The sequence below is a fragment of the Stutzerimonas sp. S1 genome (genome assembly GCF_025966695.1).
In the GTDB taxonomy this organism is placed as follows: Bacteria; Pseudomonadota; Gammaproteobacteria; order Pseudomonadales; family Pseudomonadaceae; genus Stutzerimonas.
This window is the reverse complement of sequence record NZ_JAOEIY010000004.1, coordinates 406,077-461,847: the sequence shown is the minus strand read 5'-3', so window position 1 is coordinate 461,847 and position 55,771 is coordinate 406,077. Positions and strand designations below refer to the sequence as shown.

The 55,771-nt window shown below is 65.2% G+C and carries 51 protein-coding genes and 1 pseudogene (2 of these 52 only partly in view); 34 read left to right on the top strand and 18 right to left on the bottom strand.

All coding sequences use genetic code 11. The annotated features are described in order from the left end of the window. Nucleotides 1–330 (bottom strand): annotated as a pseudogene (locus N8H22_RS11405) (LamB/YcsF family protein); it reaches 64 nt to the left of the window's first position. Between the two features lie 165 nt (nt 331–495). Between N8H22_RS11405 and recJ the strand changes: the two are divergent. The 11 genes from recJ (at nt 496) to N8H22_RS11350 (ending at nt 13,100) form a co-directional block, all read left to right on the top strand. Continuing rightward, complete coding sequence (recJ, locus tag N8H22_RS11400) at nt 496–2,211, top strand: single-stranded-DNA-specific exonuclease RecJ (protein ID WP_264590614.1); 1,716 nt, start codon at nt 496–498, stop codon at nt 2,209–2,211. A 117-nt stretch (nt 2,212–2,328) separates the two neighbouring features. Then, complete coding sequence (locus tag N8H22_RS11395; RefSeq protein ID WP_264590613.1) at nt 2,329–4,422, top strand: molybdopterin oxidoreductase family protein; 2,094 nt, start codon at nt 2,329–2,331, stop codon at nt 4,420–4,422. 120 nt (nt 4,423–4,542) lie between these two features. Continuing rightward, nucleotides 4,543–5,643, top strand: coding sequence for an NADH:flavin oxidoreductase/NADH oxidase (locus tag N8H22_RS11390; protein ID WP_264590612.1), 1,101 nt, complete (start codon nt 4,543–4,545; stop codon nt 5,641–5,643). Nucleotides 5,644–5,693: 50 nt separating this feature from the next. Further along, nucleotides 5,694–6,416, top strand: a complete 723-nt coding sequence (locus N8H22_RS11385; protein WP_264590611.1) for a tellurite resistance TerB family protein — start codon at nt 5,694–5,696, stop codon at nt 6,414–6,416. A 145-nt stretch (nt 6,417–6,561) separates the two neighbouring features. After that, nucleotides 6,562–7,657 (top strand): peptide chain release factor 2 gene (gene prfB, locus N8H22_RS11380; protein ID WP_264590610.1). Its coding sequence is split into 2 segments (ribosomal slippage): nt 6,562–6,633 and nt 6,635–7,657, totalling 1,095 coding nucleotides; the frame shifts between segments, so codons are not numbered across the junction. 63 nt (nt 7,658–7,720) lie between these two features. Next, a complete protein-coding gene (gene lysS / locus N8H22_RS11375; RefSeq protein ID WP_264590609.1) occupies nt 7,721–9,223 on the top strand; it encodes a lysine--tRNA ligase in 1,503 nt (500 codons plus the stop codon). A gap of 149 nt (nt 9,224–9,372) precedes the next feature. After that, nucleotides 9,373–10,668 carry a flavohemoglobin expression-modulating QEGLA motif protein gene (locus N8H22_RS11370; RefSeq protein WP_264590608.1) on the top strand — a complete coding sequence of 432 codons (1,296 nt, stop codon included), beginning with the start codon at nt 9,373–9,375 and terminating at the stop codon, nt 10,666–10,668. Nucleotides 10,669–10,720: 52 nt separating this feature from the next. Beyond that, nucleotides 10,721–11,380, top strand: coding sequence for a Bax inhibitor-1 family protein (locus N8H22_RS11365; protein ID WP_264590607.1), 660 nt, complete (start codon nt 10,721–10,723; stop codon nt 11,378–11,380). 83 nt (nt 11,381–11,463) lie between these two features. After that, nucleotides 11,464–12,210: a TIGR00266 family protein gene (locus tag N8H22_RS11360; RefSeq protein WP_264590606.1), complete on the top strand. Its 747-nt coding sequence runs from the start codon at nt 11,464–11,466 to the stop codon at nt 12,208–12,210. 63 nt (nt 12,211–12,273) lie between these two features. After that, the gene (locus N8H22_RS11355) at nt 12,274–12,600 is read left to right on the top strand and encodes a hypothetical protein (RefSeq protein WP_264590605.1); all 327 of its coding nucleotides are present in this window, start codon (nt 12,274–12,276) and stop codon (nt 12,598–12,600) included. Beyond that, nucleotides 12,597–13,100: an O-acetyl-ADP-ribose deacetylase gene (locus N8H22_RS11350; RefSeq protein WP_264590604.1), complete on the top strand. Its 504-nt coding sequence runs from the start codon at nt 12,597–12,599 to the stop codon at nt 13,098–13,100. The genes N8H22_RS11355 and N8H22_RS11350 overlap by 4 nt, the downstream gene beginning before the upstream one ends. Before the next feature lie 72 nt (nt 13,101–13,172). Here N8H22_RS11350 and N8H22_RS11345 read toward each other — a convergent pair whose 3' ends face one another. The 3 genes from N8H22_RS11345 to N8H22_RS11335 form a co-directional block, all read right to left on the bottom strand. Then, nucleotides 13,173–13,955, bottom strand: coding sequence for an OmpA family protein (locus N8H22_RS11345; protein ID WP_264590603.1), 783 nt, complete (start codon nt 13,953–13,955; stop codon nt 13,173–13,175). Nucleotides 13,956–14,003: 48 nt separating this feature from the next. After that, a complete protein-coding gene (locus tag N8H22_RS11340) occupies nt 14,004–14,396 on the bottom strand; it encodes a DUF4398 domain-containing protein (protein ID WP_264590602.1) in 393 nt (130 codons plus the stop codon). Between the two features lie 225 nt (nt 14,397–14,621). Beyond that, entirely contained in the window at nt 14,622–14,966 is a 345-nt protein-coding gene (locus N8H22_RS11335; protein ID WP_264590601.1) for a pilin assembly protein, read from the bottom strand. Between the two features lie 239 nt (nt 14,967–15,205). Here N8H22_RS11335 and ppc point away from each other — a divergent pair, with 239 nt between their 5' ends. The 7 genes from ppc (at nt 15,206) to N8H22_RS11300 (ending at nt 22,561) form a co-directional block, all read left to right on the top strand. Further along, nucleotides 15,206–17,842: a phosphoenolpyruvate carboxylase gene (gene ppc / locus N8H22_RS11330; protein ID WP_264590600.1), complete on the top strand. Its 2,637-nt coding sequence runs from the start codon at nt 15,206–15,208 to the stop codon at nt 17,840–17,842. Between the two features lie 244 nt (nt 17,843–18,086). Beyond that, entirely contained in the window at nt 18,087–18,734 is a 648-nt protein-coding gene (gene adk / locus N8H22_RS11325) for an adenylate kinase (RefSeq protein WP_264590599.1), read from the top strand. 233 nt (nt 18,735–18,967) lie between these two features. Continuing rightward, nucleotides 18,968–19,648, top strand: a complete 681-nt coding sequence (gene tsaB / locus N8H22_RS11320; RefSeq protein ID WP_264590598.1) for a tRNA (adenosine(37)-N6)-threonylcarbamoyltransferase complex dimerization subunit type 1 TsaB — start codon at nt 18,968–18,970, stop codon at nt 19,646–19,648. A 60-nt stretch (nt 19,649–19,708) separates the two neighbouring features. Beyond that, a complete protein-coding gene (locus N8H22_RS11315; RefSeq protein WP_264590597.1) occupies nt 19,709–20,056 on the top strand; it encodes a hypothetical protein in 348 nt (115 codons plus the stop codon). Between the two features lie 17 nt (nt 20,057–20,073). Continuing rightward, complete coding sequence (locus N8H22_RS11310; protein ID WP_264590596.1) at nt 20,074–20,925, top strand: DUF72 domain-containing protein; 852 nt, start codon at nt 20,074–20,076, stop codon at nt 20,923–20,925. Nucleotides 20,926–21,012: 87 nt separating this feature from the next. Further along, nucleotides 21,013–21,705 (top strand): extensin family protein, encoded by a 693-nt coding sequence (locus N8H22_RS11305; protein WP_264590595.1) that lies wholly within the window; start codon nt 21,013–21,015, stop codon nt 21,703–21,705. Nucleotides 21,706–21,781: 76 nt separating this feature from the next. After that, nucleotides 21,782–22,561, top strand: a complete 780-nt coding sequence (locus tag N8H22_RS11300; RefSeq protein WP_264590594.1) for a class I SAM-dependent methyltransferase — start codon at nt 21,782–21,784, stop codon at nt 22,559–22,561. A 24-nt stretch (nt 22,562–22,585) separates the two neighbouring features. Here N8H22_RS11300 and N8H22_RS11295 read toward each other — a convergent pair whose 3' ends face one another. After that, entirely contained in the window at nt 22,586–23,221 is a 636-nt protein-coding gene (locus N8H22_RS11295; protein WP_264590647.1) for a TetR/AcrR family transcriptional regulator, read from the bottom strand. 96 nt (nt 23,222–23,317) lie between these two features. Between N8H22_RS11295 and N8H22_RS11290 the strand changes: the two genes are divergently transcribed. Further along, the gene (locus N8H22_RS11290) at nt 23,318–24,418 is read left to right on the top strand and encodes an efflux RND transporter periplasmic adaptor subunit (RefSeq protein ID WP_264590593.1); all 1,101 of its coding nucleotides are present in this window, start codon (nt 23,318–23,320) and stop codon (nt 24,416–24,418) included. Between the two features lie 5 nt (nt 24,419–24,423). After that, complete coding sequence (locus tag N8H22_RS11285) at nt 24,424–27,504, top strand: efflux RND transporter permease subunit (RefSeq protein ID WP_264590592.1); 3,081 nt, start codon at nt 24,424–24,426, stop codon at nt 27,502–27,504. A 33-nt stretch (nt 27,505–27,537) separates the two neighbouring features. Here N8H22_RS11285 and N8H22_RS11280 read toward each other — a convergent pair whose 3' ends face one another. After that, nucleotides 27,538–28,098, bottom strand: a complete 561-nt coding sequence (locus N8H22_RS11280) for a TetR/AcrR family transcriptional regulator (protein WP_264590591.1) — start codon at nt 28,096–28,098, stop codon at nt 27,538–27,540. Between the two features lie 142 nt (nt 28,099–28,240). Between N8H22_RS11280 and N8H22_RS11275 the strand changes: the two genes are divergently transcribed. The 3 genes from N8H22_RS11275 to N8H22_RS11265 all read left to right on the top strand — a co-directional run bounded on the left by N8H22_RS11275 (nt 28,241) and on the right by N8H22_RS11265 (nt 31,140). Beyond that, nucleotides 28,241–28,837: a glutathione S-transferase family protein gene (locus N8H22_RS11275; RefSeq protein WP_264590590.1), complete on the top strand. Its 597-nt coding sequence runs from the start codon at nt 28,241–28,243 to the stop codon at nt 28,835–28,837. Nucleotides 28,838–28,842: 5 nt separating this feature from the next. Beyond that, complete coding sequence (locus tag N8H22_RS11270; RefSeq protein ID WP_264590589.1) at nt 28,843–29,640, top strand: Zn-dependent hydrolase; 798 nt, start codon at nt 28,843–28,845, stop codon at nt 29,638–29,640. 159 nt (nt 29,641–29,799) lie between these two features. Then, the gene (locus N8H22_RS11265) at nt 29,800–31,140 is read left to right on the top strand and encodes a GGDEF domain-containing protein (RefSeq protein WP_264590588.1); all 1,341 of its coding nucleotides are present in this window, start codon (nt 29,800–29,802) and stop codon (nt 31,138–31,140) included. A gap of 9 nt (nt 31,141–31,149) precedes the next feature. Here N8H22_RS11265 and N8H22_RS11260 read toward each other — a convergent pair whose 3' ends face one another. From N8H22_RS11260 to ccoG, 3 genes are all read right to left on the bottom strand, one after another. Next, complete coding sequence (locus N8H22_RS11260) at nt 31,150–31,491, bottom strand: FKBP-type peptidyl-prolyl cis-trans isomerase (protein WP_264590587.1); 342 nt, start codon at nt 31,489–31,491, stop codon at nt 31,150–31,152. An 86-nt stretch (nt 31,492–31,577) separates the two neighbouring features. Continuing rightward, nucleotides 31,578–32,987 carry a GntR family transcriptional regulator MpaR gene (gene mapR / locus N8H22_RS11255; RefSeq protein WP_264590646.1) on the bottom strand — a complete coding sequence of 470 codons (1,410 nt, stop codon included), beginning with the start codon at nt 32,985–32,987 and terminating at the stop codon, nt 31,578–31,580. Between the two features lie 34 nt (nt 32,988–33,021). Beyond that, complete coding sequence (ccoG, locus tag N8H22_RS11250; protein ID WP_264590586.1) at nt 33,022–34,437, bottom strand: cytochrome c oxidase accessory protein CcoG; 1,416 nt, start codon at nt 34,435–34,437, stop codon at nt 33,022–33,024. A gap of 298 nt (nt 34,438–34,735) precedes the next feature. Between ccoG and N8H22_RS11245 the strand changes: the two genes are divergently transcribed. The 8 genes from N8H22_RS11245 to mdoH all read left to right on the top strand — a co-directional run bounded on the left by N8H22_RS11245 (nt 34,736) and on the right by mdoH (nt 45,055). Further along, nucleotides 34,736–35,101, top strand: a complete 366-nt coding sequence (locus N8H22_RS11245; RefSeq protein WP_264590585.1) for a CidA/LrgA family protein — start codon at nt 34,736–34,738, stop codon at nt 35,099–35,101. Then, complete coding sequence (locus N8H22_RS11240; RefSeq protein WP_264590584.1) at nt 35,098–35,808, top strand: LrgB family protein; 711 nt, start codon at nt 35,098–35,100, stop codon at nt 35,806–35,808. Before N8H22_RS11245 ends, N8H22_RS11240 begins: the two co-directional genes overlap by 4 nt. Before the next feature lie 97 nt (nt 35,809–35,905). Then, on the top strand, nt 35,906–36,445 hold the full coding sequence (locus tag N8H22_RS11235) for a DUF3087 domain-containing protein (protein ID WP_264590583.1): 540 nt from the start codon (nt 35,906–35,908) through the stop codon (nt 36,443–36,445). A gap of 164 nt (nt 36,446–36,609) precedes the next feature. Next, nucleotides 36,610–37,308, top strand: coding sequence for a pirin family protein (locus N8H22_RS11230; RefSeq protein ID WP_264590582.1), 699 nt, complete (start codon nt 36,610–36,612; stop codon nt 37,306–37,308). 101 nt (nt 37,309–37,409) lie between these two features. Then, nucleotides 37,410–38,009, top strand: coding sequence for an NAD(P)H:quinone oxidoreductase (gene wrbA / locus N8H22_RS11225; protein WP_264590581.1), 600 nt, complete (start codon nt 37,410–37,412; stop codon nt 38,007–38,009). A 392-nt stretch (nt 38,010–38,401) separates the two neighbouring features. Continuing rightward, nucleotides 38,402–40,711 carry a beta-glucosidase BglX gene (bglX, locus tag N8H22_RS11220; protein ID WP_264590580.1) on the top strand — a complete coding sequence of 770 codons (2,310 nt, stop codon included), beginning with the start codon at nt 38,402–38,404 and terminating at the stop codon, nt 40,709–40,711. Between the two features lie 278 nt (nt 40,712–40,989). Continuing rightward, nucleotides 40,990–42,507, top strand: coding sequence for a glucan biosynthesis protein G (locus tag N8H22_RS11215; RefSeq protein WP_264590645.1), 1,518 nt, complete (start codon nt 40,990–40,992; stop codon nt 42,505–42,507). Continuing rightward, entirely contained in the window at nt 42,500–45,055 is a 2,556-nt protein-coding gene (gene mdoH / locus N8H22_RS11210) for a glucans biosynthesis glucosyltransferase MdoH (protein WP_264590579.1), read from the top strand. The genes N8H22_RS11215 and mdoH overlap by 8 nt, the downstream gene beginning before the upstream one ends. A gap of 270 nt (nt 45,056–45,325) precedes the next feature. Here mdoH and N8H22_RS11205 read toward each other — a convergent pair whose 3' ends face one another. The 7 genes from N8H22_RS11205 to N8H22_RS11175 form a co-directional block, all read right to left on the bottom strand. After that, on the bottom strand, nt 45,326–46,147 hold the full coding sequence (locus tag N8H22_RS11205) for a copper resistance protein B (RefSeq protein ID WP_264590644.1): 822 nt from the start codon (nt 46,145–46,147) through the stop codon (nt 45,326–45,328). A 97-nt stretch (nt 46,148–46,244) separates the two neighbouring features. Continuing rightward, a complete protein-coding gene (locus tag N8H22_RS11200) occupies nt 46,245–46,646 on the bottom strand; it encodes a hypothetical protein (protein ID WP_264590578.1) in 402 nt (133 codons plus the stop codon). 11 nt (nt 46,647–46,657) lie between these two features. Further along, a complete protein-coding gene (locus N8H22_RS11195; RefSeq protein WP_264590577.1) occupies nt 46,658–48,442 on the bottom strand; it encodes a copper resistance system multicopper oxidase in 1,785 nt (594 codons plus the stop codon). A 192-nt stretch (nt 48,443–48,634) separates the two neighbouring features. Beyond that, nucleotides 48,635–49,081, bottom strand: coding sequence for a DUF411 domain-containing protein (locus N8H22_RS11190; RefSeq protein ID WP_264590576.1), 447 nt, complete (start codon nt 49,079–49,081; stop codon nt 48,635–48,637). A gap of 21 nt (nt 49,082–49,102) precedes the next feature. Further along, nucleotides 49,103–49,369 (bottom strand): heavy-metal-associated domain-containing protein, encoded by a 267-nt coding sequence (locus tag N8H22_RS11185; RefSeq protein ID WP_264590575.1) that lies wholly within the window; start codon nt 49,367–49,369, stop codon nt 49,103–49,105. A gap of 79 nt (nt 49,370–49,448) precedes the next feature. Beyond that, on the bottom strand, nt 49,449–50,771 hold the full coding sequence (locus N8H22_RS11180) for a sensor histidine kinase (protein WP_264590574.1): 1,323 nt from the start codon (nt 50,769–50,771) through the stop codon (nt 49,449–49,451). Further along, complete coding sequence (locus N8H22_RS11175; protein WP_264590573.1) at nt 50,768–51,445, bottom strand: response regulator; 678 nt, start codon at nt 51,443–51,445, stop codon at nt 50,768–50,770. Before N8H22_RS11175 ends, N8H22_RS11180 begins: the two co-directional genes overlap by 4 nt. 139 nt (nt 51,446–51,584) lie before the next feature. Here N8H22_RS11175 and dsbD point away from each other — a divergent pair, with 139 nt between their 5' ends. Genes dsbD through dsbG form a run of 3 tightly spaced genes read left to right on the top strand, consistent with a single transcriptional unit; the run spans nt 51,585 to nt 54,900 of the window. Continuing rightward, nucleotides 51,585–53,321 (top strand): protein-disulfide reductase DsbD, encoded by a 1,737-nt coding sequence (dsbD, locus tag N8H22_RS11170; protein ID WP_264590572.1) that lies wholly within the window; start codon nt 51,585–51,587, stop codon nt 53,319–53,321. Next, on the top strand, nt 53,321–54,136 hold the full coding sequence (locus N8H22_RS11165; RefSeq protein ID WP_264590571.1) for a TlpA disulfide reductase family protein: 816 nt from the start codon (nt 53,321–53,323) through the stop codon (nt 54,134–54,136). The genes dsbD and N8H22_RS11165 overlap by 1 nt, the downstream gene beginning before the upstream one ends. Further along, a complete protein-coding gene (gene dsbG, locus N8H22_RS11160) occupies nt 54,133–54,900 on the top strand; it encodes a thiol:disulfide interchange protein DsbG (RefSeq protein ID WP_264590570.1) in 768 nt (255 codons plus the stop codon). The genes N8H22_RS11165 and dsbG overlap by 4 nt, the downstream gene beginning before the upstream one ends. A gap of 118 nt (nt 54,901–55,018) precedes the next feature. On the opposite strand, the gene N8H22_RS11155 is transcribed toward dsbG, so the two are convergent. Continuing rightward, a complete protein-coding gene (locus N8H22_RS11155; protein WP_264590569.1) occupies nt 55,019–55,690 on the bottom strand; it encodes a DUF4197 domain-containing protein in 672 nt (223 codons plus the stop codon). Nucleotides 55,691–55,755: 65 nt separating this feature from the next. After that, nucleotides 55,756–55,771, bottom strand: partial view of a glycerol-3-phosphate 1-O-acyltransferase PlsB gene (plsB, locus tag N8H22_RS11150; protein ID WP_264590568.1) — the end only. It continues 2,495 nt past the right edge of the window; 16 of the gene's 2,511 nt are visible here — the last part of the coding sequence; its start codon lies off the right edge, out of view; it ends in the stop codon at nt 55,756–55,758.

Below are 55,771 nucleotides of genomic sequence, written 5' to 3'. Positions count from 1 at the left end.
TCGCCATGCACGCACAGACTGTCGGCTCGCAGGGTCAGCATGCTGCCGTCACTGGCAATCAGCGGTTCGCCCCTGGCCAGGCGCAGCGCCTGGGCAACGACGGCGGCGCTCTCGTGATGAACCGCTCCGGGCTGGCTGCGCGGCACCAGCTGGCCGCTGCCGTCATAGGCGCGATCGGCAAACACGTCGAACCATGACCTGTGGGTCGCCGGCGTGGAAGCCGCAGGCGATGTTGGCGCAATCGATATGCGGCATGATTTCGGCATCCCGGCCCATGGTCCAGGCGCCGAAGCTTTCGCCCATGTCGCAGTTGAGCAGCAGAGGGTTCATGCAATCCTCTTGGCGGCGGTGCGCATGCTGGCGATTAGCAACGAATTGGCGCCGCTGTATAACGCGCGATCTTCGGCCCGCCGGCGCCGAGTGCATTGCTGTATCCTGTGCGGCCGATTTCGTCCGGCGCCCCCTGCCGGAGAGCTGTTACCCGGAAGCCCGTCGATGCGCATCGAACCCCGTCCCTTGCCCGAAGCCCTGCCTGATCTGGGCGATCTGCCGCCCTTGCTGACGCGCTTGTATGCCGCGCGCGGCGTGCGTTCGGCGAGCGAACTGGACAAGGGATTGGCTCGGCTGATCCCCTACGGTCAGCTCAAGGGGATCGATGCGGCGGTCGCACTGCTGGTCGAGGCGCTGGAGAAGCGCCAGCGCATTCTCTTCGTCGGCGATTTCGACGCCGATGGCGCGACGGCGAGCACGGTGGGGGTGCTTGGCCTGCGCCAGCTCGGAGCGGCGCACGTCGACTATCTGGTGCCCAATCGCTTCGAGTACGGTTACGGGCTGACCCCTGAAATCGTCGCGGTGGCGCTGCAGCGCGAACCCGAGCTGCTGATCACCGTCGACAACGGTATCTCGAGTGTCGAAGGGGTTGCCGCGGCCAAGGCCGCCGGGCTGAAGGTGCTGGTCACCGATCACCACCTGCCCGGGGCCGAGCTGCCGGCCGCCGATGCCATCGTCAACCCGAATCAGCCCGAGTGCGGCTTCCCCAGCAAGTGCATCGCCGGAGTCGGGGTGATCTTCTACGTCCTGCTGGCGCTACGGGCACGCCTGCGTGAGCTGGACTGGTTTGCGCGCAACGGCTGGGCGGAGCCGAACCTTGCCGAACTGCTCGATCTGGTCGCGCTCGGCAGCGTTGCCGATGTGGTGCCGCTGGATGCCAACAACCGCATCCTGGTGCACCAGGGCCTGGCGCGAATTCGTGCCGGGCGGGCGCGGCCCGGGCTGCGCGCGATTCTGGAGGTCGCCGGACGGGATCACGCCCGCATCACCTCGACCGATCTCGGCTTCATTCTCGGCCCGCGACTAAATGCGGCCGGGCGCCTGGACGACATGGCATTGGGCATCGAATGCCTGCTCTGCGAAGACGAGGCGCTGGCGCGTGACATGGCGGTGCAGCTCGACCAGCTGAACCAGGACCGCAAGAGCATTGAGCAGGGGATGCAGCGCGAGGCGCTGGCGCAGCTCAAAGAGCTGGCGGTGGAGGATCTGCCGTTCGGCCTGTGCCTGTTCGAGCCCGACTGGCATCAGGGCGTGATCGGCATCCTGGCATCGCGCCTGAAGGAACGTTATCACCGACCGACGATTGCCTTCGCCGATGCGGGCGACGGCATCCTCAAGGGCTCGGCGCGGTCGGTGCCGGGCTTTCATATTCGCGACGCGCTGGATGCCGTGGCCGCGCGTCATCCGGGGCTGATCAGCAAGTTCGGCGGCCATGCGATGGCGGCTGGCTTGTCGTTGCCGCAGGAGAACTTCGGTGCTTTCGCCGCGGCGTTCGATGCTGAGGTGCGTCGCCAGCTTTGCGCCGATGACTTGACCGGACGCCTGCTCAGCGACGGTCAGCTCAGTCTCGAAGAGTTTCACCTGGAGCTGGCCAAGGCGCTGCGCAACGCCGGTCCTTGGGGGCAGCACTTTCCCGAACCGCTGTTTCACGGCGTGTTCCAGCTGGTCCAGCAACGGTTGGTCGGCGAGCGACATCTGAAGCTGGTGCTGCGGAGCGAGTGCGGATCGCTGACGCTGGACGGCATCGCCTTCAATATCGACCGTGAGCAATGGCCGAATGCCTCGGTCCGCTGGGCAGAGCTGGCCTACAAGCTCGACGTCAACGAGTACCGCGGGCGCGAAAGCGTACAGCTGCTGGTGGCGCACATCGCTGCGCGCTGAGTCGCCGTCGATTGGCGGCTTGAATCCGCCGTCATTCCCCGCAGGCGGTTCGATTGTCCGGGGTCTCCGGCGCGCCTAGAGTGAGTGGACAACAATAGCGCCATGCGGGAAGCCGAAATGAGCGATACGACCACTCACTACCGTGCCTGTCACCTGTGCGAGGCCATCTGCGGCCTGGCCATCCAGACCCGGGGCGACACCATCATCTCGATCAAGGGCGACCCGCAGGACAGTTTCAGTCGCGGCCATATCTGCCCCAAGGCGGTGGCACTGCAGGACATCCAGCACGACCCGGACCGCTTGCGTCATCCGATGCGCCGCTGCGGCGACGAATGGCAGGCGATCAGCTGGAAGGAAGCCTTCACCCTGGTCGCCGAGCGGCTCGGCGAGATTCGCGCGCACCATGGCAACAATGCGGTGGCCATCTACCAGGGCAACCCGAGCGTGCACAACTACGGGCTGATGACCCACAGCAACTACTTTCTCGGTCTGCTGAAGACGCGCAACCGCTTTTCCGCGACTTCGGTCGACCAGTTGCCGCATCACCTGACCAGTCACCTGATGTACGGTCATGGCCTGCTGCTGCCGGTGCCGGACATCGACCACACCGACTTCATGCTGATCCTCGGCGGCAATCCGCTGGCGTCCAACGGCAGCATCATGACCGTGCCGGACGTCGAGAAACGCCTGAAGGCAATCCAGGCGCGCGGCGGCAAGCTGGTAGTGGTCGACCCGCGGCGTAGCGAGACGGCGGCGATCGCCGACCAGCACCTGTTCATTCGTCCCGGCCAGGATGCGGCGTTGCTGCTTGGGTTGCTCAACACGCTGTTCGACCAAGGGCTGGTGCGCGGCAGCCATCTGCCGGTGGATGGATTGGACCAGGTACGCACGGCGGTCACGCCGTTCACCGCCGAGACAATGAGTGCGCGCTGCGGCGTACCAGCCGCGACGATCCGCCAGCTGGCGCGGGATTTCGCCGCCGCGCCGCGCGCGGTCTGCTACGGGCGCATGGGCGTCTCGACCCAGGTTTTCGGCACGTTGTGCCAGTGGTTGGTGCAGGTGATCAATCTGCTGACCGGCAACCTCGATCGGGTTGGCGGGGCGTTGTGCACCCTGCCGGCAGTGGACTTGGTGGAAAGCGCTTCGCCGGGGCACTTCAATGCCTGGCAGAGTCGCGTCTCCGGCTTGCCGGAATACGGCGGCGAGCTGCCGGTGGCGGTGCTGGCCGAGGAAATGCTCGAACCCGGGGAAGGCCAGGTAAGAGCGCTGATCACCGTGGCCGGCAATCCGGTGTTGTCGACGCCCAACGGGCGCCAGCTGGAGCAGGCGCTGGACGGTCTGGAGTTCATGCTCAGCGTGGATTTCTACATCAACGAGACCACCCGCTACGCCGACCTGATCCTGCCGCCCACCGCACCGCTGGAGCACGATCATTACGACAGCACCTTCAATCTGCTGGCCGTGCGTAATGTCACGCGCTTCAATGAAGCGATCCTGCCCAGGCCGGCAGGTGCGCTGCACGACTGGGAAATCTTCGTCGGCCTGGCGCGCGCGTTCGCCGAACATGTCGGCGTCGAGCTGAAGCCGACTATCGCGCCAGAGCAGATGATCGATCTCGGTCTGCGTCATGGCCCGTACGGCGAGCGCACCGAGCATAGGCTCAGCCTTCAGGCGCTGCGCGATTACCCACACGGGCTTGACCTCGGGCCGTTGCAGCCCAATCTCGCCGATCGTCTGAAAACCGCCAACGGCCGGCTGCAGGCCGCCCCGGAGCTGCTGTTGGCCGACCTGCAGCGCTTCGCTGGCGCGGCGCCACCGACCCACGAACTGCTGCTGATCGGTCGCCGGCATGTGCGCAGCAACAATTCGTGGATGCACAACTACCAGCGACTGGTGAAGGGCAAAGCGCGCCATCAGCTGCTGATGCATCCGCTCGACCTGGCCAGTCGCAGCCTGAGCGACGGTCAGCGCGTGCGGGTCCGTTCGCGGGTCGGCTCCATCGAAGTCGAAGTGGTCGCCAGTACCGATCTGATGCCAGGTGTGGTGAGTTTGCCGCATGGTTGGGGGCATGCGCGTCCCGGCGTGCAGCTGGGGATTGCCTGCGGCCTGTCCGGCGCCAGCGCCAATGACCTGACGGACCCGCAGCTGCTCGATGGTCTGTCCGGCAATGCAGCGCTCAACGGGGTGCCCGTGGAAGTGGTGGCCGCCTAGCGAGCGGGTATCGCGGAAACGTGCGGTTGCGGTTCCGTGGGCCGGCCGGCTGGGTTTTCTCACGGAAACCGTCTCTACTGTAGAGAGTCCAAAGACGCACTCTTCGCAGTCGAGGTTTCCATGACCCAGCTCTTCCAGCCGCTGACCCTCCGCCAGCTCACTTTGCCCAATCGCATCGCCGTGTCGCCGATGTGCCAGTACTCGGCTAAGGCCGGCGTGGCCAACGATTGGCATCTGGTACACCTGGGCAGCCGCGCGGTGGGTGGCGCCGGCCTGGTCATCATCGAAGCCACGGCTGTGCTGGCCGAAGGGCGGATCTCGCCGCAAGACCTCGGCATCTGGAACGACGAGCAGGTCGAGCCGCTGCGACGGATTACCCGGTTCATCGAGGCACAGGGTTCCGTGGCGGGCGTGCAGTTGGCACACGCCGGACGCAAAGGCAGCAGCTGGCAACCCTGGCTCGGCAAGCATGGCAGCGTGCCGATCGCCGAAGGCGGCTGGACGCCGGTGGGGCCGTCGAGCATTGCCTTCGACCCCCAGTATGCCGTGCCGACCGCGCTCGACGATGCGGGCATCGCAGCGGTGATCGAGGCTTTCGTGCGGGCGGCGGAGCGTTCGTTGGCCGCGGGCTTCAAGGTCGCCGAGGTGCATGCGGCACACGGCTACCTGCTGCATCAGTTCCTCTCACCGCTGTCCAACCAGCGCCAGGATCGCTACGGCGGCTCGTTCGACAATCGGATCCGCCTGCTGCTGGAAGTGACCGAAGCGGTACGTGCCGTCTGGCCGGAGGAGCTGCCGCTGTTTGTCCGACTGTCGGCGACCGATTGGGTGGAGGATGGCTGGAATCCCGATGAAACCGTCGAGCTGGCGCGCCGACTCAAGCCGCTGGGCGTAGATCTGATCGACGTGTCGTCCGGCGGAACTGCTGCCAACGCGGAAATTCCGGTCGGCCCGGGCTATCAGACCCAGTTCGCCGAACGCGTGCGCAAAGAAGCCGGCATCGCCACGGGTACCGTGGGCATGATCACCGAGGCGGTGCAGGCCGAGCACATCCTGCGCACCGGGCAGGCGGATCTGATCCTGCTGGCACGTGAGCTGCTGCGCGACCCCTACTGGCCGCTGCACGCTGCCGAGCACCTGGGCGATAACTCGGTGCCGTGGCCGGCGCAGTATGTGCGCGCCGCCCATCGCGACACGCCGATCCGCCAGTTGCCGGACTGACTGGACGGAACGGCTGTCACCTCTATTTCTTTTCCTTCGCAGGTGTATCGATGAAAACCAGTGGCCTTCTCGACCAACTTCTTAAAACCGGACAGGAGCTGTTGAGCAAGCAGCAAACGCCAACCGCCGGCGGAAAGCCTGCCGCAGCTGGGTTGAATGATCTGCTCGGCGGCGCCGGCAGTGGCTCGCTCGGCAATCTGCTCTCGGGCGCCGGCGGCGGGGCGCTGGCGGCAGGGGCCATGGGGCTGCTGCTGGGCAACAAGAAAGCGCGCAAATTCGGTGGCAAGGCGGTGACCTACGGCGGCCTCGCCGCGTTGGGGGTGCTGGCCTACAAGGCCTACAGCAACTGGCAGGCGCAGCAGGCCAGCGCGCCGCAGGGTGCACCGCAAACCGTCGATCGCCTGCCGCCGGCGCAGGTCGAGCAACATAGCCAGGCCATTCTCAAGGCACTGGTCGCGGCGGCCAAATCCGACGGACATATCGATGCCCGCGAGCGTCAGCTGATCGATGCCGAGGTGGCCAAGCTGACCAGTGATGGCGACCTGCAGCATTGGCTGGACGCCGAGTTGAACAAGCCGCTCGATCCCGCTGAAGTAGCGGCGGCCGCGCAGACACCGGAGATGGCTGCCGAGATGTACCTGGCCAGCGTACTGGCGGTGGACGAGGAGCACTTCATGGAGCGCGCCTATCTCGAGGAACTGGCACGCCAGCTCAAGCTCGATCCCCAGCTCAAGGCGGAGTTGGAGAACCAGGTGCGCGGTATTTCCGGCTGATCCTGTCCCGCGAAGGAGGTGGATTTTTCCTTGTGCAGCCCGGTGGTCGTGCGGTCACGGCGATCTGCCCGCACGGGCTGTCAGCGTAGGCGCGCTCGGTTATAATCGCCGGCTTTTCGCATCGTCCGATTGAGAGCTGCCTACCATGGAAATCAACCCGATCCTCAACAGCATCAAGGACCTGTCCGAGCGCACTTTGTCGATTCGGGGGTATCTTTGACTACGATCAGAAGCATGATCGTCTCGTCGAAGTAAACCGCGAACTCGAAGACCCGAACGTCTGGAACAACCCCGAGTACGCCCAGAACCTGGGCCGTGAGCGCGCCACCCTGGCGCAGATCGTCGAAACCATCGACGACCTCGACGGCGGCTTGGCCGATTCGCGCGACCTGCTGGAAATGGCCGCCGAAGAAAACGACGAAGGCGCGATGAACGATGTCGTGGCCGAAGTCGAGCGCCTGCGCGGAATTCTCGAGAAGCTCGAGTTCCGCCGCATGTTCAGCCACGAGATGGACCCCAACAACTGCTACCTCGATATCCAGGCTGGCTCCGGCGGTACCGAGGCCCAGGACTGGGCCAACATCCTGCTGCGTATGTACCTGCGCTGGGCCGACAAGCGTGGCTTCAATGCCGAGATCGTCGAGCTGTCCGAGGGTGAAGTCGCCGGCATCAAGGGCGCCACCGTGCATATCAAGGGCGAATACGCCTTCGGCTGGCTGCGCACCGAGATCGGCGTGCACCGCCTGGTGCGCAAGAGCCCGTTCGACTCCGGCGCCCGTCGCCACACCTCGTTCTCGGCGGTATTCGTATCGCCCGAGATCGACGACAGGGTGGAGATCGAGATCAACCCGGCCGACCTGCGCATCGACACCTACCGCTCCTCCGGCGCCGGTGGTCAGCACGTCAACACCACCGACTCGGCGGTGCGTATCACCCACGTGCCGACCAATACCGTGGTGGCCTGCCAGAATGAACGTTCCCAGCACGCCAACAAGGACACCGCCATGAAGATGCTGCGGGCCAAGTTGTACGAGCTGGAAATGCAGAAGCGCAACGCCGCCTCTCAGGCGCTGGAAGACAGCAAGTCGGACATCGGCTGGGGCCACCAGATCCGTTCCTACGTGCTCGACGACTCGCGCATCAAGGATCTGCGTACCGGCGTGGAGCGCAGCGATTGCCAGAAGGTGCTCGACGGCGACCTCGACGGGTACCTCGAAGCCAGCCTGAAACAGGGGCTCTGAGAGCAGCTGCAAGCCTCAAGCCGCAAGCACCCCATTGAAACGATTTGACCGGGACGACCCGCAATGAGCGAACAACCGCTGAACCAGCACGCCATCCAAGAGGAAGAAAACAAGCTGATCGCCCAGCGCAAGGAAAAGCTTGCTGCCGTGCGCGAGCAGGGCAATGCCTTCCCCAATGACTTCCGTCGCGACCGCTATGCAGGCGACCTGCAGAAACAGTACGCCGAGAAGACCAAGGAGGAGCTGGAAGCGGCCGCCATTCCGGTCAAGGTCGCCGGACGGATCATGCTCAACCGCGGACCGTTCATGGTGCTGCAGGACATGAGCGGGCGCATCCAGGTCTACGTCGATCGCAAGACCCTGCCGGCCGAGCAGGTTGAGGCGGTCAAGCATTTCGACCTGGGCGACATCATTGCCGCCGAGGGCACCCTGGCGCGTTCGGGCAAGGGCGACCTGTACGTCTATATGAACAACGTGCGGCTGCTGACCAAGTCGCTGCGTCCGCTGCCGGACAAGTTCCACGGCCTGACCGACACCGAGCAGCGCTATCGCCAGCGCTACGTCGACCTGATGGTGAACGAGGAAGTACGCGAGACCTTCCGCGTGCGCTCCCAGGTCATCGCGCACATCCGCAAGTTTCTCGCCGAGCGTGACTTCCTCGAAGTGGAAACGCCGATGCTGCAGACCATCCCTGGCGGCGCCGCGGCCAAGCCGTTCGAGACCCACCACAACGCGCTGGACATGCCGATGTTCCTGCGCATCGCACCGGAGCTCTACCTCAAGCGCCTGGTGGTCGGTGGCTTCGAGCGCGTGTTCGAGATCAACCGCAACTTCCGTAACGAAGGCGTCTCGACCCGGCACAACCCCGAGTTCACCATGCTCGAGTTCTACCAGGCCTACGCCGACTACGAAGACAACATGGACCTGACCGAGGAGCTGTTCCGCGAGCTGGCCCAGGCCGTGCTCGGCAGCACCGACGTGCCCTATGGCGACAAGGTGTTCCACTTCGGCGAGCCCTTCGCGCGGCTGTCGGTGTTCGACTCGATCCTCAAGTTCAACCCGGAGATCTCGGCCGCCGATCTCAACGATCTGGAGAAGGCCCGTGCCCTGGCCAAGAAGGCCGGCGCCAAGCTGCTCGGTCACGAAGGCCTGGGCAAGCTGCAGGTGATGATTTTCGAGGAGCTGGTCGAGCACAAGCTGGAGCAGCCGACCTTCATCACCGAGTACCCGTTCGAGGTCTCGCCGCTGGCCCGGCGCAACGATCGCAATCCCAACGTCACCGACCGCTTCGAGCTGTTCATCGGCGGCCGCGAGATCGCCAACGCCTATTCCGAGCTCAACGATGCCGAGGATCAGGCCGAGCGCTTCCACGCCCAGGTGGCCGACAAGGACGCCGGGGACGACGAGGCCATGCACTTCGACGCCGACTTCGTTCGTGCGCTGGAATACGGCATGCCGCCGACCGCGGGCGAGGGTATCGGCATCGACCGTCTGGTGATGCTGCTGACCAACTCGCCGTCGATCCGCGACGTGATCCTCTTCCCGCACATGCGTCCGGAACTCTGATCGCCGGGTAGCGCGCCGGTTTTCACCGGTGTGCTTTCGCTGGCCGCCCGCAACGGGTGGCCAGCGTCAGGCTCACGACCTGGCCACTGTTTCCGGCGGTCGGCTCGTGTATAACCTGAGCGCTGCGGCTCATCGCTGGCGAGGTTTGGATGAACACCCGTAACAATCTGGACGAATATCAGACGATCGTGCGCGGGCTGTCTGACCGCATCGTCGAGGCGCAGACGCCGGTACGCGTGCTCGATGCGGTGAAGTGGGACGACAGCATTCGCCAGGGTTTCTTCGCAACCAGCGGGCGCGAGTTACCGGTGGTCGATCGTGGTTATTACGAGCGCCGACCGTTGTCCTTCGATTCCAGCGCGAAGAAGCAGGAATTTCAGGACATCGAGCGTGATATCACCCGCCAGCTGGGGCAGTTCAATCCGGTCGGGCAGATCATGCGACGCATGTGCAAGGAATACCGCATGGTCATCCGCATGCTCGAGGCGCGCGGCACGCCCGACTTCGGCATGATCTCGCAGGAGCTCTACGGCGCCGCATCAGACGCTTTCCACGCCGGCGACCCGACCCTGGCCGACCTCGGCCTGATGCTTTCCGACTACCTGAACAACATCGCCGACCGCGGCGACCTCAAGGACGAACCCAAGCGCCTCGATGCCAAACAGGCGGTCGCGCTGCTGCAGAAACGGCTCGATGCCGTGTTCGGTGAGGGCGAAGGCGTGATCCGCGTGTTCGAGTCGGATGGCATCCTCGCCGATGCTGCGGCGGGTGCCGACTACATCAAGATTCGCAGCGACGCACTGTTCAACGAGCGTGACGTGCGCGCGCTGGAAGTGCATGAAGGGTTGGTGCACGTCGGCACCACGCTCAATGGCCTGAACCAGCCGATTTGCACTTTCCTCGCCAAGGGGCCGCCGTCCTCGACGGTGACTCAGGAGGGCCTGGCCATCCTGATGGAAGTCATCGCCTTCGCCTCGTATCCGACACGTCTGCGCAAGCTGACCAACCGCACTCGTGCGATCCACATGGCCGAGGAGGGTGCCGATTTCCTCGACGTCTTCGCCTTCTTCCAGGAGCAGGGTTACGGCGATGACGAGTGCTACAGCAATGCCAGCCGGGTCTTTCGCGGCTCGACGCCCGATGGCCTGCCCTTCACCAAGGACCTGTCCTATCTGAAGGGCTTCATCATGATTTACAACTACATCCAGCTCGCTGTGCGCAAAGGCCAGCTCGAGCAGATCCCGCTGCTGTTCTGTGGCAAGACCACGCTGGAAGACATGCGCACCCTGCGCCAGTTGGTCGACGAGGGCATGGTGGTGCCGCCGAAGTACTTGCCGCAGCAGTTCCAGGATCTCAACGCGTTGTCGGCCTGGATGTGCTTCTCCAACTTCCTCAATCACCTGAGCCTGGATCGCATCGAAGCCGACTACGCGAACATTCTTTGAGACATCCCGACTCGAATAGCGAGCCTCACACCACGCAAGGAAGCGTAACGAAATGGAAAACTCAGTCTTTGCCCGGCGTCCGAGCCTGACCGATCGGACGTTATCACCCGCTGCCTACAACCTCGTCATCGGTCTCACGCTGTGCTGGGGCTTCTGGATCAATTGGTGGATGGTTGGCAACATCCCGGTCGAGTCCATTCGCAGCATTCATCCCTGGCTGTTCTTCGGCGGCTACTTCGCCAGCTGTCTGACCGGTGCCTGGCTGTTCCACCGCTCCCAGCAGCCGTGGCTGAGCTTCATTGGCTACAACCTGGTGGTCGTACCCTTCGGTCTCATCGTCAACCTGGTGGTGAGTCGCTACGACAGTGCGCTGGTGCACGAGGCGATACGCGTCACGGCGCTGGTGACCCTGGGCATGATGCTGTTGGGTACCCTGTTTCCACGCTTCTTCGCCAGCATCGCCAGCGCCCTGACGGTTGCGCTGCTGCTGGTGATCGTCGTCGAGCTGGTCGAGGTGTTTGTCCTCGGCATTCACCATGGCGTGATCGACTGGGTCGTGGTGCTGATCTTCTGCGGCTATGTCGGCGTCGACTGGGGGCGGGCGAACCAGATTCCCAAGACCCTGGACAATGCCGTCGACAGCGCCGCCGCGCTCTATATGGACATCATCAACCTGTTCCTGCGTATCCTGCGCATTCTCGGACGCAAGTAGCGGGCGAGCGGAGTGCTGCGCAGGTCGCGGCGCTCCGCTGGGTTCGTTGGTGCGTCGCAACCTTCCGGACCCAGGAGCCCGCCGTGTCCAGTCACCAGCTTGAGTACGAAGTTCTCGGCCAGTCTGCCCAAAGTGTGGAAATCGTCCTCGACCCAGGCGAGACGGTCATCGCCGAAGCCGGCGCGATGAATTACATGACCGATGGCGTGCGCTTCGAGACACGCATGGGTGACGGCTCCAGCAGCGGCGTGCTCGGCAAGCTGTGGGGTATGGGTAAGCGGATGATCACTGGGGAGTCGCTGTTCCTCACCCATTTCAGCAATGAAGGCAAGGGCGAGGCACGCGTAGCCTTCGCCGCACCTTACCCGGGCACGGTGGTGCCAGTGGACCTTGCTGCCGTGGGCGGCCAACTGTTCTGTCAGAAGGATGCATTTCTCTGTGCGGCTTATGGCACGCGCATCGGCATCAGCTTCAGCAAGCGTATCGGTGCCGGCTTCTTCGGAGGTGAGGGTTTCGTTCTGCAGCGTCTGGATGGCAACGGGCTGGCCTTCGTGCACGCCGGTGGCACGGTGATTCGCAAGGAACTGAACAACGAGACGCTGCGCCTGGACACCGGTTGTCTGGTGGCCTTCACCCAGGGCATCGACTACGACATCCAGCTGGCCGGCGGACTGAAGAGCATGCTGTTCGGCGGCGAAGGCTTGCTGCTGACCACGCTCAAGGGCACCGGCAGCGTATGGATCCAGAGTCTGCCGTTCTCGCGCCTGGCCGAACGGGTCTACGCGGCAACCGTGCAGGCGCGCGGCGAGACGCGCGCGGGTGGTAGCTGATCCCCCGCCACGCGGCTGGCAAATTTGCCACAATGCGCCCCTTTGTTTCGACCGAGAGCTTCCATGTCCGAACGCAATCCCATCCCGCTGATTCTCACCGCCATCGGCAGCGTCATCGTCACCGTCGCGGTGCTTTCCTATTACGGCTACATGCACATCGCCAAACCGGAAGACGCATTGCTGCTGGCTGACTACACCATGCTCAAGACAGTGCCCGGCGAGGACTACAAGGTGTCGCTGAAGCCGGCGGCGCAGGTCGCGCAGTGCATCGACGGCGTGCTGGTGCTGTTCGATACCGAACAGAAGGGCCTGACCGGCGTGCTGGTCGACAACAAGAAGCGCGCCGTGCGCTGCGTCGAAGCGCCGGTGCCGGGCGCCTCGCTGCGGTGAAGCTGGCGGTGTGGCGGGGCGATATCACCCGCCTGGAGGTGGACGCCATCGTCAACGCCGCCAACACTTCGCTGCTGGGCGGCGGCGGAGTGGATGGCGCGATCCATCGCGCCGCCGGCCCCGAACTGCGCGACTATTGCCGCAATCTGGGCGGCTGTGTCGTCGGCGAAGCCAAGCTGACTCCCGGCTTTCGCCTGCCAGCGCGCTACATCATCCATACCGTCGGGCCGATCTGGCGGGGCGGCGCTCACGGCGAGCCCACCCAGCTGGCGGCGTGCTACCGCAACAGCCTGGCGCTCGCCGACAGTCACGAACTGGCGAGCATCGCCTTCCCGGCGATCAGCTGCGGCATCTACGGCTACCCGGCGGAGCAGGCAGCAGAGGTTGCCGTGACCGCACTGCAGCAAGCCCTGGACGGCGCCTCGCATGTGCGACGGGTCGTCCTGGTGGCGTTCTCCGCCGAACAGGAGGCGCTGTACCGGCGTTTGCTCGGCGCCTGATGTCATTGCGCAAATAAGAACCGCAGCCGTGCGAGGCTGCGGTTCGCTCTGCTAGGGTGCCGACGGCAGCGCTTAGCGCATCGAGGAGCGCGGGGCGACCGGGCGATGGTCGTCAGAGATGGTCACTTCGACACGCCGGTTCATGGCGCGCCCGGAGGAGGTGCTGTTGCTCGCCACCGGGTACTCCTTGCCATAGCCTTGCGTGACGATGCGCTGCGGATCGACACCCATCTTCACCAGCGCCATGCGCACCGCATCGGCGCGACGCTCTGACAACCTCTGGTTGTAAGCCGCCGAGCCGGTGCTGTCGGTGTAGCCCTCGACGATCACCTTGCGCTCGGGATTGTCGTTGAGGAAATCAGCCAGCTTCTGCACGCTGCGCATACCGCCAGGCTTGAGTTCGGCGCGGTCGTAATCGAACAGTACGTCACCGAAGGTCACCAGCGTGCCGCGTTCGGTCTGCTTGGCCTGCAGGTCCTGCTGCAGTTTGCGAATCTGCGCCTCGCGCGATTCAAGCCGGGCTTCCGCGCGGCGCGCCGAGGCCTTTTCCAGATCCTGCTCCGCTGTGCGCAGAGCGATGGTCTGCTCGGCCAGTTCGATGCGCCGCTGGGTCAGATAGGCGAGCTGATCGACCTTTTCTTCGTCGGCGTCATCGAGATAGGCCTTGTTGGCCTGGTCGAGCATCTTGCCGGCGTCCTCGGTTTCCAGGGCGGCGAGTCTGGACGCGCGAGCGTCGCTCTGCAGCGCCGAGTAACTGCTGCGGGCCTGTTCGAGATTGGCGTTGGGCTGGTTGGCGCAGGCGACGAGGCCGATGCTCAGCGCCAGCATGGTGGGAACAGTGACGAGCTTGTGCATAGTGAATTCATCCTTTGGCTGGGAATGGAACGACAGTCATGGCCGGGATCACTGGACGCCGCGCATACCTTCCTCGCGCAACTCATTGATTCCCTGCTGTGCGTCCTCGACGGCCTTTTGCGCCTTGGCCGCTTCCGCCTTGCGTTCGGCAACGCGGGCGTCCCATTCGGCCTGTTCGGCCAGCTTGCGGGCGCGTTCGAAGTCCTCCTTCTGCATCGCCAGTTCGGCTTCCTTCCACTTCTCCTGGGCGGCGCGCATCTCGACCGCGGCGTATTCCGGGCCGCCGGCACTGACGGCGCTTCGGACTGCCGACTCGGTGACCGCGAACTGTTCCTTGGGCGGGTTGCCGGCGCAGGCTGTAAGCAGCAGGCCACCCAGCGCCACGGCGGCGAGCTTGGGCAGTTGGAAGCGCGAAGCAGGATTGTCGGTTTCAATCTTCATGGGCAGTCTCCAGTGGGAATTGCCTGACAAGTGCGAATGGCTCATGGCCCGGCGGGTATGCCGCGGTACGCCGCGACGTCGATGCCGGGCATATTTTTGTGAGGCCTGCAGGCGCTAATCGTTCAGTCCCAAATGCTGTGCTAGAGCGGTTGGCGACCGCAGCGAGACTTTTCGCGGCCGTATCGGGCGGCCGCGGACAGGCGGGGGACGCGAGGCGGGCGGTTGTCAGGCCGGCGGAGGTGACTGGTCGTCCAGGAGCTGCTGCAGGTGTTTGCGCGACAGGGCGAGAAAACGCGGCGTTGGCCCGATGTCCTCGTAGATTGGGTCGCCCTGTTCATCGGTGGCGATCACCTGCGTACCGCGGACATAGGGCAGGCTGGTTTCCACGGCCTCCAGCGCGGCGCCTACCAGCTCGCCGAGCAATGCCGCGGTACTGCGCTTGGGATACATCTCGGCGAGCGCAGCGAGGCGGGCGGCGCTTTCGATGTCCAGCGGAATGCTGTATTGCTCACGGCTCAAGGTGCCCTTGGCGTCTTTTTCCCACTGGCTGACCAGCTCCGAAATCTTCATGTTCACTCCTCTGCTCGTGGTCGCGAGCGGCTCTGACGGCAATTCGCCGTCAGGCACGCGTGGCGTGCGTGCCGCCTTGTCAGCGGCTGGGGCGGTAGGCACTCTGGTTGCAGATACGTTGAGCGTAGTTGCTCGGCTGTCGTTGCACAGGCCGTCTAGCACTGGCTGCGGGGAACATTGCGCGCCGCCTGGCGGCCCAACGACCGCAGTCGGGCAATCAATCAGGAGAAAAAGCGGTCATGGCGAAAATCGATGCGCGCCTGCGCGAGAATGTTCACCTGCTCGGTGAGCTGTTGGGGAACACCATTCGCGAGCAGCTGGGTGATGCGTTCTTCGACAAGATCGAACGAATCCGCAAGGGCGCCAAGGCGGCGCGCCGCGGCTCAGCGGAGGGCGCGCAGTTACTTGCCGAAACACTCGACAGCCTGGGTGAGAACGAGTTGCTGCCGATGACCCGAGCGTTCAACCAGTTCCTCAACCTCGCCAATATCGCCGAGCAGTACCATCGCGTGCGTCGCCGGCATGGGGGCGAGCCGGCACCGTGCGAGGCCGGGGTGCTCCCGGATCTGCTGGAACGGCTGAAGAATGCAGGACACGGCGAGGAGTTTCTCGCGCGCCAGGTCAGCCGGCTGGACATCGAGCTGGTGCTCACCGCGCACCCGACCGAGGTGTCCCGGCGCACGCTGATCCAGAAATACGACGCTATTGCCGCGCAACTGGCCGCCCGCGACCACACCGACCTGACGGCAGCCGAGCATGCGGAGATCCAGCTGCGGCTGCAGCGACTGATTGCCGAGGTCTGGCATACTGAAGAGATCCGTCGCAACCGGCCGACGCCGGTGGAAGAGGCGAAATGGGGTTTCGCTGCCATCGAGAATTCGCTGTGGCAGGCGGTGCCCAATGTGCTGCGGCAGACCGATGCGGTGCTGCATCGCAGCACCGGATTCCACCTGCCGCTGGAGGCGGCGCCCATCCGCTTCGCTTCCTGGATGGGCGGTGACCGTGATGGCAACCCCAATGTCACCGCGCAGGTAACCCGCGAAGTACTTCTGCTGGCGCGAGCGGTGGCAGCCGAACTGTATCTGCGCGACATCGAGGCGCTGATCACTGCGCTGTCGATGCAGACTGCCAGTGACGAGCTGCTGAGCCACTCCGGCGGCGCATCGGAACCCTACCGGGTCCTGCTCAAGCAGTTGCGTGATCGTTTGAACGCCACACGCGAATGGGCTGTAACGGCGCTCGAACGTGGTCATCCACCGCCGGACCTGGTACTGCAGGATGTGGACGAGTTGCGCAAGCCCCTGGAGCTCTGCTACCGCTCGCTGCATGCCTGCGGCATGGGGGTGATCGCCGACGGCGCCTTGCTCGATTGCCTGCGCAGGGTGGCGGCTTTCGGGCTGTTCCTGGTACGGCTCGATATCCGCCAGGACGCCGCGCGACATGCCGCCGCGCTTGGCGAAATCACCGATTATCTCGGCCTCGGTCGTTATGACGAGTGGGACGAGACGCAGCGCCTGGATTTCCTGCAGCAAGAACTGAGCAATCGGCGACCGCTGCTGCCGGCGCATTTTCGCCCGTCGGCGGAGACGACGGAGGTGTTGGCGACCTGTGCCGTCATCGCCGCCGCGCCGGCTGCTTCACTCGGCTCCTACGTCATTTCCATGGCTCACGCAGCGTCCGATGTGCTGGCGGTGCAACTGCTGCTCAAGGAGTGCGGCCTGCAGCGCACGATGCGCGTGGTGCCGCTGTTCGAGACGCTCGATGATCTGAACAACGCTGCGCCGACCATCGACCGGCTGCTGCGGTTGCCCAGCTATCGTCGGCGCCTGCAAGGTCCGCAGGAGGTAATGATCGGTTACTCCGACTCGGCCAAGGATGCCGGCACCACAGCTGCCGCCTGGGCGCAGTACCGTGCCCAGGAGAGTCTGGTGGAGGTTTGCCGTGAACATGGCGTCGAGCTGCTGCTGTTCCACGGACGTGGCGGCACGGTGGGGCGGGGCGGTGGTCCGGCGCATGCGGCGATTCTCTCGCAGCCGCCCGGGTCGGTCGCCGGACGCTTCCGCACCACGGAGCAGGGCGAGATGATCCGCTTCAAGTTCGGCTTGCCGGATATCGCCGAGCAGAATCTCAACCTCTATCTGGCTGCGGTGCTCGAAGCTACGCTCTTGCCACCGCCGCTACCCGAGCCGGACTGGCGCGTGCTGATGGATCATCTCGCCGCCGATGGCGTCGCGGCCTATCGCAGCGTGGTGCGCGAGCATCCGCAGTTCGTCGCCTATTTCCGCCAGGCGACCCCGGAGCAGGAACTGGGGCGTCTGCCGTTGGGCAGTCGACCAGCCAAGCGCCGCGAAGGCGGGGTCGAGAGCCTGCGGGCGATACCGTGGATCTTCGCCTGGACCCAGACGCGTCTCATGCTGCCGGCCTGGCTGGGCTGGGAGGCGGCGCTCGATCGGGCGCTGGCGCGCGGCGAGGGTGAGCGTCTGGCGGAGATGCGTACGCATTGGCCGTTCTTCAGCACGCGCATCGACATGCTGGAAATGGTTCTGGCCAAGGCCGATGCGGCTATCGCCCGGGGCTACGACGAGCGCCTGGTCGAGCCGCCACTGTTGACGCTGGGTGCCGATCTGCGTGACAGATTGTCGCAGGTGGTGGAGGCGGTGAAGACCCTGACCGGCCAGCCCGAGCTGCTGGCGCACAGCCCTGAAACCCAGGAAGCGTTCAGTCTGCGCAATACCTATCTGGACCCGCTGCACCTGATGCAGATCGAGCTGCTGGCCCGTTCCCGGCAGCAGCAGAATCCGCCGGAAAGCCCTCTGGAACAGGCTTTGTTGGTCAGCGTCGCGGGCATCGCCGCGGGCTTGCGCAATACCGGTTGAGGAGGGTGGGGCGCCCGTTGCGTGATGCGGTGCACGGTCGCTCCACCCGGTTTGCCAGCCTCGGTTCAGTGCATTTATGCCGCTCGATAGGCGCCGCGGGGATATCTTGTGCCCTCCCGGTGCGCTGTGTATCGTGTTCAACCTTTTGTCGCATGGCGGCAAACCAGATTCTTTGATCGCCAGCGATGAGTCGCATCCGGCCCGCTGGCGAGACCTCTATTCAAGAAAACTCGAGGACTCATCCATGCGTGTGATTCTGCTGGGAGCACCCGGTGCCGGCAAAGGTACCCAGGCCGGCTTCATTACCAAAAAATTCGGTATTCCGCAGATCTCCACTGGCGACATGCTGCGCGCAGCGGTCAAGGCCGGCACCGAGCTGGGCCTGAAGGCCAAGAGCGTGATGGATGCGGGCGGTCTGGTGTCTGACGACCTGATCATCAACCTGGTCAAGGAACGCATCGCTCAGCCCGATTGTGCCAATGGTTTCCTCTTCGACGGTTTCCCGCGCACCATTCCGCAGGCCGAAGCGCTGAAGGAAGCGGGCGTACGTATCGACAACGTGGTCGAGATCGCCGTCGACGACGAGGAGATTGTCGGCCGCATCGCCGGACGTCGCGTGCATCCGGCATCCGGTCGGGTCTACCACACCGAACACAACCCGCCGAAGGTTGCCGGCAAGGACGACGAAACTGGCGAGGAGCTGATCCAGCGCGACGACGACAAGGAAGAGACCGTGCGTCATCGCCTGTCCGTCTATCACTCGCAGACCAAGCCGCTGGTGGATTTCTATCAGAGCCTGGCTGCCGCCGAAGGCACGCCGAAGTACAGCCGTATCGAAGGTGTCGGGTCGGTGGAAGAGATCACAGCCAAGGTGTTCGCGGCGCTGAGCTGATCGCTTCGCCGCTGTACAGCCAGACCGAAAATGCCCGTATCGCAGGATATGGGCATTTTTTTGCCTGGGGGTTGTTGAGGACCACCGTCCGCTGGCCTGTCCGTGCGGGTGTTGCTTCGCTCGTGCCTATCCGGGCCGACCGTCCCGCTCCTTTCGCCTTAGCGATCTCGGAAAGTACCCGCCAGCCGAATACGCTAGAATCTGCGCCTTTTTGATTGCCCCGGAATTGCCCGATGACCACTCTGCTGGCCCTGGATACCGCCACCGAAGCCTGCTCCGTCGCCCTGCTGCATGATGGCCAGGTACTGAGTCACTATGAGGTGATCCCGCGTCTGCATGCCCAGCGCCTGCTGCCAATGGTGCAGACCCTGCTCGCCGAGGCCGGTGTGGGGCTGTCTGCGGTGGATGCAATTGCCTTCGGCCGCGGGCCGGGTGCCTTCACCGGTGTGCGCATTGCCATCGGCGTGGTGCAGGGGCTGGCCTTTGCTCTCGAGCGTCCGGTGCTGCCGGTGTCCACCCTGGCGACCATTGCCCAGCGTGCCTACCGGGAGCATGGTGCCACTCGGGTGGCGGCTGCGATCGATGCGCGCATGGATGAGGTTTACTGGGGTTGCTACCGCGAATGCGCGGGCGAGATGCAGCTCGCCGGCGTCGAGGCAGTGCTGCCGCCCGAACAGGCGGCGTTGCCACGCGATACGACAGGCGAATGGTTCGGTGCCGGAACCGGCTGGGGCTACGCCGAACGCATTCCGTTGGCAGTGTCACGCATGGACGCCGGCATGTTGCCGCACGCCGAAGATCTGCTGCGCTTGGCCGGATTCGCCTGGCAGCGTGGCGAGGCGCTGGACGCCGACCAGGCGCAGCCGGTGTATCTGCGCGATAATGTCGCCACGCCCAAGGGCACCAATCGCTAGGGCTGTTGCCAAAGCGTCGAGCGGTCGCTAGAGTCGCTGGCCTGCTGATCGAGTTGAATAATGCGCGTCGAAGGTTTCTTCCCCGTTCCCTACTCCACGGATCGTACTGGCCGCACGGGCAGCACGGCGTCGGGCTATGGTGAAACCCAGCGCGCCGCACAGGCGCAGCGGGAAGTCGACAGCCGCAGCAGTGGGCAGGATTACCAGCCTCAGTCCGCCCGTCCGCAGCAGCGGGTCAACCAGGCGGCGCTGGTCGAGCGCTACTCCGCGTTCCGTTACAACGAAACCCAGACCGAGCGTCCGTTGCCCACCCGCGTGGCTCAGGCGCTGGCCAGCTACAGCTATACCGCCAGTTTGCCCAGCGATTTCGACACCGCCGAAGTGCTCGGTCTCGACCTGTACGCCTGAGGCTGACCAGCCCGGTGATGCTTCCCTACTTTCTTGGCTGTCCCTCCTGGAACGAAGGCGCCTGGCTCGGTTCGCTGTACCCGCCGGGCACGCCTGCGAGCGAGTTTCTCCCCCGTTACTGCTCGGTATTCAACAGTGTCGAAGGCAATACCACGCTCTACGCCTGGCCATCGAAGGAAAAGGTCCAGCGCTGGGCCAACCAGATGCCCGAAGACTTTCGTTTCTGCGCCAAGCTGCCGCGCGAGATTAGCCAGGCCGTCGACCTGTGCGCAGCCCTGGAGCAGGCGCAGGCCTTCAGGGCTTTGCTGGCACCGCTAGGCCGGCGGGTTACGCCATTCTGGCTGCAGCTGCCGGCCAGTTTCGGGCCGGGGCGGCTGGCCGAGCTGGCACAGCTGATCGACGGGTTCGGTGCGCCGCTGGCGGTCGAGGTGCGCCATCGTGCGTTCTTCGACAAGGGGGAGGGCGAGCGCGCGCTGAACCGCCTCTTGCATGAGCGCAGCGTCGAACGCATCTGTCTGGATTCCCGGGCGCTGTTCAGCTGCCGCTCCGATGATCCGGCGCTGCGGCATGCGCAGAGCAAGAAGCCGCGATTGCCGGTGCGACCGACAGCATTCAGCTCGTCTCCGCAGTTGCGTTTCATCGGTCATCCACAGCTGGAAGCCAACGATGCATTCATGGCGCCATGGCTGGACAAGGTGGCTGGCTGGATCGAGGCTGGCAAAACGCCGCACGTCTACCTGCATACCCCGGACAATCATCGCGCGCCGGAATTGGCCCTGCGTTTCCACATGCTGTTGCAGCAGCACCTGCCGGGCCTGCCATCGCTGCCACCGCTGATGCGCAGCGAGCAGCTGTCGCTGCTGGTTTGAGCGGTCGTTCTGGCTGTGACGTGTGAGTCCGACCAGTTTTGTAAGAATACGCGCTCAACTTCGGCTGTCAGATGTTGCCCATAAGACATGACCTTCAGCCGCATATTCCTTCTCGTACCGGTGTTGTTGGCGGGGCTGGCCTTCGCCGTCTGGCAGCAATATCTCGACCTTCCTCCGCGCTGGAATCCCTGGGCGCCGCTGGATTTCCACGAACCACCGAATTTGCTCACGTCCTTCAAGTTGCGCCGATTGGCACAGGATCGCCAGCTGTGCGAACAGGTACTGGCCAGCGCACCGCTGCGCTATGCAAACGTGCCGGACAGCACGCCGGAACCCGGTTGCCCGGTGGAGAACAGCGTGCGGGTGGAGGGTTCGGTAGTGCGCTTCAACGGGCCGTTCCTGGCGACCTGTCCGCTGGCAGCAGCCTACGCGCTGTTCGAACGGCACGGCCTGCAGCCGGCGGCGCAGGCCGTGTTCAGGCAGCCGGTGGTGCGCATCGATCACTTCGGCAGCTTCGCCTGCCGCAACATCGCACGCAGTAACCGCCGCAGCCAGCATGCCAGCGCGAACGCGCTGGACCTCGCCGGGTTCCGCCTGCAGGACGGGACCCGCATTACCGTGGCGCGCGACTGGCAGGGCAGCGATGACAAAGCACGGTTCCTGCGCGAGGTGCGTGACGCCGCCTGTGACGTGTTCAACGTGACGCTGGGGCCCGAGTACAACGTCGCGCATCGCGATCACTTCCACGTCGACATGGGCGGCTTCGGCATCTGCCGTTGAGGCAATCCGGCGTGGGCGTCCGGACGGGGCTCTGGCACAATGCGGCGCCTTTTTCGCCTTGCCAACGAGTACAGCCATGCCTGACCGCCACCCCCTGGTTCGCGTCGAACCGCTCGCCCCGCAATTCGCCGCGACGGCGCATGCCTGGGCGCAGCGGCTTGGCTTGCCGGAACAGGGCGATGATGCCGAGTTTGCACTGCAGGTGGGCGAGACAGGGCTGCAGCTGCAACTGCTGGAGGCGCAGGCGCCCGGTCCGGTGCGGGTGGATTTCGTCGAAGGCGCTGCCGCACACCGCCGGCAGTTTGGCGGTGGCAGCGGCCAGATGATCGCCAAGGCGGTCGGCATCCAGCCCGGCGTGCGGCCGCGGGTGCTGGATGCGACTGCCGGGCTCGGCCGCGACGCCTTCGTGCTGGCCACGCTGGGCTGCGAGGTGACGCTGATCGAGCGCCAGCCACTGATCGCCGCGCTGCTGGAAGACGGCCTGCAGCGCGCACGGCAGGATGCCGAAGTGGCGTTGATTGCCGCGCGCATGACGCTGCTGCAGGGCAACGCCATCGAACGGTTGCAGCTCTGGGAGGGTGAGCCGCCGCAGGTGATCTATCTCGATCCGATGTTCCCGCATCGCGACAAGAGTGCGCTGGTGAAGAAGGAAATGCGCCTGTTCCGGCCCTTGGTCGGTGACGATCTTGATGCGCCGGCGCTGCTGGCCGCTGCACTACAGCTGGCCAGCCATCGAGTGGTGGTCAAGCGTCCGCGCAAGGCGCCGGCGATTGACGGCATCAAGCCCGGTTACAGCCTGGAAGGCAAATCCAGCCGCTACGACATCTATCCCAAGAAGAGGCTGCAGGCGCAGTAGCGCGCTGTTCGGGCGGCTCCGGCGTCAGCGACCGTAGGCGCGCAGGAAAACCCCCACGGCGTCGCGGACGTGCTCGGTCGGCGTCGTGCTGTCCGTGATGTCGTCATAGGCGATCAGCTGGCGGAAATGACGAGCGCCCTTGATCAATGAGCAGAAGTGCTCGGCGGCGCGCCGTGGTTCCGTGATCTGCAGCAGGCCGCGGCTGGATGCTTGGGCGAACAGCTGCTCGAGATCGGCGAGCAGCTGCTGTGGGCCAGCTTCGAAGAACATCCGGACTAGCGCGGGATTATGCGTCGCCAGGGCGATCATGGCGCGGTGCAGACCGATGGATTCCGGGCTGTTGACCAACTCGTTGAACGCATTGCCGATCGCCAGGAGTAATGTCTCGATGGCGCAATCCTCTTCCAGCTGGAACAGCCGGCGCGGCAGACGGGTTTCACAGGTCGCCTTCACCGCGGCGCAGAACAGCGCCTCCTTGTCCTTGAAGTGGCTGTAGAGCGTGAGCTTGGAGACGCCGGCTTCGGCCGCGATCGCGTCCATGCTGCTGCCCTCATAGCCATTGCCGAGAAACAGCACCTGAGCGGCTGCGAGGATGGCCTCGCGCTTGGCCGGATCTTTCGGACGGCCGGGGCCGGGAGAAGGGGAATGGATATCTATCATGGCCGTTTTTAATAGTGGACTGGCTGGTACGCTATTTTTACTATACCCGGCAGTATAAGTATTCCAGCCCGCCTCGTGACAGAGGGAGTCTCCGCCGTGTTCCGTCATGCCTTGTCCATCGCTTCCACACTTGGTTGTGCCCTGTTGCTGGCCGCTTGCGGCAATGGCGAACCCGAGCAACCGCCGCCGCGGCCGGTGCTGGTGGTGCAACCGCAACCTGCCAGCGAGGCGCGCGAAAGCTATCCGGGCGAGGTACATGCGCGTTACGAGCCGGAGCTGGCGTTCCGCATCGGCGGCAAGGTCAGCGAGCGCCTGGTCGAGGCCGGGGATCGCGTGCGCAAGGATCAGCCGCTGGCGCGACTCGATCCGCAGGACGTACGGCTGCAACTCGACGGTATGCGTGCGCAAGTCGCGGCCGCCGAGGCGAACCTGCGAGTCGCCAAGGCTGAGTACGATCGCTACAAGGCTCTCCTCAGCCGCCAGCTGGTCAGCCAGTCGCAGTTCGACAATGCCGACAACGCCTACCGTTCTGCCGCGGCGCGCCTGCAGCAGGCGCAGGCGGAGTTCGATGTAGCAAGCAATCAGGTCGACTATGCGGTGCTACGCGCCTCGCGTGATGGCGTCATCGCACGCCGCAGTATCGAGGTCGGTCAGGTGGTGGCGGCCGGGCAGACGGCCTTCGTGCTTGCCGCCGATGGCGAGCGCGAGGTGGCGATCAACCTCCCCGAACAGGCGTTGGAACGTTATCGCGTGGGCCAGGAAGTCGAGGTGGAGCTGTGGTCACAGCCGGGACGGCAGCACCCTGGGAGGATTCGTGAACTGTCCCCGGCGGCCGATCCGAACACCCGGACCTATTCCGCCCGGGTCGCCTTCGCCGAAAGCGAAGTGCCCACTGATCTCGGACAAAGCGCCCTGGTCACCGTGCGCCGCGCGGCGGCGGTTCCGCTCGCTGTGCCGCTTTCCGCGATCAGTGCCGAGCGTGGCAAGGCGTTTGTCTGGCGGGTCAGGGCCGATTCCACGCTGGAGCGCGTGGAGGTGAGCACCGGTCCTTACGGTGAGCGTCTGGTGCCGGTGCTGGAAGGCCTGCAGGCCGACGACTGGATCGTCATGGCCGGGGTGCAGTTACTCAGCGAGAACCAGCCGGTGCGTCCGGTCGATCGCGAGAATCGCCCCGTCGAGCTGGCCCCGCAGGAGTAGTCGCGATGCGCTTCAATCTTTCCGCCTGGGCGCTGCACAACCGGCAGATCGTCGTCTATCTGATGCTGCTGGTTGCGGTCGTTGGCGCGCTGTCCTACAGCAAACTCGGCCAGAGCGAGGACCCGCCGTTCACCTTCAAGGCGATGGTGATCCAGACGCAGTGGCCCGGCGCCACCGCCGAGGAAGTGTCGCGCCAAGTGACCGAACGCATCGAAAAGAAGCTGATGGAGACCGGCGAGTACGAACGCATCGTGTCCTTCTCGCGCCCCGGCGAATCCAACGTCACCTTCATGGCGCGCGACTCACTGCGCTCCAAGGACATCCCTGAGCTCTGGTATCAGATTCGCAAGAAAATCGGCGACATCCGCCACACGCTGCCGGCAGGCATCCGGGGTCCCTTCTTCAATGACGAATTCGGTACCACCTTCGGCAACATCTATGCGCTGACCGGCGAAGGTTTCGACTACGCGGTGCTCAAGGACTACGCCGATCGCATCCAGCTGCAGCTGCAGCGAGTGAAGAGCGTCGGCAAGGTCGAGCTGCTCGGCCTGCAGGACGAGAAGATCTGGATCGAGCTGTCCAACGTCAAGCTGGCCACCCTCGGCGTGCCGTTGCAGGTGGTGCATCAGGCGCTGGAGGCCCAGAACGCGGTGAGCGCGGCGGGCTTCGTTGAAACCGTTAGCGAGCGCGTGCAGCTGCGGGTCAGCGGCAACTTCACCACCGTCGAGCAGATCCGCGATTTCCCGATTCGCTTCGAGGGCCGCACCTTCCGCCTTGGTGACGTGGCCGAGGTGCGGCGCGGCTTCAACGAACCGCCGGCGCCGCGCATGCGCTTCATGGGCGAGCCGGCGATCGGGCTGGCGGTGTCGATGAAGGCGGGCGGCGACATCCTCATGCTGGGTGAAGCACTGCAGAGCGAGTTCGCCCGGCTGCAACAGGAGTTGCCGGCCGGCATGCAGCTGCGCAAGGTGTCCGACCAGCCGGCGGCGGTGAAGACCAGCGTGGGCGAGTTCGTTCGCGTGCTGATCGAAGCCCTGGCAATCGTGTTGCTGGTGAGTTTCTTCTCGCTTGGTGTGCGCACCGGCCTGGTGGTGGCGCTGTCGATCCCGCTGGTGCTGGCGATGACCTTCGCCACCATGCATTACCTGGATATCGGTCTGCACAAGATATCTCTCGGCGCGCTGGTTCTGGCGCTGGGACTGCTGGTGGACGACGCGATCATCGCGGTGGAGATGATGGCGATCAAGATGGAGCAGGGCTATGACCGGCTCAAGGCGGCCAGTTACGCCTGGACCAGCACGGCCTTTCCGATGCTCACCGGGACGTTGATTACTGCCGCCGGTTTCCTTCCGATCGCCACCGCCAATTCCAGCACGGGCGAGTACACCCGTTCGATCTTTCAGGTGGTAACCATCGCGCTGATCGCGTCCTGGGTCGCCGCGGTGATGTTTGTCCCGCTGCTTGGCGACCGATTGCTGCCGGACCTGGCCAGGCGGGCGGCACAGAAGCACGGTACCGGCGAAGAGGGGCACGATCCGTATTCGACGCCGTTCTACCAGCGGGTGCGGCGGGTGGTGCAGGTCTGTGTACGTCGGCGCAAGACGGTGATCATCCTGACGCTGGCGGCCTTCGTGGTGGCGGTGGGGTTGTTCCGTCTGGTCCCGCAGCAGTTCTTCCCGGCTTCGGGACGCCTGGAGCTGATGGTTGACCTCAAGCTGGCTGAGGGCGCGTCGCTGAAGGCGACCGAGGCTGAGGTGTCGCGGCTGGAACAGCTGCTCAAGGAGCGCGCCGGCATCGACAACTACGTCGCCTACGTCGGCACCGGTTCACCGCGTTTTTACCTGCCGCTGGACCAGCAGCTGCCGGCGACCAGCTTCGCCCAGTTCGTCGTGCTGGCCGACAGCATCGAGGCGCGGGAAGAACTGCGTAGCTGGCTGATTGAACGCCTGCGCAATGATTTTCCGAGCCTGCGCGGCCGCGTGACGCGCCTGGAGAACGGCCCGCCGGTGGGCTATCCGGTGCAGTTCCGCGTGACGGGCGAGCACATCGATGTGGTGCGCACGCTGGCGCGGCAGGTCGCGGCCAAGGTGGAGGAGAATCCGCACGTGGCCAACGTGCATCTGGACTGGCAGGAGCCGAGCAAGCGGGTGCTGCTCAACGTTGACCAGGATCGCGCCCGCGCGCTGGGCGTGAGTACCGCCGAGCTGTCGGCATTCCTGCGGCGCACCTTCATCGGCAGCAGCATCAGCCAGTTCCGCGAGGACAATGAGCTGATCGAGATTCTCCTGCGCGGTACCGAGCGCGAGCGTCTGGAGCTGTCGATGCTGCCCAGTCTGGCGATTCCCACCGCAAGCGGTCGCAGCGTGCCGCTGTCGCAGGTCGCCACGCTGGAATATGGCTTCGAAGAGGGTGTGATCTGGCATCGCAATCGCCTGCCGACAGTCACCGTGCGGGCCGATGTCTACGGCGAACAGCAGCCGGCGACGCTGGTACGGCAGATCCAGCCGACGCTGGCGGATATCCGCGCGGCGCTGCCCAGCGGCTATCTGCTGGAAGTGGGGGGGACGGTGGAAGATTCCAGCCGCGGCCAGAGCTCGGTGATGGCTGGCATCCCGCTGTTCATCATCGTGGTGGTCAGCCTGCTGATGATCCAGCTGAAGAGCTTCTCGCGCTCGGCGATGGTGTTCCTCACCGCGCCGCTGGGCATCATCGGCGTCACTCTGTTCTTGCTGCTGTTCCGCCAGCCGTTTGGTTTCGTCGCGATGCTCGGGACGATCGCGCTGTCGGGGATGATCATGCGCAACTCGGTGATTCTGGTCGATCAGATCGAACAGGATATCGGCGCCGGCCATGACCGCTTCAACGCGATCATCGACGCCACCGTGCGGCGTTTCCGGCCGATCGTGCTGACCGCGCTGGCCTCGGTGCTGGCGATGATTCCGCTGTCGCGCAGTATCTTCTTCGGGCCGATGGCGGTGGCGATCATGGGCGGCCTGATCGTCGCCACGGCGCTGACCCTGCTGTTCCTGCCTGCGCTTTACGCAGCGTGGTTCCGTGTCAGGGAAGCGGAGGCGAACCCCAACTGAGGTGCTGGGCGGGCGCCTCGTGGCTGCCGATGCTCAGAGACCGGCGGCTTCGAGCAGGCGCTCGGCGGCGGCCTTGGCGTCCAGCGCCTGATCGGCCGGGCCTTCGATATGCGCCATGCTCAGCGCCCCCTCGAGCAGGTATTGCAGCTGCCGCGCGAGTTGCGCAGGCTGCGGCGCATCCAGGCGTTCCAACAGCTCGCGCAGGTAGGCCTGCAATTCCGCCTTGTACGCGGCCGAGCGACGATGAATCGGGTGGCCGCGGTCGTGATATTCCGCTGCGGCGTTGACGAACAGGCAGCCACAGAACCGCCCATCGCCGTGGATCATGCCGTGCAAACCATCGAACACCGCCAGTAGCGCCTCGCGCGGCGGCAGTTTCGCGGCGCGTTCGCGCAGGCGCGCGAGCATCAGGTCGTGGCGCGCTTGCAGCACCGCCAGGATCAGCTCGTCCTTGGACTTGAAGTGCTTGTACAGGGTCATCTTGGCGACCCCGGATTGGGCGAGGATCCGATCGATGCCCGTGGCGTGATAACCCTCGCGATAGAACAGATCTTCTGCGGTGCTGAGCAGCTGGTCGCGCTTGTTCGAAGCCATGGATACCTCCTTCCGGTCGGCCATTATGCGGGAGCGACTGCTGTCCCTCCAGCCGACCGGGTCGTTGGTCGTTTTGCTGCTTGAAGTGTACAGACAGGTCTGTCTATTATCCAGTACACAAACCACCCAGGAGGGAAAGACCATGAAGCTCTACGACATGACGTTGTCCGGCAATTGCCACAAGGTTCGCCTGTTCCTCAGCCTGATCGGCCAACCGGTCGAGCTGGAGCCGGTCAACCTGCTGACGGGCGCGCAGAAGCAGCCGGCGTTTCGCGCCATCAATCCGCGCGGACAGGTTCCTGCTCTGGAGGATGGTGGGTTCCGTCTGGGTGACTCCCAGGCGATTCTGGTTTACCTGGCGCGGCGTTATGCGGAGTCCAGCTGGTATCCGCTGGATGCCGAAACGCAGGGGCGCATCGCTGGCTGGCTGAGTTTCGCGGCCAACGAAACGCAGCATGGACCGGCGACCGTGCGTGTGGGCAAGCTGTTTGGCCTGCCGATCGACGAGCCGCTCGCGCAGGCACGCGCGCTGAGCACGCTGCGAACCCTCGAACGGCATCTCGCAGAACACGCCTGGCTGGCCGAGACGGAGCAGCCGACCATCGCCGACATCGCCGTGTATCCCAATGTGGCGCTGGGCGCTGACGGTGGTCTCGATCTCCTTGCATATCCGGCGCTGCAAGCCTGGTTCGCCCGCATCCGCGCGCTACCCGGCTACGTCGGCATGCCGGGGCTGTAAGCGCCATGTTCGCCTACAACGAGCGGTCGCCTGTCGGTCGTGCAACGGTACGCAGGAGGCTGCTGCGTCTCGTCGCGCTAGCTATGGTCGGCTTCGTCGGCAGCGTGGCGGCTGCCGACGGGTTGCGCTTCAGTCTGGTGAAAACGGCGCAGAGCGATACGCGGGGCGAGTTCGCCTGGCGCCGCGGTGGCTGGGAGCAGCCACCGCCGATCAATCACTTGGCGATTCTGATTGAGCACCGTGGCAGTCGATTGCTGTTCGGCACCGGCCTGGGTCGCCAGATCGATGCTCAGCTGGATGCCGAGATGCCCTGGCGTATCAAGCGCTACGGCACCGTGCAGGCCGTGCGTGACCAGCTCGAGCGCGATGGTCTGGGCATCGACCGCATCTTGTTGGGCTGCGTGCGCTGGGAGCACGCGTCCGGGCTGGTCGACTATCCGGAGGTGCCGGTGCTCGCCAGCGCGCAAAGTCTGCGCTACCTGCGCGCGGCGACACCGCCGGCGGTGTTGCCCAGTCAGTTCCGCCATGCGATCCGCTGGCAAACATTGCGATTCTCGCCCAAACCTTACCTCGGATATGCGCAAAGTCTCGACCTGTTCGGCGACGGCCAGCTGGTGCTGGTGCCGCTGCGCGGGCACGGCGCCCTCGGCCTGTTCCTCGCCCTCGCAGACGGTCGGCGCTTCTTCTTTCGCGGAGATACGCACGGTCATCCGGATGATCAGAAGGCCCCTTCGGACGTTGTTGCGCTGCAGGATGCCCGTACGCAGGCAGCGCTTGGCTTCTATCCGCGCTGGGTCGAGTAGTTGCGCGTCGGGCGGGGTACGGTAAAAAAATGCCGCAATCACGCCCGATATGGACAATGCTTTGGCAACAGGGTTGGGCGATGATGCGCCACAGAGTGGCGACTGCGTCACGCCTGGATTACCCAAGCCGTGCCGAATGGCCGAAGTAGGTCTGCCGCTGTGAAGACAGATAGCTACGCACCCCTGGCGAGTGTCATCGATCTGCTGCTGGACGCCATCTGTGTCGTCGATGCGCAGGGCAACTTCGTCTTCGTCAGCGCGGCCTGCGAGCGCATCTTCGGCTATACGCCGGAGGAAATGCTCGGCAAACGAATGATCGAAATGGTCTATCCCGAGGACCGCGCGCGCACCCTGGCGGCCGCCGGCGATGTCATGGCCGGCCAGCCGCTGCTGCATTTCGAGAACCGTTACGTACGCAAGGACGGCGGCGTGGTGCACATCATGTGGTCGGCGTGCTGGTCAACGGACAACAAGCTGCGCATCGGCGTGGCGCGCGATATCACCCAGCGCAAACAGTCCGAAGCGATGCAGGCCGCGCTCTATTCGATCTCCGAAGCAGCTCACGCCTCCAAGGATCTTGCCGCGCTCTATCAGCAGATTCACCTGACCGTCGCCCAGCTGCTGCCGGTCGATGATTTCGTCGTCGCCATCCGCGATTCGGTCAGTGGCGAGCTGGCCTACCCCTATCAGGCGCTCGCGCCCAGCTCGGCGGTTGCGCCGCCGGAGCCGGCCGCGTCGCTCTGCTTCTCCGTCCTGCACGGTGGACAGCCGTTGCGCCTGAATGCCGAATCGCTGCCGGTGCTCGCCTTGCCGCTGGATGTTGTCGACGAGGCCGCCTGCTGGCTCGGAGTGCCGCTCAGCTCGCGGGAGGGTGTTATCGGCGCGCTGGTATTGAAGAGCACATCGGCGCCCTATACCGAGAAGGATCAGGAGCTGCTGCAATTCGTCTCCACCCAGGTGGTCACCGCCATCGAGCGCAAGCAGCTGTATGCGCGCCTGCACCGTATGGCGCAGTACGACGAACTCACCGGCCTGCCCAACCGTGCCTGTTTCCGTGATCGTCTGAGCACGGCGCTGGCGCGGGTGCGCCGCCACGCCGGGCGCATCGCCTTGCTCTACGTCGATCTGGACCGATTCAAGCAGGTCAACGATACCCACGGGCACAGCGCGGGCGATCAGCTGCTGCGTACCGTAGCCGAGCGCCTCACGCATTGCGTGCGCGATACCGATACCGTGGCGCGGCTGGGTGGTGACGAGTTCGTGGTGCTGCTGGAAAGCATCACGCTGCCCGAGGACGCGGAGCGGGTGGTCGGCAAGATTCGCTGCGCCTTCCAGCAGCCGGTGCAGATCGCCGGCCACGCGCTGGACATCGGCCTGAGCCTCGGTATCGCCCATTATCCGGAGGATGGCGACGCCGAGGCGCAGCTGCTCAAGCACGCCGATGCGCGGATGTACCAGATGAAGGCTCGACGCGAGCGGTCGCCGGCAGATCGCGGCTGAGGCGTTCGTTCAGTCGTCGCGAGTCAGGACTTCCAGAAGCTCGATTTCGAAGTGCAGATTCGAGTTCGGCTTGATCTGTGCGCCGACCTGCCGTTCGCCGTAGGCCAGGTGCGCCGGCACGAACAGCTTGCGCTTGCCACCGACCCTCATGCCCATCAGGCCGATATCCCAGCCCTTTATCACGCGGCCTGTGCCGATCACGCACTGGAATGGCTTGCCACGTTCGTAGGAAGAATCGAAGACGCTGCCGTCTTCCAGCGTGCCGCGGTACTGGGTGGTAATCAGCGCGCCCTTGACCACGGCCTTGCCGTCGCCGAGCTGGAGGTCTTCGATCAGCAGTTCGTTGTCCATCATCGCCTCGAATACAGGGAAAAGCGGCGGCTTTTTCGCAGGAAACCTGTGCCTTGGCAAGGCCGGTGATGCAGCGCTGCCAGCGCTCAGAACGACTTGAGCATCCTGCCCAGCAATTCCATCGCCTGCTCGCTGCGCGCATCCCATGGGTGGCCGTGGTTCAGCCGCGCGCAGTTGCGAAAGCGCTGGGTCGCCGAGAAGATCGGCCCCGGGGCAAGGCTGATGCCCTGGGCCAGCGCCAGTTGCAGCAGCTGCAGCGAGTCCACCTGCTCGGGAAATTCGAACCAGAGAAAGTAGCCCCCAGAAGGGCGCGTAACCCGCGTGCTCGCCGGAAAATGGCGGGCGGCGGAGGCGAGCATCGCGCCCTGCTGCATCTCCAGCGCGTGACGCAGCTTGCGCAGGTGACGGTCGTAGCCGCCATGCTGCAGGTAATTGGCGATGGCGGCCTGTGCCGGCACGGAAGGGGAGATGGTGGTCATCAGCTTGAGCCGGGCGATCTGCTCGGCATAGCGACCGCCGGCAACCCAGCCGACCCGGTAACCGGGCGCGAGACTCTTGGAGAACGAGCCGCAGTGCATCACCAGACCTTCGCGATCATGGCTCTTCACCGGCTTGGGCGGCTCGCGGGTGAAGTACAGCTCGGCGTAGACGTCGTCCTCGATCAGCGGCACCTGATGGCGCTGCAACAGCCCATACAGCTGCTGCTTCTTCGCCTCGCCCATGCTCGCGCCCAGCGGGTTCTGCAGGCTGCTCATGAACCAGCAGGCCTTGATCGGCAAGTGCGCGAGGCGATCGGCGAGGATGTCGAGGTCGATGCCTTCGCGCGGGTGCACCGGAATCTCCACCGCCTTGAGCTTGAGCCGTTCCAGTACCTGCAGCGTGGCGTAGAACGCCGGCGCCTCGATGGCCACCAGATCACCCGGTTCGGTGACCACCTGGAGGCAGAGGTTCAGCGCTTCCATCGCACCTGTGGTGATCACCAGTTCGTCCATCGGCAGCATCACGCCGCTGACCATGTAGCGCAGGGCAATCTGCCGGCGCAGGTCCGGGTTGCCGGCGGTCATCTCGGCAATCACCTCGCGTGCCGGCATGTCGCGCACGCTTTGCGCCATCGAGCGTGCTAGGCGTTGTAGAGGAAACAGCTCGGGACTGGGGAAGGCCGAACCGAAGGGCACGGTAGCCGGGTCGCGCAGAGAGGCGAGCACCGAGAACACCAGCTCGCTGACACCGACATCGGTGGTTTCCGCCGGACGGCTGCTGATGTCCGGCTCGTGCAGCGGGCGCTTGGCATGTTCGCGGACGAAATAGCCCGAACGCGCCCGCGCCTGGATCAGCCCGCGGTCTTCCAGCAGGTAGTAGGCCTGGAACACGGTGGACGGGCTGACGCCGTAGGTGCGGCTGGCGTGGCGCACCGAGGGCACCTTTTCTCCCGGCGCGAGCACGCCGCTGCGGATCAGTTCGGCAATCTCGTCGGCGAATTTCTCGTAGCGCTTCATCGTGTCCGGGCCGTGGCGGTTGGGCATGGCCAGTCTACTGGCGTAGCGCCGCGATGGGGGCGACGAAGGTGCTCGGGGTGCTCACCCGGCTGCTCGGCTCGGCCAGGTCGCTGACAACGAAGCGCAGCTCACGGCTGAAGTCGCGGGTGTCGAGCAGCGCCACGCTGACTGGCAGATCGGCGATCTCGCTCGGCGCCAGGACGATCTCGCGCGGTCCCTGCAGCGCGAACGGCCCACCCTCAAGCCCGAGCGCATAGCGGCGCGGCTGCTGCGTCTTATTGATCAGCTTGAGGCGATACATGTTCTCGATCTGCCCCTGCATGTTCTCGCGGTACAGGGTGCGGTCGCGGGTAACGTCCAGCTGCAGCTGCGGCCGCGCGTCCAGTGCCCAGATGAAGGCGGCGATCATCGCCGTCATCGCCACGGCATAACCGATCAGGCGTGGACGGAAGAAGCGGGTGATGCCGCCCTTGAGTGCGCGCTCGGAGGTGTAGCGCAGCAGGCCGCGAGCGTAACCCATCCGGTCCATGACGCTGTCGCAGACGTCGATGCAGGCGCCGCAGCTGATGCAGTCCAGCTGCAGGCCGTCGCGGATGTCGATGCCGGTGGGGCAGACCTGCACGCACAGCGTGCAGTCGACGCAGTCACCGAGGCCCTGCGCGCGCGGGTCGCTGCCCTTGCGCCGCGCGCCGCGGTTCTCGCCACGGGCTGTGTCGTAGGAGACGAGCAGGGTGTCGGCGTCGAACATCACGCTCTGGAAGCGCGAGTAGGGGCACATGTGCAGGCACACCTGCTCGCGCAGCCAGCCGGCATTGATGTAGGTCGCGGCGGTGAAGAACAGCAGCCAGAAGGCGGTGGTGACACCGACCTCGAAGCGGGCGAGGTCGGCCACCAGGTCGCGTACCGGGGTGAAATAGCCGACGAAGGCCAGTGCCGTGGCCAGGCTGATCGCCAGCCATAGCACATGCTTGGCGCTGCGGCGCAGCAGCTTGGCGGCGGACCAGGGTGCAGTATCGAGCTTGATGCGCTGCAGGCGGTCGCCTTCGGTGATCTTTTCCACCCACATGAACATCCAGGTCCAGGTGCTCTGCGGGCAGGCGTAGCCACACCAGATGCGCCCGGCCAGCACGGTGATGAAGAACAGGCCGAACGCGGCGATGATCAGGATCGCCGAGAGCAGGATGAAATCCTGCGGCCAGAAGGTGGCGCCGAAGATGTGGAACTGCTGCCGGTCCAGGTCCCACAGCACCGTCTGGCGCCCGTTCCAGTTCAGCCAGACGGTGCCGAAGTAGAGCAGCATCAGCAGCGCGCCGCCCAACAGGCGCAGGTTGCGGAACCGGCCGCTGAAACTGCGCGTATGAATGGGCCCGCCGCTCTGCGCGGGGGTCAGGCGGATCGGTTGGCTGGGATCAACGGTTTCGATGATCTGCGCGGGTATGTGGTCGGTCATTAGGCTTCGCCCCATAGGCAGTTCAGGCGAGGCGGATGATCCGTAGTGGCGTGCTTGCATAACAGACTCAGATGAATCGGCAAAATACGGATCAGATCAGCCCTCTGAACCACCGCTGAAGCCCCACACGGCGGTGGGTTGACCTGTATCAGCGGAATGCTGCGAGATCGGCTGATCCGCTTTTTTTTCACCCATCTGCACCTGTTCTGTCATGACGCAGGCGGCCATAGTCGAGGCCTTTTGCCATTCAGCGAGGAGCTAACGCAATGAGTCACGACAGGCCGATGGAGCTCAGACCATGATCCTCAAGGGGCTGACCTGGCTGGCGCTGCTGCAGTTGCTCGGCAATGTGATCAACCTGGTACTGCTACCAGCGCTGCCGGGGCCGATCATCGGCATGTTGCTACTGTTCGGCCTGTTACTGCTGCGCCGTGGTGTTCCCGAGTCGCTGGAGAAAACCGCGGCGTTGCTACTGCAGTACCTGCCGTTGCTGCTGATCGTACCGGCGGCCGGAATCATGACCAGCGCCGGTGCGCTGCGGGATGACCTGCCGGCGATCGCTGCCGGGCTGGTGCTGTCGCTGCTGATCACCGTGCCGTTCTGCGGCTGGCTGATGCAGCGACTGATCCGCCGGCTGGATCGCCAGCGGGAGGATCAGGCATGAGCGTAGTCGACTGGCGCACGGCCTGGGCGGACGTGGTGGTGCATCCGCTGTTCGCCGTGGCATTGACGCTGATCGCCTTCCAGCTGGCGCTGATGCTCTATCGCCGCAGCGGCTGGCTGGTGCTGCAGCCGGTGATGGTGGGCATGCTGCTGGTGGTTGGCACCCTGACGCTGGTGGGCCTCGACTATGCGCGTTACCGCGAAGGTGCTTCGCTGGTCGCCATGCTGCTGGGGCCTGCGACCGTGGCGCTGGCCGTGCCGCTGCATCGTCATCTCAAGCGGATCCAGCAGCTGTTCTGGCCGATCGTCATCACCCTGGCGGTCGGCGGCGTGCTCAGCGTGGTGCTGACCCTGGCGATCGCCTGGGCGCTGGGCGCGCAACTGCCGGTGCTGATGAGCCTGGCGCCGAAGTCGGCAACCATGCCCATCGCCATGCTGGTGGCCGAGCAGCTCGGTGGGCTGGCCTCGTTGGCCGCGGTGTTCGTCATGCTCACCGGCGTCATCGGCACCGCGCTGGGGCCGCTGTTGCTGCGCTGGGCCGGTGTCGAGCATCCTGCGGCGCGGGGCCTCAGCTACGGCATTAACGCGCATGCCATCGGTACCGCGAGGGCGCTGGAGGAGGGCGATGAATGCGGGGCCTTCGCTGCGCTGGGCATGAGCCTGCTGGGCATTCTGATCGCGCTGCTGCTGCCGTTTGCCCTCGGTTGAAGGGCAGCGCAGGAGCGGGTTTCCCTCCGCGGCTGCCTTGGCCGATACGTTTGCGGTGATAATGCCCGCCGCTATCGACTCTGCAAGGAATTCGCCCATGGTGGTATTCGAGATCAAACCGATGAGCGCCGAGCAGTATCGGCAGCAGACGCGGCGCAGCACGCTGATCGTCATTGCCATTTTCGCCGTGCTGGCCATGGGACTTTCGGCACTGGCGGTCGCGCTGTTCGGCGCGCCGGGCGGCGATAACCTGCGCTGGAACATCACCGGGGTTGCCGCGGGCCTGCTGCTGACGGTGACGCTGGTGCGCAAGCTGTTCTGGCAGCAACCGTGGATGGCGGCCGCTGCGTATGGCTGGCGGCTCAAGCGCAGCCTGATGAGCGTCACCAACCTGATGCATCAGGTGAAGTCGGGCGTGGCGGCGCGCGATCCACAGGCCATTCAGCTGCTGCGCTTCTATCACCTGGGCCTCACCCAGATGCACCAGCTGGACGGCAACAGCACGGCGCTCAGTGATTCGGTGAAAGAGATCGATCAGCATCGAGAACTCATGGAATCGTTGGGCATGGATGTCGCCCAGCCGCGGCTGGATTCCGCCTGGCTCGAGGCAGTCAAGCGCTTCCAGGCAACCAAGTAGCGCAACCGCCGGCGGTTCATTAGCGGCGAATGGCGACCGCATTCATATCGAGTTAGTCGATATTAATCGGTGAGATATTGCGCTCATTAAAAGGCTGGTCAGATACATCATGGCTCCATCGTTAGCTGACCGGTTCGCCGGTCAGTCCACTGAGGAGACTTTCCATGATCGAACTGCGCCCGCATGCCGAACTGGGGCATGCTCACCATGGCTGGCTGAACGCCCGCCACCATTTCTCCTTCGCTGAATACCACGACCCGGCGCGCATGCACTGGGGCCGGCTGCGTGTGTGGAATGACGACAGCATCGCGCCGCAGTCGGGCTTCCCGCCGCACCCGCACCGCGACATGGAAATCATCACCTATGTGCGTCAGGGTGCGATCACCCACGAAGACAGCCTGGGCAACCGCGGTCGTACCGTCGCCGGTGATGTGCAGGTCATGAGCGCCGGCACGGGCATCGTCCACAGCGAATACAACCTGGAGGACGAGGAAACCCGCATCTTCCAGATCTGGATCTTCCCGGAGCGTTCCGGCCTGCCGCCGTCCTGGGGCACCCGGCCATTTCCGGCCGGCGAGCGTGCCGGTGCCTTCGTCACCCTGGCCAGCGGCATGCCGGACGATAGCGGGGCGCTGGTGATCCGCGCCAACGCCCGCTTGGTGGCGGCGACACTGGCGGCCGGGCAGAGCGCCGACTATTCCATAGACAGCGGTCGCAAGGTCTATCTGGTGCCGGCCAGTGGGCGGATCGAGGTCAACGGCGTGAACGCAGAGGCCGGCGACGGCGTCGCCGTGCGCGATGAGGCGCGGCTGACGGTCACGGCACTGGAAGACAGTGAGGTCGTGCTGGTGGACGTGACCTGAACAGCGCGGCCCGCGATTCGGTTCAGCGATTCCCGGGATCGTCGGAACGACTGACGACCCGCGTTTTCACAAAACGGAACATCCCCCAAGAGGACATCAAGATGGCAAAGATTCTCGTGCTGTATCACTCCATGTACGGCCACATCGAAACCATGGCCAACGCGGTTGCCGAAGGTGCGCGCCGCGTGCCGGGCGCCGAAGTGACCATCAAGCGCGTGCCGGAAACCATGCCGGCCGAAGCTTTCAAGAATGCCGGCGGCAAGGTCGAGCAGGCCGCGCCGGTAGCCAGTCCGGCGGAACTGCCCGACTACGATGCGATCATCTTCGGAACGCCGACGCGCTTCGGCAACATGTCCGGGCAGATGCGCAATTTCCTCGACCAGACGGGCGGTCTGTGGGCCAAGGGTGCGCTGCATGGCAAGGTCGCCAGCGTGTTCACCTCTACCGGTACCGGCGGTGGCCAGGAGATGACCATCACCTCGACCTGGACCACTCTGGCGCACCACGGGATGGTCATCGTGCCCACCGGCTACGGCATCAGTGAATTCTTCGACATCTCCGAAACCAACGGTGGTACACCCTATGGCGCCTCGACCATCGCTGGCGGCGACGGCTCGCGTCAGCCATCGGAAAAGGAACTGAACATCGCCCGCTTCCAGGGCGAGCACGTAGCCAAGATCACCAGCAAACTGAAAAGCTGACTATTTGCGCCGGCGTCGGATGACTAGCGCATCCGGCGCCATGTTCGCCGTCGCCGCTGATATACCCTCTCTGCTCAGGATCGCGTCGCTTCCACATCAGCGCGGCGTCTTCTTTGCCACACGCTGCATCCCGCCAGTTGGATGCCTTTCCACCAGATGCACCGTCAAGCTGATCACGTGGTTTGAACGCGGCTTTGCGATGATCCGTCCTGTCGTTTGCATGGCATGCGTGTCCCCCTCTGGTTTGTGCCTGGCCGGGCGATCATACTTCGCACGCCGTACGCCGAAGCGTGCGGCGTATCGGATGCGTGCAGGCCGGGAGGCGATCCTGAGCTGCGCCGTCCCATTCGCGACCATGCCGGTCCGCACTTCCCGCAGCAACGAGACTCCTGATGAAACCCCAGCAGCCCTTGGCGAAAAGACTCTGTGTGCTCGGTCTGCTCGCCGGATTTTGCGTGCATGCCGCCGCCGCGGCACAAACCCCTGCGCTGGACGACAAGCCGGCCTTCATCGACAGCCTGATCGAGCGGATGACCCTCGAGGAAAAGATCGGCCAGCTGCGGCTGATCAGCATCGGTGGGGACATGCCGCGGCCGCGGATTCTCGAAGAGCTGGCGGCAGGGCATATCGGCGGCACCTTCAATACGGTGACCCGCCATGACAATCGCCCCATGCAGGACGCTGCGCAGCGCAGCCGAATGAAGATCCCGATCTTCTTCGCCTACGACGTGGTGCACGGTCACCGGACGATCTTCCCGATCGGCTTGGGGCTGGCGTCCAGCTGGGACATGGACACGATCGCCCGCAGCGGCCGGGTGGCGGCCATCGAGGCCAGCGCCGACGGTCTGGACATGACCTTCGCGCCTACGGTGGACATTTCCCGCGACCCACGCTGGGGTCGCACCTCCGAAGGCTTCGGCGAAGATCCGTACCTGGTGTCGGAAATCGCCCGCACGATGGTCAAGGCCTATCAGGGCAAGTCACCGGCGGCGCGGGATAGCATCACCGCCAGCGTCAAGCATTTCGCCCTCTACGGCGCCGTCGAAGGCGGGCGCGATTACAACGTGGTGGATATGAGTCCGATGCGCATGCATCAGGACTTCCTGCCGCCCTATCGCGCCGCCGTGGAGGCCGGGGCGGGCGGGGTGATGGTCGCGCTGAATGCCATCAACGGCGTGCCGGCGAGCGCCAACAGCTGGCTGCTGCGCGATCTGCTGCGCCGTGACTGGGGCTTTCGCGGGATTACGGTCAGCGACCACGGCGCAATCAGCGAGCTGATGCGCCACGGCGTCGCCCGAGACGGACGCGAGGCGGCGCGGCTGGCGATCAAGGCCGGTATCGACATGAGCATGGCCGACTCGCTGTATCGAGACGAACTGCCCGCGTTGGTCAAGGCCGGCGAGGTCGACATGGGCGAGATCGACGCTGCCGTGCGCGAGGTGCTGGGTGCCAAGTACGACATGGGATTGTTCCACGATCCGTATCGGCGTATCGGCGTCGCCGCGGACGACCCGCAGGACGTCAATGCCGAAAGTCGCCTGCATCGCAGCGAGGCGCGGGATGTCGCGCGGCAGTCGATCGTCCTGCTGGAAAACCACCAGCAGACCCTGCCGCTGAAGAAGCGCGGCACCATCGCCCTGGTCGGTCCGCTGGCGGACTCACCGATCGACATGCTCGGCAGCTGGTCCGCCGCCGGCGTCGCCGGGCAAGCGGTGACGCTGCGCCAGGGCATGCGCGAGGCGCTGGGCGATGCGGCAACACTGGGCTACGCCCGGGGCGCCAACGTGACCGACGACCAGCACATGGTCGACTACCTGAACTTCCTCAACTGGGACAACCCCGAGGTGGTGCAGGATCCGCGTTCCGCTGCCGAGATGATTGCCGAGGCGGTGGCGCTGGCGAACAAGGCCGATGTGATCGTCGCTGCGGTTGGCGAGTCGCGTGGCATGTCGCACGAGGCGTCCAGCCGTACCAGCCTGCAGCTGCCGCCCAGCCAGCAGCGCCTGCTCGAGGCGCTCAAGCAAACCGGCAAACCGCTGGTATTGGTGTTGATGAACGGCCGGCCGCTGGAACTTGGCTGGGCCAAGGCCAATGCCGACGCGATTCTAGAAACCTGGTTCAGCGGCACCGAAGGCGGCCACGCTATCGCCGAAGTGCTGTTCGGCGACTACAACCCGTCCGGCAGGCTGCCCATCTCCTTCCCGCGCTCGGTTGGCCAGATCCCCACCTACTACAACCATCTGCGCGTTGGCCGGCCGTACGTCGAGGGCAAACCGGGCAACTACACATCGCAGTACTTCGAGGAACCCACCGGACCGTTGTATCCGTTCGGCTACGGCCTGAGCTATACCCAGTTCGAGCTGTCCGATGTCAGCCTGTCCAGCCGCGAGCTGTCGCGCGGGGGCACGCTGGAGGCGCGCGTCACGGTGCGCAACAGCGGCCAGCGCGAGGGCGCGACCGTGGTCCAGCTGTATATCCAGGATCTGGTCGCCTCGGTGATCCGCCCGGTCAAAGAACTCAAGGCGTTCCGCAAGGTCATGCTCAAGGCCGGAGAAGAACAGGAAGTCCGCTTCAGCCTCACGGAGGACGACCTGAAATTCTTCAACGCGCAGCTGCAACAGGTAGCCGAATCCGGCGAGTTCGAGGTGCAGATCGGGCTCGATTCGCAGCGCGTGCAGAGTCAGCGTTTCACCCTGCATTGAGCCAGGCAACCTGCGGGCTGAAGCCCACTGACGGCGCGGCGTGGCGAGCGATGGGGCAGACCCGTGCGGGACGCTTGCGGCCATCTATCCGGCCGCTGTCCGGCGTGGGATGATGCGCCGCCTCGTTTAGCAGCGTCACGGGAATCATTTACCCCTGGCGGTAGACCAACAAGCAATTCGGGGCCGCTCGACGGCCAGCATCATCGTGAGAATCAGGAGGGGATGTGTCACGAACCATTCGTTTCAGAACAGGCGTCCGCAATGGTCGGGTACTGGGCATGGCGTTGAGCCTGTCCATGAGTCTGTTTGCGGGTAGCAGCTGGGCATTCAGCCTCGACGATGTGGCAGTGAAGGCCGAGGAACTGGCAGCTGCCAACTACGCCCCGCCGCAGAGCAACCTGCCGGAAGTGTTTCGCGACATGGCTTTCGCCGACTACCAGCAGCTGCGCTTTCGCGGCGACAAGGCGCTCTGGCATGGTGCGAAAACGCCGTTCGAGCTGCAGTTCTACCACCAGGGCATGCATTTCGATGTGCCGGTGAAGATCAACGAGATCACCAGCAAGGGCGTCAAGGAGATCGCCTACGATCCACAGATGTTCGACTTCGGCCAGGTGCAGATCGACTCTGCTGCGCTGGAGAACCTCGGCTTCGCCGGTTTCAAGGTGCTCTATCCGCTGAACAAGCCGGACAAGGCGGACGAGCTCATCACGCTGCTGGGTGCCAGTTACTTCCGTGTGGTCGGCAAGGATCAGGTCTACGGCTTGTCGGCTCGCGGTCTGGCGATCGACACGGCGCTGCCGAGCGGTGAGGAATTTCCGCGCTTCCGTGAATTCTGGGTCGAGCGTCCCCAGGCCGATCGCCGCAATCTGGTGATCTACGCGCTGCTGGACTCACCGCGCGCCACCGGTGCGTATCGTATGGTGGTCACGCCCGGCAAAGACAGCACCGTTGACGTGCAGGCGCGCGTCTACCTGCGTGAACCGGTGGAGAAGCTCGGCCTGGGCGCGCTCACCAGCATGTACCTGTTCGGCGCCAACCAGCCGAGCCAGCAGCGCAACTACCGCCCGCAGCTGCATGATTCCGAGGGGCTGGCGATCCATGCCGGCAACGGCGAGTGGATCTGGCGGCCACTGAACAATCCCAAGCGCCTGAACATCAGCAGCTATAGCGTGGAGAATCCGCGTGGTTTTGGCCTGCTGCAGCGCACCCGCGACTTTTCGCGCTACGAGGATCTGGATGACCGCTACGAGCTGCGCCCGAGCGGCTGGGTCGAGCCGGAAGGCGACTGGGGCAAGGGCCATGTCGAGCTGATCGAGATTCCGACGCCGGACGAAACCAACGACAACATCGTCGCTTTCTGGGTGCCCGAGCAGCGCCCTGAGCCCGGCAAACCGCTGGATTTCGCCTACCGCCTGCACTTCACCATGGATGAACCGACCCTGCATGATCCGGCGCTGGCCTGGGTCAGCCAGACGCGGCTGTCGACCGGCGACGTCAAGCAGTCGAACCTGATACGCCAGCCTGACGGCAGCATTGCACTGATCGTCGATTTTGCCGGCCCCAATCTGGCCGAACTGCCGGCGGATGCGCCGGTGAGTACGCGGGTGAGCACGGACGACAATGCCGAGCTGGTGGAGAACAGCCTGCGCCACAATCCGGTGAGCAAGGGCTGGCGCTTGACCTTGCGGCTGAAAGTGCGCGATCCGGGCCGCCCGGTCGAGCTGCGTGCAGCCTTGGTGGACGGCGAGAAGACGCTTTCCGAAACCTGGAGCTACCAGATTCCGATCCATGAATAACCTGGCGTCAGCGTCCCTCGGCGGACACTATCTCGATCAACTGCCGCTGGCCGACGCCGAACGCCAGGCGCTGGCCGATGAGGTCGCGCGCGAGGGCGGCACGCTCGAGGATCTGCATCGCGTCCTGGAGCGTCACGTGCCGGACACCGCGCCCGGCGTGCCGCCGTCAGCCGGTGCACTGGGCTCGGTGGCCGCCCGGCTGAAGCTTGGCTGGGGCGAGACCCTCGAGCGTGCGCGGGCGCTCATGCATGACCATCAGGCGCGCGTCTGCATCCGTTCGACGCCGCCGATCGTGCGGACCCGCATGGTGCCCGAACCCTGGCACACCAACGTGCTGCGGCTGAGCTGGTGGCGCCTGCTGCGCAAGAAGAACCGCACGGTGGAGATGCCTCCACCAGTCGAGATGGACCGTTCGGGCTGGCGGCGGGTGGCCGGTTTGCGCCGTACCACGCTGCTGATCCTCATGCTGGTGCAGACCGTCATCGCTACGTGGCACATGAAATCCGTGCTGCCATATCAGGGCTGGGCACTGGTCGATCTGCAGGAAGTCTTCCAGCAGCCGTGGCAGGAATCGGCGCGGCAGATCCTCCCCTACGTGGTGCAGACGAGCATTCTGCTGCTGTTCGCGTTGCTGTTCTGCTGGGTTTCGGTGGGCTTCTGGACCGCACTGATGGGCTTTTTCCAGCTGCTCAAAGGGCGTGATCGCTACAACATCTCCGCCACCACGCTGGGCGACGAGCCGATCCCGCGCGAAGCGCGCACGGCGCTGGTGATGCCCATTGCCAACGAAGATGTGCCGCGGGTGTTCGCCGGCTTGCGCGCCACTTACGAGTCGCTCAAGGCAACCGGCGATCTGGAACATTTCGACATCTTCGTGCTCAGCGACAGTAACGACCCCGACACCTGTGTGGCCGAACAGAAGGCCTGGCTGGAACTGTGTCGCGAAGTCGATGGCTTCGGCCACATCTTCTATCGCCGCCGCCGCCGGCGGGTGAAGCGCAAGAGTGGCAACATCGACGACTTCTGCCGTCGCTGGGGCAGCAGCTACCGCTACATGGTGGTGCTGGACGCCGACAGCGTGATGAGCGGTGAATGTCTGACCAGTCTGGTGCGGCTGATGGAAGCCAATCCGGGCGCCGGCATCATCCAGACGGCGCCCAAGGCATCCGGCATGGAAACCCTCTATGCGCGGATGCAGCAGTTCGCCACCCGGGTCTACGGGCCGTTGTTCACCGCGGGCCTCAACTTCTGGCAGCTGGGCGAATCGCACTACTGGGGGCATAACGCGATCATCCGGGTCCAACCGTTCATCGAGCATTGCGCCCTGGCGCCGCTACCGGGCAAGGGTTCGTTCGCCGGTGACATCCTCTCCCACGATTTCGTCGAGGCGGCACTGATGCGCCGCGCCGGCTGGGGCGTGTGGATCGCCTACGACCTGCCGGGCAGCTACGAAGAGCTGCCACCCAACCTGCTCGACGAGCTCAAGCGCGATCGCCGCTGGTGTCATGGCAACCTGATGAACTTCCGGCTGTTCCTGGTCAAGGGCATGCACACGGTGCACCGTTTCGTGTTCCTCACCGGGGTGATGTCCTATCTGTCGGCGCCGCTGTGGTTCATCTTCCTGGTGCTGTCGACCGGCTTGCTGGCGATCCACACCCTGATGGTGCCGGAGTACTTCCTGCAGCCGAACCAGCTCTATCCGCTGTGGCCGCAGTGGCATCCCGAGGAAGCGATCATGCTGTTCTCGGCCACGCTGACCCTGCTGTTCCTGCCCAAACTGCTCAGCGTCCTGCTGATCTGGATCCAGGGCGCCCACGAGTACGGCGGGCGGCTACGGCTGCTGCTGTCGATGATCCTCGAATCGCTGTTCTCGATGCTGGCGGCTCCGGTGCGCATGCTGTTCCACACGGTCTTCGTCAGCGCCGCGTTTCTCGGCTGGTCGGTGCAGTGGCAGTCGCCGCAACGTGCCGACAACGCCACGCCCTGGAGCGAAGCGCTGCGCCGTCATGGTCCGCAGATGCTGCTGGGCGTGCTGTGGACGGCGCTGGTGGCCTGGCTCGATCCGGCGTTTCTCTGGTGGCTGGCGCCAATTGTGGGCTCGCTGATCCTCTCGGCGCCGGTTTCGGTGATTACCAGCCGTACCGGCCTGGGCCTGGCCGCCTTGCGCCGCAAGCTGTTCCTGATTCCGGAGGAGTTCAACCCACCGCAGGAGCTGGCGGCAACCGATCGCTACACCCGCGAAAATCAGGACAACGCGCTGCATGACGGCTTTATCGCCGCCACGGTGGACCCGCTTTACAACGCGCTGGTTTGCGGCATGGCCCGTGCGCGTCATGCCAAGGTGGTCGCCAGTGCCGAGGTGCTGCGCGAGCAACGCATGCAGCAGATCCTCGAGGCGGGTCCGACCGGCAAGGCCGAGGCGGCGCGCTGGCGTCTACTCAACGACCCGAACGGTATGGCGCGGCTGCATCAGCGCATCTGGGATGACGAGCGCTATCAGTCCTGGCGGGAGGCATACGAGCGCTCTCGCGAACAGGCTCGCTCGTAATGCGTTGCCCGTCCGCGTCGTTTCACGGCGCGGACGGGACCATCAATGCTTGCTGCCGTCAGCATGGCGATGCACCCCGCGTTCGGTCTTGCCGCTGGTGTGGCCTTCGCTCTGCCGAGCGACACCTTCTTGCGTATCCGATGATTCCCCGCTAAGTGCTGGCTGCTGTAATCGTAAGGATCGCCGCGGCCGAGCTGCTCTGCCAGCTTCGGCGGGGCAGGGTAGGGGCTCTGGCTCAGATCGGTGGGGTTTATTTCCGGCGCCGGATGATCAGAACCAGAAGCGAACACCGGCGACCAGCTTCGCCTCGCTGATGTTTTCGTCATCGGCACGCAGTAGATCAGCGGTATTGCCGTAGGCACGGCTCCAGCTGACGCCGACATAAGGTGCGAACTGGCGGCTGATCTCGTAGCGCAGGCGCAGTCCGACACTGGCGTCGCTGAGTCCGGCGCCGACGCCGCGGGCCTCATCGTTGCGCCCGTGCAGGTTCAGCTCCGCCATCGGCTTCAGGACCCAGCGCTGGGTCAGCAGGATGTCGTATTCGGCTTCCAGACGCAGTGCGGTCTGGCCACCCTCACCGAGAAACGCGGTGGCTTCGGTTTCCAGACCGAACAGCGGCATGCCCTGCACGCCGAAGGCCGCCCAGGTCTGTGGCGAACCGGGCTTGAAGTCCTGGCGCACGCCGGCGACGGTTTCCCACCAGGGGCCGATGGCGTGACTCCAGAGCAACTGCAGTTCGGCCTCCTCAGTGTGGCCGTTGCTGCGCTCACCCTCGGAGCGGAAGGCCAGGCGGTCGATGTCGCCGCCGTACCAGCCGGAGATATCCCAGGCCAGCGTGCTGCCTTCATCGGCGTCCTGCCATTCCAGCTGATCGGCCAGGAACAGGAAGTTGGTCCCGCCCTGATGCATGGTGTGCGGTGGCAGGTCGGGGAAGGCATCGGCGCGATCCGCATCGCTGAGCGTCGGCACCGGTGTTCGTGGTGAAGTGTCGGTGACCGGCGGATGGATCATCGAGCCGTGGCCCATGCCGCCATGCTCAATCGGGCTGTGTTGTGCCGCCCCGGTATGATCGCCATGAGCGGAATGATCCATGCGCTGCTGCGCCTGAGCTGTCGCCGCGACCACGCCGGTGGCTAGGGTGAGAAGCAGCCTCGCCCCGGCAGCACTGGCAATGTCGATCAGTTGCCGCTCAGCGGTCACGCGGCTTGTCCTTGGCGTTCCCCTTGGACGGCTTCTTGTCCCGCTGGCTGTTCTCCACGTTGCGGTGCTCCATGCCCTGGCCCTGATTCACGTTGCGGTGCTCCATGTCCTGACCCTGGTTCACGTCACGGTGCTGCATGCTCTGGCCCATGTTGTCGCGGTCCATCATCTGGCCCTTGCCCATGTGCTCGTCGTGCATCTGCATGTTGCCCTGGTCTATGCCTTGCTTGGCTGCGCCGCGTTGCTGCTTGGCCTGGTTGGCTTGCGAGCTGGTCGGCGTTTTCTCAGGATGGTGGCCGTCGTGCTGGTTCTGCTGTGCCTGCACGGCGGTCAGCTGCAGGGCGGCAGCCAGGCCGCAGGCGATCAGGATGTTTTGCTTGAGCGTGTTCATAGGTTTCTCCTTCACTCTTCTACGCGGACTTCGCGGAACATCCCGAGGTCCATGTGCATCAGCATATGGCAGTGGTAAGCCCAGCGCCCGAGGGCGTCGGCGGTGACACGGTAACTGCGTTTCGCGCCCGGCGGCATGTCGATGGTGTGCTTGCGCACCTGGAAATTGCCGTGCTCATCCTCCAGATCGCTCCACAGCCCATGCAGGTGAATGGGGTGGTGCATCATGGTGTCGTTGACCAGCACGAAGCGCACTCGCTCGCCGTACTTGAGGCGGATCGGTTCGGCATCGGCGAAGGGAATGCCGTCGAACGACCAGGCGAAGCGCTCCATATGGCCGGTCAGGTGCAGCTCGATGGTGCGCGTCGGCTCGCGGCCGTCCGGATCGGTGAAGCTGCTGCGCAGGTCGGCGTAGGTCAGCACGCGGCGGCCGTTGTCGCGCAGGCCGATGCCGGGGTCGTCCAGCTTGGCCACCGGCATCATGGTCTGCATGTCCACCAGCGGATTGTCGGTTTCGCTGGCCGGATGCGCCTGCATGGCGCCGGATGGGCCGTGGCCCATGGCGGCGTGGTCCCGCTGGTCCGAATTCATCGCGTCGTGATTCATGTCGCCATGCCCGGCGTGAGGATCGTCGCTTTGCGCAGGCGCAGCAGCCTGGCCATGGGCGGAATGATCGCCATGGCCCATGTCTTCCATGGTCAGCTCGGGGCGCGGATCGGGCGCGGGCACCGGCGCCTGCAAACCATCACGCACGGCCAAGGTGCCGCGGGCATAACCGCTGCGGTCCATGGACTGGGCGAACAGGGTGTAGGCGTCCTGGCTGCCGTCCGGCTCGACGATCACGTCGAGGGTTTCCGCCACGGCCAGGCGCACCTCGTCCGCCTGCACCGGTTCGACGTTCTGCCCGTCGGCGGCGACCACGGTGAGCTTGAGGCCGGGGATGCGGAAGTCGAAATAGCTCATCGCCGAGCCGTTGATCAGCCGCAGGCGGATGCGCTCACCTGGCTGGAACAGCCCGGTCCAGTTGCCGTCCGGCGCCTGGCCGTTGAGGAGATAGGTGTAGGTGGCACCGCTGATGTCGGCCAGATCGGTCGGCGACATGTTCATCTTCGCCCAGGCCCAGCGTTCGCTGACGGTCTCAGTCCAGCCGTTGTCGGCGACGTCGTCGATGAAATCGCCAAGCGTGCGCCGGCCCCGGTTGTAGTAGTCCGAGCGCTTCTTCAGCTTGGCCAGCACCCGTGCCGGGCTCTCGTCGGTCCAGTCGGAGAGGAACACCACGTAGTCGCGGTCGTAGGCGAATGACTCCGGCTCCTTGGGATCGATGATCAGCGCGCCGTAGACGCCGAGTTGTTCCTGAAACGCGGAATGGCTGTGGTACCAGTAGGTGCCGCTCTGCTTCACCTTGAAGCGGTACTCGTACATACCGTCCGGCGCGATGCCGGCGAAGCTGAAGCCGGGCACGCCGTCCATGTTGGCCGGCAGCAGGATGCCGTGCCAGTGGATCGAGGTGTCCTGCGGCAGGCGGTTGCGCACGCGCAGGGTCACGGTGTCGCCCTCGCGCCAGCGCAGCAGCGGGCCGGGGATGCTGCCGTTGATGGCCATGGCGGTGCGGCGGTTGCCGGTGAAATCCACCGTCATGGCGTCAATGGTCAGATTGAACTCGGTGCCGCTGAGCGCCGTCGGCTGACCCGGGCTGGTCAGCGCCCAGACCGGCTGCTGCCACAGCCCGAGGCCGGCGAACGCACCGCCGGCAGCCAGGCTTTTGACGAAGGTGCGCCGAGAACTGGTCAAGTTCATGCGAGTCCTGTTCGGTTGATCGGATTGCTGGGTCGCCGCCGCGCAGATACCGCTGCAACGCGATGGCAAGCACCCTGGCGCGGCGCATCGGTCAGTGGCCTGAAGCGAAAATTACGCGGTTGTTGGCCAGCCCCATCCGGGCTGGCCTGCCGGAGATGCCGGACGGCACCGGCGTGTCATGCGACGGCGTGGTCAGCGAACCGGCTGCTCGCCGAGATAGTCGCCCAGCACCTCTTCACGGCCTTCTGTGGTCAGCCCGATGACCTGATAACGCTGGTGTGGCTGGCCATAGTCCATCCCCGGAGAGCCCGCCGGCATGCCCGGTACGGCGACACCCGCCAGGTCGTCGCGCTTCTTCAGTTCGTGGATCGCGGCGACCGGCACGTGGCCTTCGACGAACTTGCCGTCGATCACGCCGGTGTGACACGAGCCCAGGCGCGGCACCACGCCCGCGCGCTGCTTGACCGCCGACATGTTGGCCTCGACGTGGTCGCGCACCTCGAAACCGTTGGCTTCCAGGTACTTGATCCAGTCCTTGCAGCAGCCGCAGTTGGCATCGCGGTGCACGTCGATTACATCGGCGGCGTTTGCCACACCGGAGATCAGCAGGGCGGCGAGAGCGGTGAGATAAGGCTTCATGTACGTCTCCAGATCAGGGTTTCAGCGACAGCCGCAGCCACCATTGCCGCCGCAGCCAGTCTGCGCGGCGGGGGTGGTTGCGGCGGTGTTGATGGCGGCAGGATAGCCGGCTTCGTCGAGTGCGGCGATCAGCGCCGGACTGTCGGCCTGGCCGGCGACACGGGCGAGCCCGGCGGCCAGGTCGACCTCGACGTCGGTGACGCCGGACACGGCCTGCAGCGCTTCGCTGACATGCTTGACGCAATGGCCGCAGGTCATGCCGGTCACTTTGAGTTCGATGCTGTTCATGTGCGTCTCCCAGGATGGTTGCGTGAACGTGGTTGGATGTTCATCCCTGACATCGTGGCAAGGTCAAGCCTCGCCTGGATCAGCGCTGCAACGGCACCGTCAGCGATACGCGCAGGCCGTCGGCCTGGCTGTCGAAGGCGAGGGTGCAGTCGCAGCGCTGGGCGATCGCCTGAACGATGGCCAGGCCCAGGCCGCTGCCACTGCTGGCGGCGAGGCGCCAGAAGCGGCGGGTCAGGTGCTCGCGATGTTCGGCGGCGATGCCCGGCCCCTGGTCGCGCACTTCGAAGCGCACGCGCCCGGTTTCAGCGTGCAGGGTCAGCGTGACGGCAGTGCCCGGCGCGGTGTGGCGCTGGGCGTTCTCCAGCAGATTGCGCAGCGCGGCGATGGCCAGCACCGGCGGCATCGCCAGCGGCGTGTCGGGCAGTTCGGCCGGAACCTGCAACAGGATTGGTGCGCGGTCACCGCCACTGGCGTCCTGAATCGCCAGCCGCGCGACCTCGGCAGCGGTGCATTGTAGGCCATCGTCGAAATCCAGACTGCCTTCCACCCGGGCCAGCAACAGCAGCTGTTCCAGCGTGCGTTGCAATCGGTCGGCGCCGGCCTCGGCGTTGGCCAGCGCCTGTTCGGCGGAGGCGCCTTCGGTCATGCGTGCTACCTGCAGGTGGGTCTTGATCGCCGTCAGCGGGCTGCGCAGTTCGTGGGCGGCGTCGCCGGTCAGTCGGCGTTCGCGCACGATGGCCTGGGCGATGCGCTGGAACAGCTGGTTCTGCGTCTGCACCAGTGGCAGCAGCTCCGGCGGCAGGCCTTCGACCGGCAAGGGTTCGAGGGAGTCGGCGCTGCGTCGGGTCAGCGCCTCGCGAATCCGCCGCACGGGCGCCAGCCCACGGCCGAGGCCAAGCCAGAGCAGACCCAGGCTGCCGAGCAGAGCGACCGCCACCGGCAGCGCCGCCGCCAGCAACACCGAACGTTTCAGCGCGGCACGCTCATCCAGGCGGTCGGCGGTGGTGATGCGCAGCTCGCCTTGCACCAGGGTGAAGCTGCGCCAGGGCACGCCGTCGATCAGCTGGTCGCGAAAGCCGTTCTGCTCGGCATCCAGCTGCTGGTCGGGCGCACTGTGGCTGCGCGCCAGCACCTCGCCACGCAACGAGCTGACCTGGCAGGCCAGCCCGTTGGGGATGCCCAGCTGCTCGGCGCTCAATCGTTGTGGCGGGCCGTCGCCGGGCACCGGCTGCGGCAGCTGCACCAGCAGACCGGCAACCATGCGCGCCGAGGCCGCCAGGCGCTGGTCGAGCGAGAGCATCATCTGGCTGCGCAGATCGACTAGCATCCAGGTCGCGGCCAGCGCCCAGAGCAGCACGAAGGCCGAGCCGAGCATCAGGGTCAGGCGCAGACGCAGGCTCATGGCGCGTCCTCCTCGCCTGCCGGGCCGAGGCGGTAGCCGAGGCCGCGCACGGTTTCGACGATGCCGCTGCCGAGCTTGCGGCGCAGGTGGTGGATATGCACGTTCAGCGCGTTGCTTTCGACATCATCGGCAAAACCGTAGACCGCGTCCTTGAGCTGCTCGCTGCTGAGCACGCGGCCCTGATTGTTGAGCAGCGCCTGCAGCAGTGCCTGTTCGCGGCGCGACAGGTCGACGAGGCGGCCGTCCAGGCGCGCTTCGCAGCGGCTCGGGTCGTAGCTCAACCGGCCATGTTCGATGAGGTTGACGCTGCGCCCGGACATGCGCCGCATCAGCGTGTGCAGGCGCGCGGCCAGTTCGCGCAAGTCGAAGGGCTTGAGCAGGTAATCGTCGGCACCCGCTTGCAGGCCGGTGACGCGGTCGCTGACCGCATCGCGCGCGGTGAGCACCAGCACCGGTAGCTCCAGGCCCTGCTGGCGCAGGCGTCGCAACAGGACGAGGCCGTCTTCGTCGGGCAGGCCGAGGTCGAGGATCAGCACGTCGAAGTGCGCCGCACGCAGCAGGGCTTCGGCATCTGCCGCAGTCGCGGCGTGGTCGACGATCAGGCCCTGGGCATTGAGCCCGGCGACGATGCCGCTGGCGATCAGCGCGTCGTCTTCGGCAAGCAGCACGTGCATGGGTAGGTTCCGGCGAAATAGCTCAAGGGTGGACCTTAGCGATTAAGGCAGCGTTATGCAGCCCCGTGCGGCGGCGTTAATGCCGCGTTAATCCCGCCTCGGCATGCTGCCCGGCAGTCATTTATTGGTCAGGACTCGCATGCGCATATTGGTTTTTCTGCTGTTTCTGTTGGCGCCCGGCCTGGCGCCGTCGGCCGGTGGCCTGTTCGGCGGTGGTTCGCAGGGTGATTTTCTGCCGGTGGACGAGGCCTTCGCGCTGACGGTCAGCTCGCAGGAGAACGGCGCGACGCTGCTGCACTGGCGGATCGCGCCGGGCTATTACCTCTATCAGCAGCGCTTGCGGTTCGACGGCCTGCCGCCGGAGCGCCAGCCGCCGCTGCCCGAGGGCGAGCCATACAGCGACGAGTTCTTTGGCGATTCGCAGATCTACCGCGACAGCCTCGAACTGCTGATCCCGCCGGGCGCGGAAAAGAGTGTGCGTCTCGGCTGGCAGGGCTGCGCCGATGCCGGGCTCTGCTATCCGCCGCAGACCCGCGAGGTTTCGCTGGGAGCCAACGGCACCGCCTCGGTAGCCTCCGCGCAGGCCGAAGATCAGGCGCTGGTCAGCGGCCTTGAAAACCAGACGCTGGTCTGGAGCCTGCTGGTGTTCTTCGGCCTCGGGCTGTTGCTGGCCTTCACCCCCTGTTCGCTGCCGATGCTGCCGATCCTGGCGGGCATCGTGGTGGGCAGCGGCGCTACTTCGCGTCGTGGTTTCGCCCTGGCGTCGACCTATGTGGTCAGCATGGCGCTGGTCTACGCCGGGCTCGGTGTGCTCGCGGCGCTGCTCGGCGCCAACCTGCAGGCGGCGCTGCAGCAGCCCTGGCTGCTGACCAGTTTCGCCGTGCTGTTCGTGTTGCTGGCGCTGCCGATGTTCGGTTTGTTCGAGCTGCAATTGCCGGTGGCGCTGCGTGATCGTCTGCAGCGTGTCGGTGATCGCCAGCGCGGGGGCAGCCTCGCCGGGGCTGGCGCGCTGGGCGTGCTCTCCGGCCTGCTGGTCGGCCCCTGCATGACCGCGCCGCTGGCCGCCGCGCTGCTGTTCATCGCACAGAGCGGCAGTGCGCTGCAGGGTGGCCTGGTGCTGTTCGCGCTGGGCCTGGGCATCGGCACGCCGTTGCTGCTGCTGGTGACGGTTGGCCAGCGCTTTGTGCCCAAGCCAGGCGCCTGGATGGATCGGGTCAAGGTGGTGTTCGGTTTCCTCTTCCTGGCAGCAGCGCTGTTCGTGGCGCGTCCGTTGCTGGCCGACTGGCTGTGGCTGGGCCTGTGGGGCGCACTGCTGGTGGTGCTCGCGACCGCCTTGCTGCATGTGGCGCAGGCGGTGCAACGCCAGCGCGTGCTCTGTCAGGCCAGCGGCGTTCTGCTGGGGCTATGGGGCGCGGCGATGCTGCTCGGTGCCGCTGGCGGCGCGGATGATCCGCGTCGGCCGCTGGCGATCTATGCCGGCGGCGTGGCGACGGCCGCGGCGGTGGAATCCCACGCGCTCGGTTTCAGCGATCCGGCCGTGCTGGATCGCGAGCTGGCGGCGGCCAAGGCGCAGGGCCAATGGGTGTTGATCGATTACTACGCCGACTGGTGCGTCTCCTGTAAGGTCATGGAGAAGGAGGTCTTCGGCAACGCCGAGGTGCAGGCGAGCCTGGACGGCGTGCGGGTGCTGCGCCCTGACGTGACCCGCAGCGACGCCGCCAGCCGCGAGCTGCTGGCGCGCTATCAGGTGCTCGGCCCGCCGACATTGCTGTGGATCGGCCCGGATGGCGAGGAGCGCCGTGAACGACGCATCACCGGCGAGGTCGGTGCCGAGGACTTCCTGCAGAACTGGAACCAGACCCGGGAGCGAGGTTGATGCTGACTGTGAATATCGGGCCGCTGGCCCTGGCGGTGCCCCATGTATTGCTGCTGGGCAGCCTGCTGCTGGCGACCCTGACCGGCTGGTGGGTCGGCCGCCGCAGCGAGCGTAACCCGGAGCGGCAGCTGTTTCGCCTGCTACTGGTGGCGCTGTTGGTGGCTCGCCTGGCATTCGTCGCGCTGTACTGGGCGTACTACAGGGATGACTGGCTGAGCGTCATCGATATCCGTGACGGTGGCTTCATTGCCTGGCCGGGGCTGTTCGCCGCGCTGGCGCTGGGCATCTGGTGGGGCTGGCGCGACCGCGAACTGCGCAAACCGCTAGGTATTGCGCTGACGGTGGGCGTCCTCAGCTGGGGCTTCAGTAATCTGGCCTGGCATTCCCTCGAGCAGGGCACGCGCTTGCCGGAAATGGCGCTGCGTGACAGCCAGGGCCGTTCGGTGGCGCTGGAGGATTACGCCGGGCAGCCGCTGGTGGTCAATCTCTGGGCGACCTGGTGCCCGCCGTGCCGACGCGAAATGCCGGTGCTCGCCGAGGCGCAGGCGCGCGAAAGCGACACGCTGTTCCTCTTCGTCAATCAGGGCGAAGGCGAGGGCGAGATCGGCCGCTTCCTGGAAACCGCAGGGCTGGCGCTGGACAACGTACTGCTCGACAGCGGCGGGCGTTTGGGTCAGCACGTCGGCTCCACGGCGCTGCCCACCACGCTGTTCTACAACGCCGATGGCCGCCAGATCGGCAGCCATCTCGGCGAACTCTCGCACGCCAGCCTGGCGCGCGCGCTGGAAAAACTGAAAGAGGATGCTGCGCAGTGATTCGATTCAAGCCGTTACCCTATCTGCTGGCGGGCGTCAGCCTGCTGGCGCTGTCCGTGGCTCAGGCCGAGGCACTGCCGGAGGCGATCAAGGCCGTCGAGGCGCGTGGTGCCGAGGTCGTCGGCAGTTTCGCGGCACCCGGCGGGCTCAAGGGCTATGCCGCGCGTTACAACGGGCAGGGCATGGCCCTGTATCTCACGCCAGATGGCGAGCACGTGCTGATCGGCAGCCTGCTCGATGCCAAGGGCGAGGACCTGACCCGCGCGCACCTGGAGAAGCTGGTTTACGAACCGCTCGCCAAGGAAATGTGGACGCGCATGGAGAACAGCACTTGGATCGCCGACGGCAAGGCCGATGCGCCGCGTATCGTCTACATGTTCAGCGATCCGAACTGCCCGTACTGCAACATGTTCTGGAAGCAGGCCCGGCCCTGGGTCGAATCCGGCAAGGTGCAGCTGCGGCACATCATGGTCGGCATGCTGCGCGCCGATAGCGCCGGCAAGTCCGCGGCCCTGCTTAGCGCCAAGGATCCGCAGGCAGCGCTCAACGAGCACGAGGCGGCCGGCAAGGCGAGCAAGCTGAAGCCGTTGGAGAAAATCCCGGCAGCGCTGGAAAAACAGCTCACCGACAACCTGATGCTGATGAGCGAACTGGGTGCCCAGGCGACTCCGGCGATCTTCTACCTCGACACCAACGGCCGGCTGCAACAGCACCAGGGCGCGCCGCAGCCGGATGTGCTGGAAACGATCATGGGGCCGCGCTGAGGCGGCGCTAGGGGATGCGTGGAAAAGCGCTGCGCGCGTTTTCCACCCTACGGCGGGGTGATGAAGGTAGCGTGGATGGCCGAAGCCATCCACGCGGTTGGCGACTCGGTAGGACGAATCAAAGAACGCCGAACACCTTCTTCGCCAGGCTGGTGGCCGCCGCCGCCGGATTCTTGCGGATGCTCGCTTCCTGCTCGGCGATCACCGTGAACAGGCCGTCCAGCGCCTGCTCGGTCACATAGCTTTCGATATTGGCGTAACCGCCGGACAGGCCGGTCGGCACCTTGGTCGCTACGGCGTTGTACTGCTGCGCGAGGCCGACCTGGTCGGTGGCCTGCTTGACGATGGGCAGGAACTTCGCACGAATCTGCTCGCGGCTGGACTTGTTCAGATACTGGGTGGCCGAGTCGTCACCGCCGGCGAGAATCGCCTTGGCATCCTGCACGGTCATCTTGCGTACGGCATCCAGCAGCAACTGCTGGGCTTCCGGTACGGCTTTCTCGGCGGCGAGGTTCATGCTGTTTTCCAGCTGTTCGACCTGCGCGCCCATGCCGAGCATCTTCAGCATGCGCGAGGCCTTGCCGATGTTGCCCGGCAGTTCGATGCGCACATCCGGGTCGCTGCTGAAGCCGCCCGGGCGGCCGAGCTGTTGCACCGCGACCTTGGCGCCCTGGCTGAGAGCATCCTTGAGGCCGGCGCTGGCGTCGCTCTGAGTCAGGTCGGAGAGCGACAGGGCGTGGACGCTGCTGGCCAGTAGCAGGCCGCCAAGCAGGGTGAGCATTTTGCGCATGATGATTTCCTTTTGGTGGAAGCGTGGCTGCAGGTCCGGCAAGCACGGACTTGAAGCAGTATGGCTCAAACGGGCTGGCCC

What these genes read in the sequence shown, in the direction of transcription:
- mdoH (WP_264590579.1), top strand. Translation starts at nt 42,500, where the DNA reads ATGAATAACCTGGCGTCAGCGTCCCTCGGCGGACACTATCTCGATCAA.
- N8H22_RS11175 (WP_264590573.1), bottom strand. Translation starts at nt 51,445, where the DNA reads ATGCACGTGCTGCTTGCCGAAGACGACGCGCTGATCGCCAGCGGCATC.
- dsbD (WP_264590572.1), top strand. Translation starts at nt 51,585, where the DNA reads ATGCGCATATTGGTTTTTCTGCTGTTTCTGTTGGCGCCCGGCCTGGCG.
- recJ (WP_264590614.1), top strand. Translation starts at nt 496, where the DNA reads ATGCGCATCGAACCCCGTCCCTTGCCCGAAGCCCTGCCTGATCTGGGC.
- tsaB (WP_264590598.1), top strand. Translation starts at nt 18,968, where the DNA reads ATGACCACTCTGCTGGCCCTGGATACCGCCACCGAAGCCTGCTCCGTC.
- N8H22_RS11305 (WP_264590595.1), top strand. Translation starts at nt 21,013, where the DNA reads ATGACCTTCAGCCGCATATTCCTTCTCGTACCGGTGTTGTTGGCGGGG.
- N8H22_RS11190 (WP_264590576.1), bottom strand. Translation starts at nt 49,081, where the DNA reads ATGAAGCCTTATCTCACCGCTCTCGCCGCCCTGCTGATCTCCGGTGTG.
- N8H22_RS11370 (WP_264590608.1), top strand. Translation starts at nt 9,373, where the DNA reads ATGAACACCCGTAACAATCTGGACGAATATCAGACGATCGTGCGCGGG.
- bglX (WP_264590580.1), top strand. Translation starts at nt 38,402, where the DNA reads ATGAAACCCCAGCAGCCCTTGGCGAAAAGACTCTGTGTGCTCGGTCTG.
- N8H22_RS11310 (WP_264590596.1), top strand. Translation starts at nt 20,074, where the DNA reads ATGCTTCCCTACTTTCTTGGCTGTCCCTCCTGGAACGAAGGCGCCTGG.
- mapR (WP_264590646.1), bottom strand. Translation starts at nt 32,987, where the DNA reads ATGAAGCGCTACGAGAAATTCGCCGACGAGATTGCCGAACTGATCCGC.
- N8H22_RS11390 (WP_264590612.1), top strand. Translation starts at nt 4,543, where the DNA reads ATGACCCAGCTCTTCCAGCCGCTGACCCTCCGCCAGCTCACTTTGCCC.
- lysS (WP_264590609.1), top strand. Translation starts at nt 7,721, where the DNA reads ATGAGCGAACAACCGCTGAACCAGCACGCCATCCAAGAGGAAGAAAAC.
- N8H22_RS11195 (WP_264590577.1), bottom strand. Translation starts at nt 48,442, where the DNA reads ATGAACTTGACCAGTTCTCGGCGCACCTTCGTCAAAAGCCTGGCTGCC.
- adk (WP_264590599.1), top strand. Translation starts at nt 18,087, where the DNA reads ATGCGTGTGATTCTGCTGGGAGCACCCGGTGCCGGCAAAGGTACCCAG.
- N8H22_RS11385 (WP_264590611.1), top strand. Translation starts at nt 5,694, where the DNA reads ATGAAAACCAGTGGCCTTCTCGACCAACTTCTTAAAACCGGACAGGAG.
- N8H22_RS11245 (WP_264590585.1), top strand. Translation starts at nt 34,736, where the DNA reads ATGATCCTCAAGGGGCTGACCTGGCTGGCGCTGCTGCAGTTGCTCGGC.
- N8H22_RS11355 (WP_264590605.1), top strand. Translation starts at nt 12,274, where the DNA reads ATGTCCGAACGCAATCCCATCCCGCTGATTCTCACCGCCATCGGCAGC.
- N8H22_RS11285 (WP_264590592.1), top strand. Translation starts at nt 24,424, where the DNA reads ATGCGCTTCAATCTTTCCGCCTGGGCGCTGCACAACCGGCAGATCGTC.
- N8H22_RS11395 (WP_264590613.1), top strand. Translation starts at nt 2,329, where the DNA reads ATGAGCGATACGACCACTCACTACCGTGCCTGTCACCTGTGCGAGGCC.
- N8H22_RS11270 (WP_264590589.1), top strand. Translation starts at nt 28,843, where the DNA reads ATGTTCGCCTACAACGAGCGGTCGCCTGTCGGTCGTGCAACGGTACGC.
- N8H22_RS11240 (WP_264590584.1), top strand. Translation starts at nt 35,098, where the DNA reads ATGAGCGTAGTCGACTGGCGCACGGCCTGGGCGGACGTGGTGGTGCAT.
- N8H22_RS11280 (WP_264590591.1), bottom strand. Translation starts at nt 28,098, where the DNA reads ATGGCTTCGAACAAGCGCGACCAGCTGCTCAGCACCGCAGAAGATCTG.
- N8H22_RS11345 (WP_264590603.1), bottom strand. Translation starts at nt 13,955, where the DNA reads ATGCACAAGCTCGTCACTGTTCCCACCATGCTGGCGCTGAGCATCGGC.
- N8H22_RS11365 (WP_264590607.1), top strand. Translation starts at nt 10,721, where the DNA reads ATGGAAAACTCAGTCTTTGCCCGGCGTCCGAGCCTGACCGATCGGACG.
- N8H22_RS11315 (WP_264590597.1), top strand. Translation starts at nt 19,709, where the DNA reads ATGCGCGTCGAAGGTTTCTTCCCCGTTCCCTACTCCACGGATCGTACT.
- N8H22_RS11235 (WP_264590583.1), top strand. Translation starts at nt 35,906, where the DNA reads ATGGTGGTATTCGAGATCAAACCGATGAGCGCCGAGCAGTATCGGCAG.
- ppc (WP_264590600.1), top strand. Translation starts at nt 15,206, where the DNA reads ATGGCGAAAATCGATGCGCGCCTGCGCGAGAATGTTCACCTGCTCGGT.
- wrbA (WP_264590581.1), top strand. Translation starts at nt 37,410, where the DNA reads ATGGCAAAGATTCTCGTGCTGTATCACTCCATGTACGGCCACATCGAA.
- N8H22_RS11260 (WP_264590587.1), bottom strand. Translation starts at nt 31,491, where the DNA reads ATGGACAACGAACTGCTGATCGAAGACCTCCAGCTCGGCGACGGCAAG.
- N8H22_RS11340 (WP_264590602.1), bottom strand. Translation starts at nt 14,396, where the DNA reads ATGAAGATTGAAACCGACAATCCTGCTTCGCGCTTCCAACTGCCCAAG.
- ccoG (WP_264590586.1), bottom strand. Translation starts at nt 34,437, where the DNA reads ATGACCGACCACATACCCGCGCAGATCATCGAAACCGTTGATCCCAGC.
- N8H22_RS11180 (WP_264590574.1), bottom strand. Translation starts at nt 50,771, where the DNA reads ATGAGCCTGCGTCTGCGCCTGACCCTGATGCTCGGCTCGGCCTTCGTG.
- N8H22_RS11215 (WP_264590645.1), top strand. Translation starts at nt 40,990, where the DNA reads ATGGCGTTGAGCCTGTCCATGAGTCTGTTTGCGGGTAGCAGCTGGGCA.
- N8H22_RS11205 (WP_264590644.1), bottom strand. Translation starts at nt 46,147, where the DNA reads ATGGATCATTCCGCTCATGGCGATCATACCGGGGCGGCACAACACAGC.
- N8H22_RS11230 (WP_264590582.1), top strand. Translation starts at nt 36,610, where the DNA reads ATGATCGAACTGCGCCCGCATGCCGAACTGGGGCATGCTCACCATGGC.
- N8H22_RS11300 (WP_264590594.1), top strand. Translation starts at nt 21,782, where the DNA reads ATGCCTGACCGCCACCCCCTGGTTCGCGTCGAACCGCTCGCCCCGCAA.
- N8H22_RS11335 (WP_264590601.1), bottom strand. Translation starts at nt 14,966, where the DNA reads ATGAAGATTTCGGAGCTGGTCAGCCAGTGGGAAAAAGACGCCAAGGGC.
- N8H22_RS11155 (WP_264590569.1), bottom strand. Translation starts at nt 55,690, where the DNA reads ATGCGCAAAATGCTCACCCTGCTTGGCGGCCTGCTACTGGCCAGCAGC.
- N8H22_RS11185 (WP_264590575.1), bottom strand. Translation starts at nt 49,369, where the DNA reads ATGAACAGCATCGAACTCAAAGTGACCGGCATGACCTGCGGCCATTGC.
- N8H22_RS11295 (WP_264590647.1), bottom strand. Translation starts at nt 23,221, where the DNA reads ATGATAGATATCCATTCCCCTTCTCCCGGCCCCGGCCGTCCGAAAGAT.
- N8H22_RS11200 (WP_264590578.1), bottom strand. Translation starts at nt 46,646, where the DNA reads ATGAACACGCTCAAGCAAAACATCCTGATCGCCTGCGGCCTGGCTGCC.
- N8H22_RS11165 (WP_264590571.1), top strand. Translation starts at nt 53,321, where the DNA reads ATGCTGACTGTGAATATCGGGCCGCTGGCCCTGGCGGTGCCCCATGTA.
- N8H22_RS11275 (WP_264590590.1), top strand. Translation starts at nt 28,241, where the DNA reads ATGAAGCTCTACGACATGACGTTGTCCGGCAATTGCCACAAGGTTCGC.